The 57,671-nt window shown below is 60.8% G+C and carries 45 protein-coding genes and 1 tRNA gene (1 of these 46 running past the window's edge); 40 read left to right on the forward strand and 6 right to left on the reverse strand.

Features of this window, described 5'->3' with window-relative positions; all coding sequences use genetic code 11:
* Positions 1-81: 81 nt before the first annotated feature.
* The 3 genes from AAA069_RS04065 to arcC all read left to right on the forward strand — a co-directional run bounded on the left by AAA069_RS04065 (position 82) and on the right by arcC (position 6,304).
* Positions 82-744 (forward strand): FHA domain-containing protein, encoded by a 663-nt coding sequence (locus AAA069_RS04065; protein ID WP_349127639.1) that lies wholly within the window; start codon positions 82-84, stop codon positions 742-744.
* A gap of 402 nt (positions 745-1,146) precedes the next feature.
* A complete protein-coding gene (gene nifJ / locus AAA069_RS04070) occupies positions 1,147-4,686 on the forward strand; it encodes a pyruvate:ferredoxin (flavodoxin) oxidoreductase (protein ID WP_349127640.1) in 3,540 nt (1,179 codons plus the stop codon).
* A gap of 655 nt (positions 4,687-5,341) precedes the next feature.
* The gene (gene arcC / locus AAA069_RS04075) at positions 5,342-6,304 is read left to right on the forward strand and encodes a carbamate kinase (RefSeq protein ID WP_055310076.1); all 963 of its coding nucleotides are present in this window, start codon (positions 5,342-5,344) and stop codon (positions 6,302-6,304) included.
* Between the two features lie 188 nt (positions 6,305-6,492).
* Here arcC and AAA069_RS04080 read toward each other — a convergent pair whose 3' ends face one another.
* Positions 6,493-7,494 (reverse strand): C39 family peptidase, encoded by a 1,002-nt coding sequence (locus AAA069_RS04080; RefSeq protein ID WP_349127641.1) that lies wholly within the window; start codon positions 7,492-7,494, stop codon positions 6,493-6,495.
* A gap of 354 nt (positions 7,495-7,848) precedes the next feature.
* On the opposite strand from AAA069_RS04080, the gene AAA069_RS04085 reads away from it, so the two are divergent.
* From AAA069_RS04085 to AAA069_RS04195, 23 genes are all read left to right on the forward strand, one after another.
* Positions 7,849-9,300 carry an APC family permease gene (locus AAA069_RS04085; RefSeq protein ID WP_117746461.1) on the forward strand — a complete coding sequence of 484 codons (1,452 nt, stop codon included), beginning with the start codon at positions 7,849-7,851 and terminating at the stop codon, positions 9,298-9,300.
* 131 nt (positions 9,301-9,431) lie between these two features.
* Positions 9,432-10,709, forward strand: a complete 1,278-nt coding sequence (locus AAA069_RS04090; protein ID WP_349127642.1) for an amidohydrolase family protein — start codon at positions 9,432-9,434, stop codon at positions 10,707-10,709.
* Positions 10,710-10,821: 112 nt separating this feature from the next.
* Complete coding sequence (locus AAA069_RS04095) at positions 10,822-12,213, forward strand: histidine kinase (RefSeq protein ID WP_349127643.1); 1,392 nt, start codon at positions 10,822-10,824, stop codon at positions 12,211-12,213.
* A 35-nt stretch (positions 12,214-12,248) separates the two neighbouring features.
* A complete protein-coding gene (locus AAA069_RS04100) occupies positions 12,249-12,983 on the forward strand; it encodes a response regulator (RefSeq protein WP_055285284.1) in 735 nt (244 codons plus the stop codon).
* Between the two features lie 92 nt (positions 12,984-13,075).
* A complete protein-coding gene (locus AAA069_RS04105; protein WP_349127644.1) occupies positions 13,076-14,020 on the forward strand; it encodes a zinc dependent phospholipase C family protein in 945 nt (314 codons plus the stop codon).
* A gap of 101 nt (positions 14,021-14,121) precedes the next feature.
* Entirely contained in the window at positions 14,122-15,381 is a 1,260-nt protein-coding gene (locus AAA069_RS04110) for an MFS transporter (RefSeq protein ID WP_117646634.1), read from the forward strand.
* 171 nt (positions 15,382-15,552) lie between these two features.
* Positions 15,553-16,740 (forward strand): glycosyltransferase, encoded by a 1,188-nt coding sequence (locus tag AAA069_RS04115; RefSeq protein WP_035136756.1) that lies wholly within the window; start codon positions 15,553-15,555, stop codon positions 16,738-16,740.
* Positions 16,737-18,080, forward strand: a complete 1,344-nt coding sequence (locus AAA069_RS04120; protein WP_195645233.1) for a histidine kinase — start codon at positions 16,737-16,739, stop codon at positions 18,078-18,080. Before AAA069_RS04115 ends, AAA069_RS04120 begins: the two co-directional genes overlap by 4 nt.
* 72 nt (positions 18,081-18,152) lie before the next feature.
* Complete coding sequence (locus AAA069_RS04125; RefSeq protein ID WP_022094115.1) at positions 18,153-18,869, forward strand: response regulator; 717 nt, start codon at positions 18,153-18,155, stop codon at positions 18,867-18,869.
* Between the two features lie 95 nt (positions 18,870-18,964).
* The gene (locus tag AAA069_RS04130) at positions 18,965-19,432 is read left to right on the forward strand and encodes a YfcE family phosphodiesterase (RefSeq protein ID WP_006235155.1); all 468 of its coding nucleotides are present in this window, start codon (positions 18,965-18,967) and stop codon (positions 19,430-19,432) included.
* Positions 19,433-19,844: 412 nt separating this feature from the next.
* Positions 19,845-19,922 (forward strand) — tRNA-Asp (locus AAA069_RS04135).
* Between the two features lie 359 nt (positions 19,923-20,281).
* Positions 20,282-20,767 (forward strand): Rrf2 family transcriptional regulator, encoded by a 486-nt coding sequence (locus tag AAA069_RS04140; RefSeq protein ID WP_138341664.1) that lies wholly within the window; start codon positions 20,282-20,284, stop codon positions 20,765-20,767.
* Between the two features lie 21 nt (positions 20,768-20,788).
* Positions 20,789-21,694 (forward strand): adenine glycosylase, encoded by a 906-nt coding sequence (locus AAA069_RS04145; protein ID WP_055285277.1) that lies wholly within the window; start codon positions 20,789-20,791, stop codon positions 21,692-21,694.
* Positions 21,695-21,808: 114 nt separating this feature from the next.
* Positions 21,809-22,348 (forward strand): rubrerythrin, encoded by a 540-nt coding sequence (gene rbr / locus AAA069_RS04150; protein WP_055285276.1) that lies wholly within the window; start codon positions 21,809-21,811, stop codon positions 22,346-22,348.
* A 272-nt stretch (positions 22,349-22,620) separates the two neighbouring features.
* A complete protein-coding gene (locus AAA069_RS04155; RefSeq protein ID WP_117746790.1) occupies positions 22,621-23,253 on the forward strand; it encodes a hypothetical protein in 633 nt (210 codons plus the stop codon).
* Positions 23,254-23,716: 463 nt separating this feature from the next.
* On the forward strand, positions 23,717-24,139 hold the full coding sequence (locus AAA069_RS04160; protein ID WP_195625246.1) for a hypothetical protein: 423 nt from the start codon (positions 23,717-23,719) through the stop codon (positions 24,137-24,139).
* Positions 24,140-24,263: 124 nt separating this feature from the next.
* Positions 24,264-25,619 (forward strand): DNA recombination protein RmuC, encoded by a 1,356-nt coding sequence (rmuC, locus tag AAA069_RS04165; protein ID WP_346981653.1) that lies wholly within the window; start codon positions 24,264-24,266, stop codon positions 25,617-25,619.
* 125 nt (positions 25,620-25,744) lie between these two features.
* Entirely contained in the window at positions 25,745-27,547 is a 1,803-nt protein-coding gene (locus AAA069_RS04170) for an ABC transporter ATP-binding protein (protein WP_349127645.1), read from the forward strand.
* A 63-nt stretch (positions 27,548-27,610) separates the two neighbouring features.
* Positions 27,611-28,276 (forward strand): endonuclease III, encoded by a 666-nt coding sequence (nth, locus tag AAA069_RS04175; RefSeq protein WP_035136768.1) that lies wholly within the window; start codon positions 27,611-27,613, stop codon positions 28,274-28,276.
* A gap of 157 nt (positions 28,277-28,433) precedes the next feature.
* Entirely contained in the window at positions 28,434-32,066 is a 3,633-nt protein-coding gene (mfd, locus tag AAA069_RS04180) for a transcription-repair coupling factor (RefSeq protein ID WP_349127646.1), read from the forward strand.
* Positions 32,067-32,281: 215 nt separating this feature from the next.
* Positions 32,282-33,145, forward strand: a complete 864-nt coding sequence (locus tag AAA069_RS04185; protein WP_349127647.1) for a phosphatase PAP2 family protein — start codon at positions 32,282-32,284, stop codon at positions 33,143-33,145.
* A 45-nt stretch (positions 33,146-33,190) separates the two neighbouring features.
* Positions 33,191-34,216: an aminotransferase class I/II-fold pyridoxal phosphate-dependent enzyme gene (locus AAA069_RS04190; protein WP_349127648.1), complete on the forward strand. Its 1,026-nt coding sequence runs from the start codon at positions 33,191-33,193 to the stop codon at positions 34,214-34,216.
* A gap of 78 nt (positions 34,217-34,294) precedes the next feature.
* Positions 34,295-34,894 (forward strand): N-acetyltransferase family protein, encoded by a 600-nt coding sequence (locus AAA069_RS04195; protein ID WP_349127649.1) that lies wholly within the window; start codon positions 34,295-34,297, stop codon positions 34,892-34,894.
* Positions 34,895-34,915: 21 nt separating this feature from the next.
* Here the strand turns inward: AAA069_RS04195 and AAA069_RS04200 are convergent, their stop codons facing one another.
* A complete protein-coding gene (locus tag AAA069_RS04200; protein WP_349127650.1) occupies positions 34,916-35,638 on the reverse strand; it encodes a GntR family transcriptional regulator in 723 nt (240 codons plus the stop codon).
* A gap of 205 nt (positions 35,639-35,843) precedes the next feature.
* Here AAA069_RS04200 and AAA069_RS04205 point away from each other — a divergent pair, with 205 nt between their 5' ends.
* The 12 genes from AAA069_RS04205 (at position 35,844) to AAA069_RS04260 (ending at position 49,543) form a co-directional block, all read left to right on the forward strand.
* Positions 35,844-36,836: an SIS domain-containing protein gene (locus tag AAA069_RS04205; protein ID WP_006235139.1), complete on the forward strand. Its 993-nt coding sequence runs from the start codon at positions 35,844-35,846 to the stop codon at positions 36,834-36,836.
* Between the two features lie 201 nt (positions 36,837-37,037).
* Positions 37,038-38,120: a DMT family transporter gene (locus AAA069_RS04210; RefSeq protein WP_022095163.1), complete on the forward strand. Its 1,083-nt coding sequence runs from the start codon at positions 37,038-37,040 to the stop codon at positions 38,118-38,120.
* Positions 38,121-38,303: 183 nt separating this feature from the next.
* Positions 38,304-39,227: a PTS mannose/fructose/sorbose transporter subunit IIAB gene (locus AAA069_RS04215; protein ID WP_349127651.1), complete on the forward strand. Its 924-nt coding sequence runs from the start codon at positions 38,304-38,306 to the stop codon at positions 39,225-39,227.
* Between the two features lie 36 nt (positions 39,228-39,263).
* Positions 39,264-40,058, forward strand: coding sequence for a PTS sugar transporter subunit IIC (locus AAA069_RS04220; protein WP_055310098.1), 795 nt, complete (start codon positions 39,264-39,266; stop codon positions 40,056-40,058).
* A gap of 13 nt (positions 40,059-40,071) precedes the next feature.
* Positions 40,072-40,905 carry a PTS system mannose/fructose/sorbose family transporter subunit IID gene (locus AAA069_RS04225; RefSeq protein ID WP_055310099.1) on the forward strand — a complete coding sequence of 278 codons (834 nt, stop codon included), beginning with the start codon at positions 40,072-40,074 and terminating at the stop codon, positions 40,903-40,905.
* A 199-nt stretch (positions 40,906-41,104) separates the two neighbouring features.
* On the forward strand, positions 41,105-42,088 hold the full coding sequence (locus AAA069_RS04230) for an SIS domain-containing protein (RefSeq protein WP_035136781.1): 984 nt from the start codon (positions 41,105-41,107) through the stop codon (positions 42,086-42,088).
* Positions 42,089-42,174: 86 nt separating this feature from the next.
* Entirely contained in the window at positions 42,175-42,804 is a 630-nt protein-coding gene (locus AAA069_RS04235; protein ID WP_035136782.1) for an HAD family phosphatase, read from the forward strand.
* Positions 42,805-43,158: 354 nt separating this feature from the next.
* Positions 43,159-44,166: a YitT family protein gene (locus AAA069_RS04240; RefSeq protein ID WP_035136783.1), complete on the forward strand. Its 1,008-nt coding sequence runs from the start codon at positions 43,159-43,161 to the stop codon at positions 44,164-44,166.
* 219 nt (positions 44,167-44,385) lie between these two features.
* Positions 44,386-45,105: a GntR family transcriptional regulator gene (locus AAA069_RS04245; protein ID WP_006235129.1), complete on the forward strand. Its 720-nt coding sequence runs from the start codon at positions 44,386-44,388 to the stop codon at positions 45,103-45,105.
* A 590-nt stretch (positions 45,106-45,695) separates the two neighbouring features.
* Positions 45,696-47,672: an ATP-dependent DNA helicase RecQ gene (locus AAA069_RS04250; RefSeq protein ID WP_084591734.1), complete on the forward strand. Its 1,977-nt coding sequence runs from the start codon at positions 45,696-45,698 to the stop codon at positions 47,670-47,672.
* A 2-nt stretch (positions 47,673-47,674) separates the two neighbouring features.
* Entirely contained in the window at positions 47,675-48,430 is a 756-nt protein-coding gene (locus AAA069_RS04255) for a GntR family transcriptional regulator (RefSeq protein WP_035136787.1), read from the forward strand.
* A gap of 144 nt (positions 48,431-48,574) precedes the next feature.
* The gene (locus AAA069_RS04260; RefSeq protein ID WP_349127652.1) at positions 48,575-49,543 is read left to right on the forward strand and encodes an SIS domain-containing protein; all 969 of its coding nucleotides are present in this window, start codon (positions 48,575-48,577) and stop codon (positions 49,541-49,543) included.
* Between the two features lie 52 nt (positions 49,544-49,595).
* Here the strand turns inward: AAA069_RS04260 and AAA069_RS04265 are convergent, their stop codons facing one another.
* On the reverse strand, positions 49,596-50,573 hold the full coding sequence (locus AAA069_RS04265; RefSeq protein ID WP_349127653.1) for an L-lactate dehydrogenase: 978 nt from the start codon (positions 50,571-50,573) through the stop codon (positions 49,596-49,598).
* 210 nt (positions 50,574-50,783) lie between these two features.
* Here AAA069_RS04265 and metA point away from each other — a divergent pair, with 210 nt between their 5' ends.
* Positions 50,784-51,710: a homoserine O-succinyltransferase gene (gene metA / locus AAA069_RS04270; RefSeq protein WP_349127654.1), complete on the forward strand. Its 927-nt coding sequence runs from the start codon at positions 50,784-50,786 to the stop codon at positions 51,708-51,710.
* 455 nt (positions 51,711-52,165) lie between these two features.
* Positions 52,166-53,128 carry a hypothetical protein gene (locus tag AAA069_RS04275; RefSeq protein ID WP_349127655.1) on the forward strand — a complete coding sequence of 321 codons (963 nt, stop codon included), beginning with the start codon at positions 52,166-52,168 and terminating at the stop codon, positions 53,126-53,128.
* 167 nt (positions 53,129-53,295) lie between these two features.
* Here AAA069_RS04275 and AAA069_RS04280 read toward each other — a convergent pair whose 3' ends face one another.
* The 3 genes from AAA069_RS04280 to AAA069_RS04290 all read right to left on the reverse strand — a co-directional run.
* Positions 53,296-53,892: a 5-formyltetrahydrofolate cyclo-ligase gene (locus tag AAA069_RS04280; protein WP_349127656.1), complete on the reverse strand. Its 597-nt coding sequence runs from the start codon at positions 53,890-53,892 to the stop codon at positions 53,296-53,298.
* 121 nt (positions 53,893-54,013) lie between these two features.
* Positions 54,014-54,343: a type II toxin-antitoxin system HicB family antitoxin gene (locus AAA069_RS04285; RefSeq protein ID WP_349127657.1), complete on the reverse strand. Its 330-nt coding sequence runs from the start codon at positions 54,341-54,343 to the stop codon at positions 54,014-54,016.
* 411 nt (positions 54,344-54,754) lie between these two features.
* On the reverse strand, positions 54,755-57,671 hold the 3' portion of the coding sequence (locus AAA069_RS04290; protein ID WP_349127658.1) for an insulinase family protein. The gene runs 128 nt beyond the window's last position; 2,917 of the gene's 3,045 nt are visible here — the last part of the coding sequence; the start codon falls outside the window, past its right edge — the gene reads right to left on this strand; its stop codon occupies positions 54,755-54,757.

Consider the following 57,671-nt stretch of genomic DNA (forward strand, 5'->3'; position numbering starts at 1 on the left):
AGGCCCCGCCGACCGATTGCAAGCGGTCGGCGGGGCCATTGTGGCTCTTGACAGCGGATTGGGTCATATGAGCGAAATCCCATGGACTCCACGGCTGTGATCAATATGGTGTGCGGTCCTGCAGGTGAACCGATGGTACGCGCGCTCGAAGAGTGCCACCAGGACACGAATCTCTATCGCAACGCGCTCGATCGCCTGTCCCAGGCGGCGGAACTCATGCCCGCCGAGCGCGCCGAGGCCGTGCTGGTGCTGTTTGTCGCTGTCGGTTGTTCGGCGGATGTGCGGTCCTCGGTGAACTATGCCATCGACTACGCGCACGCGACCTGTGGCGGAGGAACATCCACGCCGCGTTCGCTTGGCATGTCGATGACCGCGGGCGAACGCGAACCCGCCCCGGCGCACCCCTTGGGCTTGCTGCGCGTGCAAAACAGTTTTGTCGTGAGCGCCCCGCGCTGGATTCAGCCGAGCGAGCAGGGTGTTGAGATTGGCGCACTGGCCACTGGTGAGGGCGATATTACCGACGTCGGCGACGATGTCTCGGCCCGCCATGCCCATATCTGGTGCGATGCTCAAAATATCTGGCACGTTGAGGACTTGTCGTCCACCAACGGAACCGTGGTGGTAAACGGGGCCACGCGCGTCTGCATTCAGGTCGAGCCCGGCCGTTCCGCCCAACTCAATCCCGGCGACGAGCTCAAGCTCGGCGAATCCACTACCTACGCCATTCTCTTCGGTGCCCTCTAGCCAGTCCTGCCAAATGGTCCCTCCGTCCCCAAGGGATCATTTTGCTCCCGGCAGTCACCCGAGGTAAACCTTTACCGCCCGCCTATATTTGCCGAAATTACACTTGACGGCGGGGTACAATAAACCCGCATGCGGATTTCCGTTGCGGGCGCTTCCCATCGCCGGGGCGTGCCCGGGAGCATCCGGCATGCGGCCTTTGCGGCGCTCGGTCATGTGCAAGACGGGCGGTCGGGTCTGTGGGGCGCATCAGCTGGCCCTCGCCTCGGCATGTCTTCTCTCCACGCCACGTACCTGCTGCTGAGCCTGCCTGCCAGATGATTGGAAGCAACAGCGTAAATCCCATCACGCCAACATCCCGGCGATCGCCGGGGCCTGTATACCTATATGAGAGGAGAGGGGTATATGGCGCGTAAGTTTAAGTCTATGGACGGCAACGAGGCGGCCGCATATGTTTCGTATGCGTACACCGAGGTAGCGGGAATCTATCCCATTACGCCGTCCAGCCCGATGGCCGACCATGTCGACCAGTGGGCGGCCCAGGGTCGCAAGAACATCTTCGGCACCCCGGTCAAGGTCGTCGAGATGGAGTCCGAGGCAGGTGCAGCCGGTACCGTTCACGGTTCGCTGGGCGCCGGTGCTCTGACCACCACCTACACGGCTTCTCAGGGTCTGCTCCTGATGATCCCGAACATGTACAAGATCGCAGGCGAGCAGCTCCCGGGCGTTTTCCACGTCTCCGCGCGTTGCGTCGCTTCCCACGCCCTGAACATTTTTGGCGATCACTCCGACGTCATGGCCTGTCGTCAGACCGGCTTCGCCATGCTCGCCGAGGGCAACGTCCAGGAGGTCATGGACCTCTCGCCGGTGGCTCACCTTGCCGCCATCGAGGGTAAGACCCCGTTCCTTAACTTCTTCGACGGCTTCCGCACCAGCCACGAGATCCAGAAGGTCGCCATGTGGGACTACAAGGATCTGGCCGAGATGTGCGACATGGACGCCGTCCAGGCTTTCCGCGACCACGCGCTCAACCCTGAGCACCCGCACACCCGCGGCAGCCACGAGAACGGCGATATCTTCTTCCAGAACCGTGAGGCCTGCAACAAGGTCTACGACGAGCTTCCCGCCGTCGTCGAGGGCTACATGAAGAAGATCAACGAGAAGCTCGGCACCGATTACGGCCTGTTCAACTACTACGGCGCTCCCGATGCCGATCGCGTCGTCGTGTGCATGGGCTCCTTCTGCGACGTGCTCGAGGAAGTCATCGACTACCTCAACGCTCACGGCGAGAAGGTCGGCCTGGTCAAGGTTCGTCTGTTCCGTCCGTTCTCCATCAAGCACTTCGTCGACGTTCTCCCCGAGACCGTCCAGAAGATCGCCGTCATGGACCGCACCAAGGAGCCGGGTTCCATCGGCGAGCCGCTCTACCAGGACGTCGTCTCCGCTCTCTACGAGGCCGGCAAGACGGGCATCAAGGTCGTCGGCGGCCGTTACGGCCTGGGCAGCAAGGACACGCCTCCCGCGTCCGCGTTCGCTGTCTTCGAGGAGCTCAAGAAGGACGAGCCCAAGCGCGAGTTCACCATCGGCATTGTCGATGACGTGACCAACCTGAGCCTGCCCGAGGCCGAGGATGCGCCCAACACCGCAGCCCCCGGCACCATCGAGTGCAAGTTCTGGGGTCTGGGTGGCGACGGTACCGTCGGCGCCAACAAGAACTCGATTAAGATCATCGGCGACCACACCGACAAGTACGTCCAGGCCTACTTCCAGTACGACTCCAAGAAGACTGGCGGCGTCACCGTCTCGCACCTGCGCTTTGGTGATTCCCCGATCCGCTCGCCGTACTACGTGACCAAGGCCGACTTTGTCGCCTGCCATAACCCCAGCTACATCGTTAAGGGCTTCAAGATGGTCCGCGACGTCAAGCCGGGCGGCACCTTCCTGGTCAACTGCCAGTGGAGCGACGAGGAGTTCGCCGGGCACATGCCCGCCGTGGCCAAGCGCTACATCGCGAACAACAACGTCAACGTCTACCTGATCGACGCTATCGACCTGGCTGCCAAGGTCGGCATGGGCAAGCGCACCAACACGGTGCTCCAGTCCGCCTTCTTCGCGCTGGCCAAGGTCCTGCCCGCCGAGGACGCCCTGCAGTACATGAAGGACGCGGCTACCAAGTCCTACATGAAGAAGGGCCAGGCCATCGTCGACGCCAACCACAAGGCCATCGATGCCGGCGCTACCGCCTTCCGTAAGTTCGAGGTTCCGGCCGACTGGGCTACCGCCGAGGATGCCGCCCCCGTCGAGCTCTCCGAGGAGACCAAGTCCGCTATCGCCCAGCAGGTCAAGAACCTGCTCGAGCCCATCGATCGCATGGACGGCGACAGCCTGCCTGTTTCCGCCTTCGTCGATTGCGCTGACGGCCAGTTTGAGCTGGGCGCCTCCGCATACGAGAAGCGCGGCGTCGCCGTGGTCGTTCCCCACTGGGACGAGACCAAGTGCATCCAGTGCAACCAGTGCGCCTATGTGTGCCCGCATGCCACCATCCGTCCGTTCGCGATGACCGAGGACGAGGCTGCCGCCGCGCCCGAGGCTACCCGCATGCTCGACGCCATGGGCCCCAAGGCCAAGGGCATGAAGTTCACCATGGCTGTGTCCCCGCTCGACTGCATGGGCTGCACCAACTGCGTCAAGGTCTGCCCCAAGGGCGCCCTCGAGATGGTTCCCACCGAGCAGGAGATGGACCAGCAGCCCGTTTGGGACTACATGGTCGAGAACGTCTCCGAGAAGAAGGAGCTCATCGCGGCCAACGTCAAGGGCAGCCAGTTTAAGCAGCCCTACCTGGAGTTCTCCGGCTCCTGCGCCGGCTGCGCCGAGACCGCCTATGCACGTCTGGTGACCCAGGTCGCCGGCGACCGCATGTTCATCTCCAACGCCACCGGCTGCTCCTCCATTTGGGGCAACCCCGCTGCCACCGCTCCTTACTGCAAGGACAAGGACGGTCACGGCCCGGCGTGGAACAACTCCCTGTTCGAGGACAATGCCGAGCACGGTCTGGGCATGGCCGTCGGTTACGAGGCCGTCCAGAAGAAGCTGATCGCCGCTACCCAGGACATCATCGCTGCCGATGGTCCGTCCGATGAGCTCAAGGCTGCCGGCCAGGCTTGGATCGACTCCGTCAACGACACCGAGGCTTCCAAGACCGCTGCCGCTGCCTACGTTGCCGAGCTCGAGAAGTGCGGCTGCGACGCTTCCAAGGCGATCCTCGCCGACAAGGCTTACCTCACCAAGAAGTCCTTCTGGATCTTCGGCGGCGACGGTTGGGCCTACGACATCGGCTTCGGTGGCCTGGATCACGTCCTGGCTTCCGGCCACAACGTCAACGTCTTTGTCTTCGACACCGAGGTTTACTCCAACACCGGTGGTCAGGCCTCCAAGGCCTCGAACCTGGGCCAGGTCGCTCAGTTCGCCGCTGCCGGTAAGGTGACCAAGAAGAAGTCCCTGGCCGAGATTGCCATGAGCTACGGCTACGTCTACGTGGCGCAGGTCGCCATGGGCGCCAACCCGGCTCAGACCCTCAAGGCCATCCACGAGGCCGAGGCCTACGACGGTCCGTCCCTCATCATCGGCTACAGCCCCTGCGAGATGCACTCCATCAAGAAGGGTGGCATGCAGAACTGCCAGGCCGAGATGAAGAAGGCTGTCGAGTGCGGTTACTGGAACCTCTTCCGCTTCAACCCCGAGGCTGCTGCCGGCAAGAAGTTCTCGCTCGATTCCAAGGAGCCCGCGGGCGGTTATCAGGAGTTCCTGATGAACGAGGCCCGTTACGCTTCGCTGACGCGTTCCTTCCCCGAGCGCGCCGAGGAGCTCTTCAAGGAGAACGAGCAGGCCGCCATGGACCGCTATCAGCACCTGCTGAAGCTCAAGACGGTGTACAACGAGGCCTAGGTCTCCCACCGCAGGATCTGAGGGCTGACCTTCGCGGACGTCCTCGGACATGAAAGAACCCCCGCTGCGCACTACGTGCGGCGGGGGTTCTTTCGTCCTGCGGAGTGTCCGCGAAGGTTAGCCCTCAGATCCTGCTACGACTACGTCCTCGGATTGTGTGGGCGGATGAAGGACGTAGTTGGCCGGGTATTCCGTCCCCTTCGCTGTTTCGCGGCTTTGCCGCGAAACCTCGCGCCACTTTGGGGATGGATGGGGGACTTGGCTGTTGCCGCCTTTTCGGAGTCCTTCTTTATTCCTTATGCTGGATGAAAAGCCCCTTGTTTTTGCAGGGGTGCATACTCGACTTATAAGTGCATAGAATCTCGTATAGCGCGAGTAAGATATTGCGCTGTCCGTTTTGTGTTTAGCAGAGATGTAGTTTGCATAATCCAACATAATCCTCGCTTCATTTAAATAAAGTCGCACGTAAATTACGTAGATATGTCTGAGCTGGAGTTCTGTACGCTGAGCGGACAAAAACGACCGTTCACCGTTCCGCTATTTTCAAAATGAATAAAATGAGCGATAAAGAGAATATAAACCTTAATAAACTCGCGTATCGCACGGACGCGGGTTATTAATGGGTTGTAGGCCTTTTACAGAAAGGATTCCAGCAATGTCTAAGCCTCTTGGCAAGCCCGATCGTATTGTCGTCGCCCTTGGCGGCAACGCCCTCGGCAACAACCCCGTCGAGCAGATTGAGGCCGTGAGCAACACCGCCCACGCTCTCCTCGGTCTCATCGAGCAGGGCAACGAGATCATCATTACCCACGGCAACGGCCCGCAGGTCGGCATGATCCAGAACGCCTTCGCCGCTGCCCACGACGCCATCGGCACCCCCGAGATGCCGCTGCCCGAGTGCGGCGCCATGTCCCAGGGCTACATTGGTTATCACCTGCAGCAGGGCATCGGCCGCGAGATGCACAAGCGCTATAAGCGTTGGCACGCCGCCACCGTCGTCACCCAGATCGAGTGCGATCCGGACGATCCCGCGTTCAAGAACCCGACCAAGCCGATCGGTCCCTTCTATACCGAGGAGCAGGCCAAGGAGTTCATGGCCGAGGATCCCTCCAAGGTCTTCGTCGAGGATTCCGGCCGCGGCTGGCGTCGCGTCGTCGCCTCCCCCGATCCCAAGAAGATCGTCGAGGCTGACTCCATCCTCAACCTGCTCGACAACGAGTTCATCGTCATCGCCTGCGGTGGCGGCGGCATCCCCGTCGTCCGCGACTACGAGAACAAGGGCTGCTACAAGGGCGTTCCCGCCGTCATCGACAAGGACCTGGGCGGCGAGCTGCTGGCCGAGGACTGCGACGCCGACGTCCTGTTCCTGCTGACCGCCGTTGAGCATGTCGCCATCAACTTTGGCAAGCCCAACCAGGAGGAGCTCGAGGACATCACTGCCGACGAGGCCGAGCGTCTGGCCGACGAGGGTCAGTTCGGCAAGGGTTCCATGGAGCCCAAGGTCCGCGCTGCCATCAAGTTCGCCCGTTCCCGCAAGGGCCGCACCTGCATCATCGGCGCCCTGGACAAGGCCGCCGAGACCATGGCCGGCCTCTCCGGTACCCGCATCCACGAGTAGTCTCTACTCTGTTGCCTCTCTCGTGGGCGCCAGACAAGACGCCCACAAACTAGCCTCTCTTCATGAGCCCCGCAGTCCGCTCCGACTGCGGGGCTTTTGCTATTCACCTAGTCATTGGGGACGTTCTTAAATGACTAGTCAAACAAGAGCGTCCCCAATGACCACTCATTTAAGTCTGTCCCCAATGACTAGTAGTAGGCCCACATGGCTTCGACTTCGTTGAGGACCTCTACGACGCCCCAGCGGCGGGCGCTGCGGCTGGCCGAGTTGGGGTCGTAGACGCCAATCTGGTTGGCATCGTCGATGCCGTAGAGCACGATGTAGTGGCCTACGTTGGTAAACGTACCGGGGCGCACTGCGGCGATGACGGGCGCACCCGAGCGAAGTGCTTGGGCAATCGATTCACGATCGTTATAGAGCTGTGTTCCGTTAAGCCCCAGCTGCCACGCACCGCCTGTCATAAACGACCACTCGGTGGCACCGGTGGGGGCGTAGTTGCCGGCTTCGGCCAGTGCGCATATATCGACCGGCGTCTTATCGGTATGGCCGGTCTTAAAGATATAGACCATGGTGAGGCAGGTAGGACCGCAAGCGTTTTCGCGAATAGTGCCACCGGCATAGGGCAGCTCCGACCATGCGGGGTCAATTTGGTAGATGTGGGGCATGGTGCCGGCTTGCCATTGCGAGCGTGGGGTCGAGAACGCAAAGGAGTAACCGGGCGCGACGGGAGCTTTAAGCAGCTTGTCTTCGGCTGTGGGCTCAAGACCGGCTGATCCGTGGGAGATACAGGATCCCAAAAACACAAAGACGAGGCAGGCGGCGATGGAGCAAAGCGTAAGGCGTAGGCGGCGGGCCGGAAGCGCGTGACTTGTGGCGTGCGACGCAGGGTGAGGGGCGGAATTGCCGCGATCGCGTTGAGGTCGCGAAAAGGAGCGCTTGACGTAGTAGTCGGTCTTACGGCGATCGTAGCGGCGTGGCTGCGATGTGTCGGTCTGGCGTTGGCGTGTGCTCGTACTCACGCGGTCTGACTGCTGCACGGTACGGCTTTGTTGCCGCGAAGAAGCCCCGGGCTGCTCTTGGGGGCGCTGCGGGCTGTCGTTGTCGGAGGTGCTTCTGGGCGTTGGCGTGGTGCGGCCGGCAAGGCGCACGCTTTGTGGCCGTTGGTCGCCGTCATTGTATCCGTATGCCATTCGAATCACCTTGCCTCATGTGTAACTTGTCTATCCTACATAAAAAGATGCACGACACATGGGTATGTGCGCCAAAAGCCTGACAAATGGTATGAACGTTGCCGCGCCGCGCGCCAAGCGTCACGGCAACAGGTATTCAAAAGCAGACAAGATGAAAGCGTCCAAGACGAATGACGTCTCCCGCCGTTCGTCCCAAAAACGGTGCCGCTCGTTTTGCAATTCTGCCTTCGGTCGAGCTGCGAGCGGCGCTGCTGCGCCAAGGCCGTATCTTAAAGCCATGGAATAAAAGCGCGCGGCAAAACGGACCGCGCAAGGGGTGACGCCAAGGGCGTCAAACAGGAAAGGAGGGGAACAATGGCGGACAAGAACGCAGAAGTTGCAGTCGAGGATAACGGCGGCATGAAGAAAACGCTTTCGCTCTGGAACTTCTTCACCATCGGCTTCGGTGCCATCATCGGTACCGGTTGGGTTCTGCAGGTCGGCGACTGGATGGTCGTGGGCGGCGGTCCCGTTCCCGCTATGATCGCATTCCTCTTGGGTGCAATCTTCCTCGTGCCCGTCGGAGCTGTTTTCGGTGAGCTCACGGCTGCTATCCCCATCTCGGGCGGCATCGTCGAGTATGTCGATCGTAGCTTTGGCCGTACGCTGAGCTACATCACCGGATGGCTTTTGGCCCTGGGCAACGGCATCCTGTGCCCGTGGGAGGCCATCGCCATTTCGACCCTCGTGTCCGAAATGTTCGGCAGCCTGCCCGGCCTTGAGTGGCTGCGCGCCGTCAAGCTCTACACCATCCTGGGGGCCGACGTTTACCTGTTCCCGACGCTGATCGCGCTCGGCTTTGCAGTCTACGTCATCTTCCTCAATTTCCGCGGTGCCAGCTCGGCTGCCAAGCTCCAGGCCTTCCTGACCAAGGCCCTGCTCTGCGGCATGCTGCTCGCCATGGGCGTCTCGCTGTTCACCGGCTCGCCGGACAATGCCATGCCCGTGTTCTCCCAGGTCACCGGCGCTGGCGGCGGCAAGGCCGCTACCGAGAGCACCAGCCTGTTTGCCGGCATCGTGTCGGTCCTGGTTCTGACCCCGTTCTTCTACGCCGGCTTCGACACCATTCCTCAGCAGGCTGAGGAAGCAGCCGAGGGCCTCAACTGGAACAAGTTCGGCAAGATCATCTCCCTGGCTCTGCTGGCCGCCGGCGGCTTCTACATGGTCTGCATCTACTCGTTCGGCACCATCCTCGACTGGCATGAGTTCGTTAAGAGCCCGGTTCCCGCGCTCGCCTGCCTCAAGGGCATCAACATGCTCCTGTACCTGGCCATGCTCGTCATCGCCACGCTTGGACCCATGGGCCCGATGAACTCCTTCTACGGCGCCACGAGCCGCATCATGCTCGCCATGGGCCGCAAGGGCCAGCTGCCCGAGCAGTTCGCCGAGGTCGACCCCAAGTCCGGCGCCCCCAAGCTCGCCTGCGTCGTCCTGGGTGTCATCACCGTCGTCGGTCCGTTCCTGGGCAAGAACATGCTCATCCCTCTGACCAACGTGTCGGCTCTCGCCTTCATCTTCTCCTGCGGCATGGTCGCCCTCGCTTGCCTGCGCATGCGCTTCACCGAGCCCGACCTGCCTCGTCCCTACGAGGTGCCCGGCGGCAAGTTTGGCATCGGCCTCGCTATCGCTGCCTGCGCTATCATCATCGGCCTGCTCGTGATTCCGTTCTCTCCCGCCTCTCTCAACATGGTGGAGTGGAGCATCGTGATCGGCTGGCTGGCCGTCGGCCTGGCTCTCATGGCCTTCACCAATTCCCGCAAAAAGTAACGCCGAGCCGGGGCGGATCAGGTGCGCGGGACCCTCTCTTCCGCGCACCGAACCCGGCGCCACTTGGGTAGCTTTGTGAGGCCTTAACCCAACACGGCCTCGCCCACTATATGGATCCATAAGGAGGAACCATGTCCACTAAGTATGCAATCGTTGGCGGCAAGCTCATCGACGGTACCGGTGCCGAGCCGGTCGAGAACTCCCTCGTTCTCGTCGACGACAACGGCAAGATCGAGTACGCCGGCGCCATGCAGGACCTTCCCGAGGGCGTTGAGGTCATCGACGCCGCCGGCAAGACCGTCCTTCCCGGCCTGATCGACACCCACCTGCACTTCTCGGGCAACTTGACCGATGATGACACCGACTGGGTCATGCAGCCGCTCCTCGAGAAGCAGGCCGTCGCCGTCAAGCAGGCCTACGACTGCCTCACCCACGGCCTCACCACCGTCTGCGAGATCGGCCGCTTTGGTATCCAGATTCGCGACTGCATCGACAAGGGCGTCTTCAAGGGCCCGCGCGTTCTGGCCACCGGCCTTGGCTTCTGCCGCGTTGCCGGCCACGGCGACTCGCACCACTGCAGCCAGGAGCTCAACAAGGAATCGCACCCCTGGGGCGATCAGGTCGACGGTCCTTGGGATCTGCGCAAGGCCGTCCGTCGTCGCCTGCGCGAGAACCCCGATGCCATCAAGATTTGGGCTACCGGTGGCGGCATCTGGCGCTGGGATTCCGGTCGCGACCAGCACTACTGCTCCGAGGAGATTCAGGCCGTGGTCGAAGAGGCCAAGATGGTCGGCATCCCCGTGTGGAGCCACTGCTACAACAACCACGCCGCTGCCTACGACTCCGTCCGCTTTGGCTGCGAGCAGCTGATTCACGGCTTCGATATCGATGAGCGCACCATGGACCTCATGGCCGAGCAGGGCACCTTCTTCACCCCGACGATTGCCTTCCTGCCAACCTGGTACGCCACCTATCCGCCCGTCTACGTCCCCGAGCTGCACGACAAGTACGAGGGCACCCTGGTCGAGAAGGAGCTGCAGCGCAATTACGACTGCCTGCGCGAGGCCAAGAAGCGCGGCGTCATCATGACGATCGGCTCCGACTCCTTCTCCTTCGTCACCCCGTACGGCACCTGCTCCATCGAGGAGATGTACGAGTTCGTCGACAAGATCGGCTTCACCCCGGTCGAGACCATCACCTGTGCCACTCTCAACGGTGCCAAGATGTGCCACATCGAGGACGAGACCGGTTCCATCGAGGCCGGCAAGTGCGCCGACCTGCTGGTTGTCAACGGTGACGTCGCCGCCGACATCCACGTGCTCAACACCGACAACATGGACGTCATCATGAAGGACGGCTGGATTGTCGAGGCCGGCACCTTCGGCGAGGCAAACAAGTACAGCGCCTAAGCTACCGTTCATCGATGGCTTGATGTAAAACACAGTATTTGATTGCATAATGCAATGGAGAGGGTCGCTTGCGGCCCTCTTTATTGCTATGGGGTGCGTCAATAAGAAGGAGATGACGGTGGATCTCAATAGGCTGATTCTGGGCAAGAGCTACAACTCTACCAAGGTCTTTCGTACCGCTCAGCATGTGGTTCAAGCCATCTTGCTCGGTATTGTCGTTCCGCTGCTTATCCTGCTGCTCATCTGGGATCTAACCGATAATCCCAATCCCGTTCCGGCCGTTGTCGTCATTGCCGGCTTGGTCATGCTGTGCTTCTTCTTCTCGTACGTCTTTGTCGTTCCCGACGACCTCACATCGAGCGCAACCGACCGCACGCTCGCCATCGCTTCAAAAATATTCGCCTACACGTCGCGCGGCCTTACGCCCGAAGCTGCCCTGGGCGCCTCTAAGATCATCCTGTCCGAAACTATCGCCTCTGCCATCTGCTTTACCGACGGCAAGCAGGTGTTGGCAAGCTGGGGCGAGGACTCGGCAAAATGCCCCGCGGGCACCCCGGTGGTGCTGCGGACTACGCTCAACGTGATCAACAGCGGTGAGCAAAGCGTGTTCTCGCGCGATGCCTCGACCGAGACAGGTGGCTACTTTCCGCGCCTGCGCGCCGGTATTGTCGCACCGCTTACCGTGCGCGGGCATTGCGTGGGCACGCTCGAGCTGTATTATCCCCGTCTGAGCAGCATCGATATGCGCCAGACGGCGCTTGCCTCGGGCTTTGCCGACCTCATTTCCACGCAGCTTGCGAGCTTTGAGCTTGAGCGCCAGGACGAGCTTACGGCCCGCGTGGAGCTGCGCGCCTTGCAATCGCAGGTCGATCCTCATTTTCTGTTTAACACCATCAGCACCATCGTGTCACTCGTACGTACCGAGCCGGACAAGGCCAGGTCGCTGCTGATCGACTTCTCCAACTACTATCGTCAGACGCTTTCTGATTCCGATACGCTCACCACGCTCGAGCACGAGGTGGAACAGGGCACTCGCTATATCAATCTTATGCAGGCTCGTTATGGCGACGGCCGTCTGCGCGTCTCGGTCGATATCGACTTTGAGGTGCGCGATTGCATGGTGCCGCCGTTTATCTTGCAGCCGTTGCTCGAAAACTGCATCAAGCACGCGCAGCGCGAGACCGAGCCGCTTTCTATTCGTGTTAGGGCTTTCGAGACCGATGACGGTTTGGAGATCATCGTCGAGGACGATGGCATCGGTATGAGCGAAGAGGTCTGCGCGCATCTGTTTGAGCAGCATCGCTTGGAGGAGCCCGAGAGCATTACCGCCGACGGCTCCATCAAACGAGGCTGCGGCTTGGCGCTCTTCAACGTGCTTCAGCGCATCCATTTCTTTTACGGAGAAGATTCTGGCATGCGCGTGAAGTCCCAGGAGGGCGTTGGCACGCAGGTCATCGTCGAGCTGAACGGCGAGCCGCATGAGCCGGCGCCGTTGACGGCGTAGCACTCGAGTGTATTGAGGAGAGAGAGGAAGCGCACATGTCCGAGGGTTGGAACATCCTGGTAGTTGATGACGAGCCTCCCATTAGGGCTGAGTTACGCTATCTGTTGGAAAAGGATACGCGTGTGGGCCAGATTGCCGAGGCGGGCAATGTCACCGAAGCCGTGGAGTCGATTCTGTCGAACAAGCCCGACGTGTTGTTTTTAGACATTACCATGCCCGGTCGCTCGGGAATTGAGCTTGCCGAGACGCTGCAGAACCTAAAGACGCCGCCGGTGGTTGTGTTTGTGACGGCGTTTGCCGAATTTGCCGCCGATGCGTATAACCTCGATGCGGTCGACTATGTCGTCAAGCCGGTCGAGGACGCACGCCTGTCAAAGGCACTCGACAAGATCGAGGCAGCCTTGGGTGCCCGTCGTGTTATCCATGCTCCGCGCCAGCCTTTGCGTTTGACGGTGGACCGCGGGGGCAAAAAGGTGTTCATTCCCGCCGCAGACGTCTGCTACTTTGAGGCGCGCGCCGATTTTTGCAACGCCATCTGCGCCGAGGGAACGTACCTGATCAATGAGTCGATCTCTTCGCTCGAGCGTCGCTTGGACTCCGAGGGCTTTATTCGCGTTCATCGCAGCTACCTGGTCAATTTGGAAGACGTGCACAATGTTGAGATTGGCTCCACGGGGTTGATGGAGCTCAGGCTCGACCGCGTGAACTCGACGGTACCGGTGTCCCGTCGTCGTGCCGCCGAGGTCAAGTCGCACCTGGGGCTTGCGTAGACGGTCTGCATGCCGTCGTTTACCATCGCAGGTTTGGCATGGGTGCGCGGTGGGCATAATGGGTGGCATCGAATGAAATCGAAAGGATCATTATGCCCGCGCTTATCACCCATCATCTGTTTGGCGAGGAAAGCATCGACCGTCTTCCGCAGGGCGTCATCACGTCCGATGAAGAGCGCATTGCCTTTATCTTGGGCAACCAAGGCCCCGACCCGTTTTTCTTTCACATTCTGACACCGCGTGTTTCCGACTGCACGCTGCTAGCGCAGGTCATGCATCGGTCGCGCATGTCTCGCCAGTTCGCGTGCCTGCGCGACGGCGTGTCGCATCTGCTGCCGCGCGACGCCAGCTTGGGTCGCGCTTTTGCGCTGGGCCTGCTGTCTCATTACGTGCTCGACCGCAACGCCCACCCCTTTGTCTATGAGCAGCAGTTTGGCATCGTGGAATCCGACTCAGAGCTTGAGGATTCGAGCAATCAGGTTCATGCCGTGATCGAGAGCGACCTGGATGTACTGATGCTGCAGCTTAAACGCGATGGCGCTACGGTCGACGATTACCCGCCGGCGGGCGAGATCGTTACCACCGACCGTATCAATCGCGCTGCCGGCGTGCTGATGAGCTATGTTGCCGGACGCGTGTACGGCATTGACATTCCGGCGGGGGAGTACGGTGCCGCCGTTGCCAATATGCAGCGACTTTACCGCGCGATTGAGCCGGCCGACTCCGCAAAGACGCGCGCGATCTCGCTGGTTGAGGGCTTGGTGCACGACTACTCGCTGCTCGACGGCCTTGCCCATCGCGTGACGACGGAGCTGCCCGAGCGCACCGGTAACCTGGGCCATCTGACATGGAAGAATCCCTTTACCGACGAGGTCTCGAACGAGAGTTTCCCCGAGGTCTTTGATCGCGCGCTGGTCGATTACGAGTGCACGGTCGCACGTTTTATCGAGACCGGTGACATGGATGCCGTGACCAGTCACGTCAACTACAGCGGTCGCGTGCTCGAAGCCGATGAGGAGTTTGACCGCGAGGAATAGGGCTCGTGCGTGCCCCTTTGCCGAATCCTTACCGGCGGTTCTGGACAATTGGGGTACGATGAACTAACTGCATATCGGGCGAATACGAAGGGTCCCTGTCCATGAAATACACCAAGCTCGAGCGTAACTGGGTTATGTATGATGTGGGCAATTCGGCCCTTGTGCTGCTCAATACCTCGGTGGTGCCCATTTACTTTAACGCCATCAATACCGGCGCTTCTTCGGCCGACCTGGTGGTCGCCTGGGGCAATGCGCAGACGATCGCCTCGCTGGTCATCGCCATGCTCATGCCCATTCTGGGCGCGCTTGCCGACTACGCCGGCAACAAGATCAAGTTCTTCTTGGGCTTCTTCCTCACGGGCCTGGTGCTTTGCTTGGCGCAGGCTATCCCAATGTCCGCCATGGCATTTTTGACCGTGTACGTGCTGTGCACCATCGGCCTTAACTCTTCTATGACGTTCTACGACGCCATGCTGCCTGACATTACCACCGACGAGCGCATGGACGCCGTGTCCAGCTCGGGCTATGCCTGGGGCTACATCGGTTCCACTGTGCCGTTCGTCATCTGCCTGGCGCTCATCATGGGTGGCCCCGCTCTTGGCGTCCCTACCATGCTGGCAACGCGTCTGTCGTTTATCATCACTGGTGCCTGGTGGCTCATCTTTACCCTGCCGCTCATTCGCACCTATAAGCAAAAGTACGGTCGCGAGCGCGGTCCCGAGGACACTATCGGCCACATCGTGGGCGGTGTGTTCTCCGAGGTCGGACACACCATGCGCGAGATCGCCCACAACAAGACCGTGCTGGTCTACATGATTGCGTTCTTCTTCTATATCGACGGTGTGCACACGGTCATTTCCATGGCTACCAGCTACGGCTCGGCTTTGGGCATCGATTCGACGCAGCTGGTGCTGGCGCTGCTCGTTACGCAGTTCGTGGCCTTTCCGTCCGCCATCATCTACGGCAAGCTCGCCGGACGCGTGGGCACGCTCAACATGATCCTGGTGGCAGTCGCCGCCTACATGGGCATTGTGCTGTTCGCCGCGTTCTTCCTAAAGACCGCCTTTGAGTTCTGGGTGCTTGCCATTATGGTCGGCCTGTTCCAGGGCGGCGTGCAGGCGCTCAGCCGTAGCTACTTTGGTCGCATTATCCCCAAGGAAAAGTCCAACGAGTACTACGGCTTCTTTGACATCTTTGGTCGTTATGCAAGCGTCATGGGTACCTTCCTAGTGTCGGTCGTTACCTCGCTGACCGGCAACCCGTCGCTGGGCGTCCTTTCCATTGGCGTGCTGCTGGTCGTTGGCTTTATGCTGCTGGTCCGCCTGTCCCGCATGACTCGGGCGGCAGAGCATGCCGCATAGGAGCGAGCGGCTATTGTGCCTGTCCACGGTACTCTTTTGGGGTTATCCGCAATAAACATTGCGACTTGCGAGCAATGATTTGCCCAAGTGGGTATGATGGAATCAGCTAGGTCGCGGGGCGTCGCCTGTGTTTGGCGGCGTCCCGTTTTTGTGTTGCAGGGAGGGTAAGGCATGAACGCCACGGTCGTGATTCCAACGTATTGGGCGGGCGATGACGCTTGCGCAAACGCCCCTGGCACCTATGATCATTCGACGCGACTCAACGCCGACAATCCCGAACTCGACCGCTGCCTGGCCTCGCTTGAGCAGGTACGTGACATCCCGCGCATCATCCTTTTGGTGGTCTGTCCCGTTTCTGCCACAGCCGATGTGTCGCTGCGCGTGCGCGAGATTGTCGACGCGCATCCCACGCTCAAGGTCACCGTTGTCACCAACACCCAGGCCTCGCGCATCGCAGACCGGGTTGCTCAGATCGCGCCCAAGGGTTCGGGCGAGTGCGTGAGCCTGCGAGGCTACGGTGCCATCCGCAACATGGGGCTAGCCTGTGCCGCTGTGCTGGGGCATGACGCGGTTATCTTTTTGGATGACGATGAGACTGTCATCGACGCCGACTTTATGAAGCGCGCGACCTATGCGTTGGGGCAGCAGACACGTCAGGGCTTGCCGATCTTGGTCAAGAGCGGCTATTTCTACGATCGCGACGGCTCGCCGCTGGCTCCCACGGACAAGGCGGGCATCTGCCATCGTTGGTGGACCAAGCGCATCGAGTTCAACCGTTGGATGAAAAAGGCGCTCTCGGGCACTCGCATCTCGCGCTCCAACTACGTGTGCGGCGGCCTGATGGCCCTGCACGCCCGCGCCTTTACGCGTGTGGCCTTTGACCCGTTTATCACCCGCGGCGAGGACTTGGATTACCTCTTTAACATGCGCATGTTTGGCTACGACGTGTGGTTCGATAACGAGTGGACCGTGCGCCATCTGCCTCCGGAGTCCGAAAAGCGCTCACCGCGCTTTATGCAGGATGTATACCGTTGGTACTACGAACGGGCCAAGTTGACATTCGCCGCGCATCAAAAGGAGCTCATTCCCGTTACGGCGGCATCACTCATGCCCTACCCGGGCCCGTGGATTTCGCGCGAGCTCGACGACCGCGTGCGCAAGACCGCTATGGTCCGCAGCGTGTTTACCCGCGAGCATGAGGGCTACCTGCGCATCTGGCGCCATGGTATCGGCGAGGCAAAGGCCTATGCGCGCCAAAACGCTGCAAGCTATCTGCGTTTCCAGAGCTTTTGGCCCAAGATCATGGACGGGCTTTGGCGTGACGCACAACTGATCAGTATCCTGGAGGGGGCCGAATGATCGACCGCCGCGCCCAGCGCGATAGTTCAATATCAATCTTTCGCATCATTGCCGTTGCCTGCGCCATTTGCGTGCTGGTGTACTTTATTTTTGCCCTGGTGACCGGTATCGAGCCGATCGCCACGGTGATTGCCTGCGCGCTGCTGTGCATCTTTCTGTGCATCTTTATCTTTTTGACGCTCAATCCCGATTCGGTGCGCTCCCAGTACACCGAGGAGACGCTCTCGGTGGCCTCGGCCATGCTCGAGGACATTAAGGGCGGTCTGACGCAGGAGTCGGCGCGTTTGGTGTGCCGGCGCATTTTGCCCGAGACGCGCGCCATGACGGTGGCCATCACCGACGAGGACAACGTGCTTGCCTGCGCGGGCGAGTTTGAGGAAAAACTGCTGCCCGATACTCCCATCCACACGCTTGCCACACGCTACGTTATCGAACATGGCATCGTGCAGTCGTTCAACCGTATGGTGGATGTCGTGGGCTCGGACGGCTCGCACAACCAAGTCCCCGCCGGCATTATCGCCCCCATCAAGGTGGGCGATCGTACCGTCGGCACGCTCAAGTTCTACTACAAGACCCCGCGCGCCGTCGACCGTACCCAGTACGCGCTTGCCTCGGGCTTTGCCGAGATCTTGTCCACGCAGCTCGCCATCCACGAGCTCGAGGTGCAAAAGGAACTCACGGCGCGCGCCGAGGTGCGTGCGCTGCAGGCGCAGATTAACCCGCACTTCCTGTTCAACACGCTGAACACCATTGCATCGTTTACGCGCACCGACCCGCTGCGGGCCCGCGAACTGCTTCGTGAGTTCTCATCGTTCTATCGTGCCACGCTCGACAACTCGGGATCGCTTATTCCGGTCTCGCGCGAGGTCGCACAGACCAGGCGCTACCTTACCTTTGAGAAGGCCCGCTTTGGCGAGGACCGCGTGCTTGCGACGTTCGATGTGTCCGAGGACGTGGAAGATACGCTGGTGCCGGCGTTCGTGATCCAGCCGATTGTCGAGAACGCCGTACGTCATGGTATGGGCGATGACGACGCCCTGAGGATCGACGTGACCGTTCACCAAGACGGCGAGGATGCAATCTTGATTGCCGTGGCCGATAATGGCGTGGGCATGGATGAGGGTACCGCCGCCAGACTGTTTGACGAGCGTTCTGCCCGTCCCGACGCCAGCTCTCCCCAGGGTGGCGGCGCCGGTGTGGCCATGCACAATATTTCGGAGCGCATCCATCGCTTTTATGGGCCGCACTCCTATACGCGTGTCGAATCGGCGCCGGGCAAGGGCACCAAAGTGCTCCTTCATCTTGATTTGTCAGAGAGCATCTTCGACATTCAAGAGTAAAATAAAAGGCTACGGGCTCAACGTCATGCGACGGATGCCCGGCGTAGTTAGTTGACGAAAGGTTTTATCCCTATGCTGCGTGCGATGATTGTGGATGATGAGGCGCCGGCTCGCTCGGAGCTTCGCTTCCTGCTCGAGCAAACGGGCAAGATCGGCACGATCACGGAGGCGTCGAGCGTCCGCTCCGCCATCGAGATGCTTATGGAAAGTCGCGTGGATGTCGTGTTTCTCGATATCTCGATGCCCGGTGCCTCGGGCCTGCAACTTGCCGAGGCGCTGCATAAGCTCAAAAATCCGCCGGCGATCGTGTTTGTGACTGCGTATAGTGACCATGCGGTCGAGGCATTCGACGTGGATGCCGTCGATTATCTGATGAAGCCGGTCGAGGAAGCTCGCTTGGATCGCGCGATCGAGAAGGTCATGCAACGCACCAAGCCGGTTACGGACAGCAAGGTGACCATCGAGCGTATCCCGGTGGAAAAGGGCGGCCGCAAGGTGCTCATTCCCGTGGACGACATTCGCTTTATCATGGCCAAGGACGATTACTCCTGCATCTATACCGTCGATGATCGCTTTTTGTCGACGACCTCGCTGGCGCAGTTTGAGGCCAAACTCTGCGACTTTGGCTTCTTCCGTGTTCACCGCCGCTATATCGTCAACTTGGCGTGCGTCACGGATGTGGAGACGGTGCCCTCGGGCGCCATCCAGCTGGGCATTACGGGCGTCGACGAACGCGTGCCGGTTTCGCGCCGCCGCGTCGTGCCGCTCAAGAAGGCTCTGAGTCTCTAGCACACTGGCCCCGCAGCCCTGTAGACCCATCGTCTGCGGAGCCGTGGGGCCTTTTTGTATGTATCTGCCGAATCGTTTTTTGCGGAAGGGATCCCATGAACAGTGCAAGCGCCAAGCGTATCGACATCATCTCGGACACCCACGGCTATTTATCGCCTGCGCTCCTGGATGAGCTTGAAGGCGCAGACCTGATCATCCATGCTGGCGACCTCACGTCAGAGATGGACTACGAGCACCTATGCACCATCGCCCCCGTGCGGGCCGTACTGGGTAACAACGATTACTACCGCGACTACGGCCCCGATGTAGACCGTCTTGCGCTCTTTACCTACGAAGGCCTTAAATTCGCCGTAGCCCACTACCGCGAAGACCTTCCGGTGGGATCCGTAGACGTAGCCATCAACGGCCACACCCACGTAACCAAAGAAGCCCAAGTGGGCCGTTGCTTAGTCCTCAACCCGGGCAGCGCCAGCTACCCCAGAGGCACCCGAGGCCCCACCATGGCCAGAATGCTAGTAAAAGACGGCAAGATCCTAAGCACTAAGTTTATTGACCTAGAGTAATCACAACAAAAACGGGGGATGTAAAATCGCATCTCCCGTTTTTTATGAGCCAAAGGCGGAGTTTCAACAAGAATAATCAGACCAACCCCACCGAGGAGAACGGGGACCTCGAGCCGCGGAAGCGGCGAGGAGCAAGAACTGTTTGGACAAAGTGACGGCAGGGAGGGTCTCCGGGGCTGAGGGCGGGGGTTAAGTTTGTCGCGAGTTCCGCACGCAAAGGAAAGCACTTAATGTGCTTTCCGTCTTGCGCAGGACTGTAGAGCAGCAAACTTAACCCCCGCCCTCAGCCCCGGAGACCCTCCCGGATGACCCCGAAAAATTTTTTCAAAAAAGTTGTTGCGCGCCGGACAGACTTCTGTGTATACTAATCCCCGCAGCGCACGCGAGCGGAAACAAACGCGAACGTCTGTCTGGGGAGTTAGCTCAGTTTGGTTAGAGCGCCGGCCTGTCACGTCGGAGGTCGCGGGTTCGAGCCCCGTACTTCCCGCCAACGCAATTAAAGCCACGTCTTCGGACGTGGCTTTTTGCGTTTGATGCACTTTGTTTCGATAGAACGATCGCCCTGGTGCATCTTCGCCCAGAATCCCCGCGCCTTCGGGAACGCAAGTAAAATCTAATAAGTATATCTGTCTGAACAACAGCTTTGTTGCGCAACACCTGTTCTACGAGACAGGGGGTTAGGTTATACTAAATTGCACTGTGCGCCGCATCTGATGCATTTCGCTCCAAGCGCGGCACTCAGTGGATATCCGATTTACCATTTGGATGTCCTGGCGGTCATTTAGCGTCTCGACACAAGCTCGGCCCCGGAGCTCGTTCGAGCTGTTCGTATTCCTTGAAAGGGGAAAAATGGACATATCGAGGAAGACTGATTACGCCCTTCGCATGCTGGCGATGCTTGCCGAGGATCCGGAGCGTTTGCTTTCTGTTCGCACCGCTGCCGAAGAGGTCAATGTCCCGTATTCGTTTGCCCGCTCGATTCAGCACGGTTTGGTCCAGGCCGGTATTGTGGAGAGCCTGCGTGGCGTCCACGGTGGCATGCGTCTCAAGGTCAGTCCGGACGACGTCACTATCCGCCAGGTCGTCGAGGCCGTTCAGGGTCCTATGGTTATGAACGATTGCACCGCGCCCGATGGTGACTGTGCGCGCATGGGCGCGTGCTGCTATCATCCCCTGTGGGCCGGAGCCCAGGCGTTGATGCGCGACTACCTCGATTCCGTTTCGCTCGGCGACATCGTCGCTCACCGCCAGTTCCCGGCCGTCGATCCCAAGTTCGCCGACCGCGAAGCGTTTCCCGAGTACGCCACCTGCGCGTGCGCTTACCGGGAGGAATAGCGCCGCATAAGGAGCATAGCCATGATTCAGGACCCCTTTCGTTCGATGATTCGTTCGGAAGGGGTCCTGCGTTATCGCGACCTTCCGTGGCGCCGCACACGCGATCCGTACATCATTTGGCTTTCTGAGGTCATGCTGCAGCAAACGCAGGTGCCGCGTGTGGAGGCGCGCATGCCGGTGTGGCTCGATCGTTTTCCGACTGTGCAGGCGCTTGCCCAGGCCGCGCCTTCCGATGTTTTGGACGCTTGGCAGGGCATGGGCTACAACCGACGCGCTCTGGCGCTTCATGGGGCCGCTCAGCGCGTTGTAGAGGACTGGGACGGGGAGTTTCCGCGTGAGACGCGTGACTTGGTCGCTCTGCCCGGCATTGGCCCGGCAACGGCGCAGGGCATCCGTTCGTTTGCGTTTGATCTTCCAGGCGTGTATCTAGAGACCAATGTGCGCACGGTCTTTTTGCATCATTTCTTTCCCGATGTGCCGGCCGTTCCCGATCGCGAGCTGGTGCCGCTGATTCAAGCCGCCTGTCCGGCGGCCCCTGGTGCGGCGGCGGATGAGATTGCGCCCTTTGCCGTGCCTCAAGACGATGCCGACACGCCGCGCGCATGGTATTACGCGTTGCTGGATTACGGCGCGTATCTTAAAAAGACGCTGCCCAATCCGTCCAGGCGGTCGGCGGGCTATAGTCGTCAGTCCAAGTTTGAGGGCTCGCGTCGCCAAAAGCGCGCCCACATTGTGCGCATGCTGCTGGCGGCGCGCGATGGACAACCGGCAGGTATTACGCTCGATGAAGCCGTTGCAGGCGTTAACGAGATGGAGACGGCAGCCGGCCGAGAGCCGGTCGAGCGCGAGCTGGTCGCAAGCATTCTTGCCGATCTGGAGCGCGAGGGCTTTTGCGGCTCCGAGGGCGATCGTTGGCTGAGTGTGTAGCTCACTCGAATCTGAAGAACGGGATTGTAAGGTTTAAATTCTCGGCATGAGGGCATCCTTAAAGCAAGGCCGCTCAAAGTCTGTGGGCGGCATGCGTTGAAGGGAAGTACACCTATGGATTTTGAGAATTCCCAAACCAAGAAGAACCTCGAGACCGCTTTTGCCGGTGAGTCCCAGGCACACACCAAGTATCGCTACTATGCATCCAAGGCCAAAAAGGACGGCTACGTTCAGATCTCGAATATTTTTGCCGAGACGGCGGGCAACGAGTCCGAGCACGCCAAGCTGTGGTTTAAGTATCTGCACGACGGCGCCGTTCCGGGCACTCTGGACAACCTGCGCGACGCCGCTGCGGGCGAGAACTACGAGTGGACCACGATGTACGACGAGTTTGCCAAGACCGCCGAGGAGGAGGGCTTTGTCGAGATCGCCGAGAAGTTCCGTGGTGTCGCCGCCGTCGAGAAGGCCCACGAGGAGCGCTACAACAAACTCGTCGAGCGCATCGAGTCGGGCGAGGTGTTTGAGCGTGAGGGCGTGAAGGTGTGGAAGTGCCTGAACTGCGGGCACCTGCACGTTGGTGCCGAGGCGCCTGAGGTGTGCCCGGTGTGTAACCACCCGAAGGCGTACTTTGAGGAGCAGGTGGTGAACTACTAGCGCGTGGCGCTAGCGTGAGCTGGGCCGGGAGGGCCGGACTACCTTCCCTCCTCGCTCACGGCTTCGCAGGGTCGCGTTGAGGGAAGGTAGTCCGGCCCTCCCGGCCCGCTTTGGGTCGTCGCGTGCTCGCTACAGAAAAGCTGATAAAAAAGTTTGTGTGCCGCCCCTTATGGGGCGGCACGTTTTTGTGGGGGCCGGTTGGGGCGGTGACGTTGCTTAGAGGGTACACTGGGTAGCGTTGGCTATTCGTTTCCTCTTGTGAGGTGTTGGTTATGGGTAAGAAGTCTCGGGCTCGGGTTGCTGCGGCGGGGACTCGCAAGGATCCTGGTCGTCGGGTTGCCGAGGGTAAAAAGGTCGATCGTGTCGAGAAGGACAAGAAGGTTGGCGCGCATGCTCATCCTGAGTGGGCGCCTCACCTCAATACGGCTAGCGAGGATCTGACTGCTAAGTTGTTTACTCTGGTCGAGGTTATCTTGGGCGTGGTGCCCGTGGTGGTCATTGGCTTGTTCTTGGCTTCGAAAGATGCCACGAGTGTCGATAAACTCACCGATGTCTTTTCTCAGGACCCCTCGATGGTGGTTACGTTTATCTCTGCGTGCCTGCAGCCGTTTGTGGCGTACATGTTGTACATGATTTATCGCAAATACTGCGAGGGCGACGCTGGTTTTGCCGCCGGCAACCTGATCGGTCTTTTGTGCTCCGAGATCCTACTGCTCAATATCCCAGGCGTCATCGGTATGGGCATCTTGCTGTGGCGTGTTTGGCGCAACGTCGCCCCGCACTTTGAGAGCTGGTTGTTTGAGCGTCGTGCAATGGGCGTGCTGGCAGACATTGCGGGCTCGCTCGTGATTTTAGCCTTGGCGTTTATGTGCGCCACCGCCGCCCGCGGTCTCGCGGGCATGTAGTCTGTCCTCACCGACCACGGAGCGCAGGGCAACTGCTGGTTTCACCGCTCCGGACGTCAGACCCGCGGCGCATCCCTTTCCCTCTCGCTCACGGCTTCGCAGAGTCACGCGAGGCAAAGGCATGCGCCGCGGGTCTGACGACGCGGGCTTGCCAACGAGTTTTGGCTAATAGATTGGTTTGTGTGCCGCCCCTTTGGGGCGGCACTTTTTGTGTGGGGTCCCGGTCTCCACAATTTTCGTCAAGCTTTTGGTTAGATTTTGGTCAGTTGGCGTAAGGGTGGAAGGCCAAAAGATTGCTGGCGAAAAAAGCTCAGAGAAAGTGCTGGTAGGGGAGTTGTTGAGCTTTTCGACAGCTTTTGAGCAGAAGAAACTTTGTGGCTATTGCCGGCGATTGCGTTGTCGCGGTCATGGCGGTGCGGGATGCTGGTCGTAAGCGTCGAATGCTCCGATTTTGGAGGCCAGCATGGATCTGTTTCTTGAGACTCCGCAGCAACAAGCCGAGCGCATGTTGCGCCAACAGCAACGGCTTATGGAGATGCAAATGCAAGGGGTAGCCGCCCAGCCCCCTGCGCAAAATGCCACGCCTGCGGTTTCGCCTGCGGGCGGATCGGCGCCAGAGAACTATTCCGTACAACAAGATTCATATGCGCAGGAGCTTGCGTTCGACAAACGCCGCACGCGTCGTCGCCGCGTGGGCCAGCGCCTGCGCACATTGGCGATGATCGTGCTCATTCCGCTAGGACTTGCGGCGATTTTCTTGGTCTCGTATGCGCTCACCTGCATCCTCAACGGTGCTTCGCCCGGCGAAGTGCTCCAACATCTGTCAGCCCTGGGCCAGCGCCTAGGCGACGTCATGACAACCATTCGCACCGGCTGGGAGAGCTAGCGTTTTAGCGTCCGCGGCTCTAAGAGAAATTTGTCTGCAAGGCAGTGGGTGATCCGTGCGTGTGGCGGGGTAAGATTGATCGCGGTTTTGATTGATGACCGATTGAGTTTGTTGGGCGGAGTCTATGTCTGCTATTGATATCGTGCTTGTTGTGATCGCCTTGGTGGCGGTGGGGGTTGCTGTGGCTTGCGCCCTCCAGCTCAAGAGCCTGCGTGCCGAGTTGCGGGAGCGTGGCGACAGTAGCGCGGAAACGCTGGCAGCACTCGAGCAGGCCAACAACGCGCTCGATGCCCTGAACGTCGCGCTGGCCGAAACTCGCCGCACGGCCAACGCCATCGCGCAGCAGCAGACGACAGATGCGGCCGTGGGGCAGCAACGTTACCTGACCATTGCACGTGAGTTTTCGCAAGCTGGTGACCGGATGGATGACCTTCGCCGCGAGACGGCCCAACAGCTCGGTGCCAACCGCGAGGGCATCGAGCACCGCCTGGACAAGGTGCGCGAGACGGTCGATGCCCAGCTGGGTGCTATCCGCAAAGACAACAACGTGCAACTCGATCAGATGCGCGCGACGGTGGACGAGAAACTCTCCCGCACGCTCAACGATCGCCTGTCGGCATCGTTTAAGCAGGTGAGCGACCAGCTCGAGGCCGTGTACAAGGGCCTGGGCGACATGCAGTCCATCGCCACCGGCGTGGGCGACCTTAAGCGCGTGCTGGGCAACGTGAAGGCGCGTGGTATTTTGGGCGAGGTGCAGCTGGGTGCAATTCTGGCGGACATTCTTACACCCGACCAGTATCTGGAAAACGTCGCCACCAAGCCCGGCGCCTCGGAGCGCGTTGAGTTTGCCGTCAAGCTGCCGGTGGACGAGGGCGATCCCGTGCTGCTGCCGATTGACTCCAAGTTTCCGGGCGACGCGTACGAGCATTTGCTCGACGCGCAGGAGTCGGGCGATGCGGAGACCGTGGCGGCTGCGCGCAAGACGCTCGACACCATGGTCAAGCGCGAGGCCAAGGATATCTGCGAAAAGTACCTGAGTGTGCCGGCAACGACCAACTTTGGCATCATGTTCGTGCCGTTTGAAGGACTGTACGCCGAGGTCGTCAGCCGCCCCGGGCTTATCGAGACCCTGGGCCGCGACTATCACGTCAACGTTGCCGGCCCCAGCACCATGGCGGCCATTCTCAACAGCCTGCAGATGAGTTACCAAACGTTTAAGCTGCAAAAACGCACCGACGATGTACTGCGCGTGCTCTCCGCTGTCAAGGCCGAGCTGCCGCGCTATCAAAAGGCGCTGCGCCGCGCCCAGCAGCAGATCGAGACCGCGGGCAAAACGGTCGAGGGCATCATCACCACGCGCACCAACGTCATGGAGCGCAAGCTCAAGGACATCGACGCCCTGGAAGATGCCGAGGAGGCCGACGAGATCTTGGGGCTTACGTCTGCGAGCTTGCTCGCAGACCAAAAAGACGAGGACTAGCTTCATCTGACGGCGGGGCGCCTGCGCAAGCGCGGGGCGCGGGCGCTTTTCGCGTCGCACTTGCCTGAAGTGCGCTTTAGTGTGCAACAATGGCGTTTCGCCCTATCAGACGCGAAAGGAAGCCCATGTCTCAGAGAAACACCAGTCCGCTCAAACGCTCCACCGTGCGTCGCACGCTGCAGCGTTTTTGGGACGTCACGCGCACGCAGCCGCTGATCGTCTTTCTCTCGGTGTTCTCGTCGGCGGGCTACATCTTTTTGCTCACGTTTGCCAACACCTATGTGATGGCCCTCATCGTCGACCGCGTCCAGGCCGGTCCCGTGGCAGGCGACCAGGTGTTTGAGGTCTTTGGTCCTTACATTCTGGCGCTCGTGCTCGTTAACCTAGTGGGCCAAATCCTCTCCAAGCTGCAGGACTACACCGTCTACAAGCTCGAGATTGCGGGCAACTATCACCTGGCGCGCCTGTGCTTCGACACGCTCTCCAATCAATCCATGACATTTCACACCAGCCGCTTTGGCGGATCGCTTGTGAGCCAGACAAGCCGTTTTATGAGCGGCTACACGGGTCTGGTCGACGTGACGGTGTATTCGCTCATCCCCACCATCACCTCGTTCATCTGCACCGTGGCCGCACTCGCCCCGGTGGTACCGACGTTTACCGTGATCCTGGTGTGCATCATGGTCGTCTACATTGCGTTTGTCTGGCTTATGTACAAGCGCATCATGCCGCTTTCGGCCGCGACGTCCGCCGCGCAGAACAAGCTCTCGGGCGTGCTCTCCGACGCGGTCACGAACATCTTGGCCGTCAAGACCTGCGGGCGCGAGGACTTTGAACGCGATCTGTTCGACGCCGCCGATCGTGCCGCGCGCGACGCCGAGACGGTCTCGATGCACGCCATGATGCAGCGCAACTTTACGACCTCGGGCCTCATCGTCATCACCATGGCCGTGGTGAGTGTGTTCGTGGCGGGCGGCAACGCGTGGTTTGGCATTTCGGCCGGCTCGCTCGTCATGATCTTTACCTACACCTATAACCTCACCATGCGCCTGAACTACGTAAGCTCCATGATGCAGCGCATTAACCGCGCGCTGGGCGATGCGGCCGAGATGACGCGCGTGCTGGACGAGCCACGTTTGGTGGCAGATGACCCGGACGCCCCTGAGCTCAAAGTGACCGAGGGCGCGATTGATTTTGAGCACCTGAGCTTTGCGTACCGTGACGCTGCGGCGGGCGAGAGCGTGTTCGATGACCTGACACTTCATGTGGCGGCGGGCCAGCGCGTGGGCCTGGTGGGCAAATCGGGTTCGGGTAAGACGACGCTCACCAAGCTGCTGCTGCGCCTGGACGATGTTCAGGGCGGCCGCGTGCTCGTGGACGGTCAGGATGTCTCGCGCTGTACGCAGCAGAGCCTGCGCCGCCAGGTTGCCTACGTGCCGCAGGAGGCGCTGCTGTTCCACCGCTCCATTCGAGAGAATATTGCCTACGGCCGCCCCGACGCCACTGATGAGCAGATTCGCGAGGCCGCGCGCCTGGCCAACGCCCTGGAGTTTATCGACCGCTTGCCCCGTGGCTTTGACACCATGGTGGGCGAGCGCGGCGTCAAGCTCTCGGGCGGCCAGCGTCAGCGCGTGGCTATCGCCCGCGCCATCCTAACCGACGCGCCGATTCTGGTGCTCGACGAGGCGACCTCTGCCCTCGACAGCGAGTCCGAGGCGCTGGTGCAGGAGGCGCTCGAAAACCTGATGCGTGGACGTACCTCCATTGTGGTGGCGCACCGCCTGTCCACCGTGGCGGCGCTCGACCGCATTGTGGTGCTGGCCGATGGCGAGATCGTCGAGGACGGCACGCATGCGCAGCTCGTCGAGGCGGGTGGCGAGTACGCGAGCCTGTGGAGCCGTCAGACCGGCGCATTCTTGGAGGCGTAAGCGTCTCGGACGTGGGACAATTGTGCCCATAAGTTTATTGTGCCGTTGAGCCGAGGAGTCGTTATGCCACGCGAGACCAATGCCGCCAAGCGCGAGCGCGCCATCGAGGTGTGTGAGCGCCTCAACCGTCGCTATGGCCCGGTCGAGTGCTTTTTGGACCACGAGAATCCCTTCCGCCTGCTGATCGCGGTGCTGCTTTCGGCGCAAACGACCGATGCACAGGTCAACAAGGTGACGCCGCGGCTGTTTGCCCAGTGGCCCACGCCCGAGGCCATGGCCGGGGCGAGCGTGGCTGACGTGGCAGACACCATCAAGTCACTCGGCTTCTACAAGAGCAAAGCCAAGCATGCCGTCGAGGCCGCGCAGATGATCGTCGCCGACTATGGCGGCGAGGTGCCGGCCGACATGAAGGAACTCGTGAAGCTGCCGGGCGTGGGACGCAAGACGGCGAACATCGTGCTCAACGTGGGGTATGGCATCGTGGAGGGCATTGCGGTGGACACGCATGTCAACCGCATTGCGCACCGCCTGATGCTGAGTCCCAAGACGCATGCAAAGGAGCCGCTCAAGACCGAGCAGGATTTGCTCAAGATTTTGCCGCACGAGTATTGGGAGTCGGTTAACCATCAGTGGATCACCTTCGGTCGCGAGATCTGCGACGCCCGCAAACCCAAGTGTGACGAGTGCCCGCTGGCAGATTTGTGCCCCAGCGTGCGCGTAGCGGGGTAGGGCGGAACGCATCTTCGTCTGGCGTTTTTTGCGGGGCTGGGTTTGCCCTTGAGCCGGAGTCCTCTCCATGCGCTACCATGACAGACAATGTATTTGACGTACGACCCGCCGAGCTTGCCCCGGCGGGCTTTTGGCGTTGCAATGCCGGAGGAACAGCATGCTCATTCACCGTATAGCCGCGCAGCTCTACACTGCCGAGGCGCTGCAGACCGTCGAGGCCGGACTCGATGCCGGCGAGGACGTGACGCTGGCTGTGTCGCAGTCGGGCCGCACGCTTATGGCGGCCGCCCAGTTTGCGCGCCGCCCGCGTCCCACGGTCTACATTGTGAGTGGCGAGGATGCGGCCGATCGCGCCGCGCGCAGCCTTGCCGCCTACGTGGGCCTAGCGCACGTGTGCCGTTTTCCCGAGCGCAAGGACTATCCGTGGCGCGAGCAGGCGCCCGACGATGCCGTGGTGGCGCAGCGCTGCGAGGCACTGGGACGCATCGTGCGCGGAGACAATTGCATCATGGTCGCCTCGGCTCGCGCGCTGCTGCGTTGTGTGCCGCCGGTCGAGAGCCACTATTGGGAGTCCACGACCTTTGCGGTGGGCGAGGAGATTCCCTTTGACGAGGTGCCGCAGCGCCTGGTGGGCATGGGCTACACCAATGCCGGTGCCGCCGATGCGCCCGGTCTGTTCCGCGTGCACGGTGACACCGTCGAGGTGTTTCCCGCGCAGGAAAAGGCGCCCGTGCGCATTGAGTTTTTCGGCGATGAGATTGACCGCATCCGCCGTATGGTGAGCTCCACGGGCCAAACCATCGGCAACGAGGACAGTATCGAGATCTTCCCCTGCCGCGAGCTGGCGCTTACCGACGATGCCGTCCACAACATGCACGTGGCGCTCTACCGTGCCAGCCAGGACGACAGCAAGCTGGCGGCGCTGCTCGAGATGGTGGATACGCGCATCGTCACGCCCGAGCTCGACCGCTTTTTGCCGGTGATGTACGGCCAGACCGTAAGCCCGTTGGCGCACGTGAGCGGCAAGGCACTCGTGGTTCTGTCCGAGCCGCGCTCGCTGTTCGACGATTGCCTGCGTGCCTACGAGGATATCGAGGCGCGTGCTGGCGAGGCAGGGATTGACCGGCTGGATGGCCTGTATGTACGTGCCCAGCAGCTCGATTTTGGTGCCCAGCAGCGCCTGAACTACGTGAGCCTGATCCGTGCCGGCGGCGCGGTGACGGCGGAGCTCAAGATTGAGCAGCCGGCCATTGCGGGCTCGGACAATCGCTTTATGACGCGCATTCAGGAAGTCGTGGGCAAGCGCTACGCCTGCGTGTTTGCCATCCCCGACCGCGGTGCGCGCGAGTCGATGGAGCTCACCTTTGGCGACGAGGGCATTACCTTTGAGGAATCGCTGACCGCGGCGCCCGAAAATGTCGGCGCTATCGGCGACCGCGTGCGCGTGGCAGCGGCGGATTCCGCCGACCGTGCCGCACGCCAGGAGGCCCATGCTTCCATTCGCGAGCGTAAGGCCGACGCGCTCAACGCCCGCTCGCTCGAGGCGGGCGCCGCGCAGGCTGCCGCCGGCGCTGCCGTGCCCACCATCTCGCGCGGGCGCGTGACCTTTGTTGACGCTGCCCTGCCGCAGGGCGTGGTGGTGCCCGACGCCAATTTGGCCGTGTTCTCGATCGCCGACCTCAACGCCCGTATGGATGCCAACCGCGCGCGCAGCCGCCGCAAGGTGGACATTACGCAGATCACGTTTCCGTTTAAGCCGGGCGACTACGTGGTGCACGCCACTCACGGCATCGCGCTCTTTAGCGAGATCGCGCGCCAGGAAGTGGGCGGCAAGGAGCGCGACTACTTTTTGCTGGAATATGCCGACGGCGACAAGCTCTACGTGCCGCTCGAGCAGGTCGACCGCATCACGCGCTATGTTGGCCCCGACGGCGACAAGCCGCGCCTGACCAGGCTCAACACCGCCGACTGGACGCGGGCTACCAACAAGGCGCGCAAGAATGCCAAAAAGCTGGCGTTTGACCTGGTCGACCTGTATACACGCCGCTCGTCGATTACCGGTATCGCCTGCCCGCCCGACACGCCCGAGCAGATCGAGATGGAGGAGAGCTTTCCCTATGACGAGACGCGCGACCAGCTGGAGGCTATTGCCGACATCAAGGCCGACATGGAAGCGCCCAAGCCCATGGACCGCCTGCTGTGCGGCGACGTGGGCTTTGGCAAGACCGAGGTTGCCCTGCGCGCGGCGTTTAAGTGCGTGGACTCCGGCCGCCAGGTCATGGTGCTCTGCCCCACGACCATTCTGGCCCAGCAGCACTATGAGACGTTCTTTGAGCGCTTTGCCCCGTTTGGCCTCGAGGTCGAAGTGCTCAGCCGCTTCCGCACCCCGGCGCAGCAAAAGCGCGCGCTTAAGGCGTTTGCCGAGGGCACGATCGACGTGCTCATCGGCACGCACCGCTTGCTTTCTGCCGACGTGAACCCCAAGAACCTGGGCATGGTGATCATCGACGAGGAGCAGCGCTTTGGTGTGCAGCACAAGGAGCAGCTCAAGAACCTGCGCGAGCAAATCGACGTGCTCACGCTTTCGGCAACGCCTATTCCGCGAACCATGCAGATGGCCACGAGCGGCGTGCGCGACATGAGCCTGATCACCACACCGCCGACCGGGCGTCGTCCCGTGATCGTGCACGTGGGGGAGTACGACCCCGATGTGGTGAGCGCGGCGATTCGCCTGGAGGTGGGCCGCGGCGGCCAGGTGTACTACGTGTCCAACCGCGTTAAGACCATCGATGACGCCGTGGCGCGCGTGCATGAGGCCGCGCCCGAGGCGCGCGTGGGCGTGGCACACGGCAAGATGAGCCCGCGCGAGGTCGAGGACGTGATGATTGAGTTCGCGACCAAAAAGATCGATGTGCTCATCGCCACGACCATCGTGGAGAGCGGCATCGACAACGCAACGGCCAACACGCTGATCATCGAGGACTCGCAGCGCCTTGGCCTGGCGCAGCTCTACCAGCTCAAGGGCCGTGTGGGCCGCTCTGCCACGCAGGCCTACGCGTACTTTATGTTCCCCGGCGAGCTGCCGCTCACCGAGGAGGCAACGGCGCGCCTGACCGCACTTTCCGAGTTCCAGGACCTGGGCAGCGGCATGCGCATCGCCATGCGCGACCTAGAGATCCGTGGCGCCGGTTCGCTTATGGGAGCCGAGCAGCACGGCAACCTGTCGAGCGTGGGCTTTGATCTGTTTACGCAGATGCTGGGCCAGGCCGTGGCCGAGGCGCGCGGCGATGACGACGCCGGCGTGGAGGCGGCGAGCGTGGGTATTAACCTGCCGGCCGACTACTTCTTGTCCGAGGAGTACCTGCCGGCGGTGGACCAGCGCGTGCTCGTGTACCGTAAGCTCGCAGCGGCCGAGGACCTGGAGAGCATTGACGAGGTGCAGGAAGAGACCGAGGCCGCGCATGGTGAGCTGCCGTTGGCGGGACTCAACCTGTTCAATCGCGCGCGCATCCGCATTCGCGGCGAGCGCCTGGGGCTCGAGAGCGTCACGCTCAGCGGCGGTCGCATCACGTTTTTGGGCGTCGACGTGCCCAAGAAGGTGGCCTTTGAGCTTAAGACCCGCTATGGCGCGGTGAACCTCCCCAAGAGCCGCAAGTTGTCGGTGCCCTACAAGGCGGGCGCCGGCGCGGGCAGCGGCCTGGGTCGCGGTCTCGACGCCAACGACGGCACCGGCCCCGTGGCGGCCGCGCTCATGCTGCTGCAGCAGCTGGGTGCCAGCGACGACGACTAACGGGTCGACGCTGCAAACGCCCCATTTGGGCAATCTGACCCTCACTCGTCGGTCGCGTACGCAAGTACGCTTCCCTCCTCCTTCGGGCCACCTTGCCACAAATGGAACGTTTTCGCTTACTTATGCTCAACCTGTAAGGGTATTTACGGGACAAAGCCATCTTCGTCTCACCCACATTGCAGGTTGACTGCCCTTCGCCCGACCGAAAGGAAAGCATGTTCGGATACATCTATAAGAAAGATGTCGCCATTATCGCGGTTGTCCTGTGCCTTTGTCTGGGCGTGGGCAGCTTCTTTGATTATCAAATCTCGAGTGCGCTGTTCAACATCGGCAGCATGTACGGTCGCTTTGTCGAGGCGGCCGGTGAGCTGCCGTTCGAGCTGACGGCGAGCATCGCGGGCGTTATGCTCGTGCGCTCGGCACGCCCCGATTCCAAGGCGAGCAAGTGGCTCGCTGCGCTGGGCGTTTTGATCAACGTGGGTCTGGTCGGCTACGAGATTATCGGATCGCTGCGCGTCGGCGGCAAGCTTATTGCGTTTCAGCTGGTACTGACGTTTGTGCTGGTCATCGCAGCCAACTTCATCGCCTACCGCCTCACGCGCACGACCGAGCCCGACGAGCTTGCGCGCTGGGCGTTGATGGTGCTTGCCGTGTGGGTCGCTCAGGCCATCATCCTCAACGTCATTGTTAAGCCGTTGTGGTCGCGCCCGCGCATGCGCGTGATCGAGGTGACGCCGGGGCTCGAGTTTCAGCCGTGGTGGGTGATCGGCAATCCTGACAAGTGGACCTATATCGCCGCCGGCGTGATCAAGGACGGGTTCAAGTCGTTTGCGAGCGGACACACGGCGCATGCGGCGATCGGCCTTATGCTCGCCGGGCTTCCCGCGGCAGCCTTTAAGGAAAAACCATCGCGTCGCCGCGTGATCTTTTGGGCGGCGGTTGTTGTTGCAGCGTTCGTCGCCTTTGGGCGCATCGTGATCGGCGCGCATTTTTTGAGTGACGTGAGCTGCGGTTTTGCCCTGGTACTGGCACTTGAGTGCCTTGCCGCACGCATTGCCTATCCCAACGACGTACAATAGCTCCGTTTGAATCATCTGGCCGATACCCGGTAAGAGAGGATTGCCATGCTCGCGTTTAACAACGATTATTCCCACGGCGCACATCCGGCAGTGCTGCAGGCGCTCGTCGACACCAATATGGAACCGCAGCCCGGCTACGGTACCGATGCGCACACCGAGCGTGCCAAGCAGCTTATCTGCGAGGCCTGTCAGGCTCCCGATGCCGACGTGTTTTTTCTGGTGGGCGGCACGCAGGCCAACGCGACGGTGATCGACATGCTGCTCGCGCCGTACGAGGGCGTCGTTGCTGCCGAGACCGGCCACGTCGCCTGCCACGAGGCGGGCGCCATCGAGTTTGGCGGCCACAAGGTGCTCACCATCCCCGGCTACGAGGGCAAGATGCACGCCGAGGACCTCGAGAGCTATATCCAGGTGTTCTACGAAAACGAGAGCTACGAGCACACGGTGTTTCCGGGTGCCGTGTACGTGAGCCTATCGACCGAGTACGGCACGCTGTACTCCAAGGCCGAGCTCGCGGCGATTCACGCGGTGTGCCAGAAGCGCGAGATTCCGCTGTTTGTGGACGGTGCTCGCCTGGCCTATGCGCTGGCGGCCGATGAGTGCGATATCACCCTGCCCGAGCTGGCGCAGCTGTGCGACGTGTTCTACATCGGCGGCACCAAGTGCGGCGCGCTCTGCGGCGAGGCCGTGGTGTTCTGCGGCATGCACGCCCCGGCGCACCCCATTCCGCGCATTAAGCAGCACGGCGCGCTGCTTGCCAAGGGCCGCCTGACGGGCGTGCAGTTTGAGGCGCTCTTTACCGATGGCCTGTATTTTGAGATTGGTCGCCAGGCGATCGAGACCGCTCAGGCGCTGCGCCGCGTGCTGCACGAGCGCGGCTACCAGTTCTTCTTGGAGACGCCGACCAACCAGCAGTTCGTGATTTTACCCAACGAGGACATGGCCCGCATTCGCGTGCATGCCTCGATCGAGTACTGGGAAAAGTACGACGAGACCCACACGGTGGTGCGCTTTTGCACCAGCTGGGCCACGACGCAGGAGGACATCGACGCGCTGGCGGCTGTCCTGTAGGTTGATGTGATGACGAGGGGCCGCCTTGCGCTTGGATTTGGCGCAAGGCGGCCCTTGCTTTTGAGGGGGAGGGGCTGTATGCCCGAGAAATCCGAGATGTCCGAGCCGACGATCCGCCTGGCGACGCCCGATGACGCGCCGGCGTTGCTTGCCATCTATGAGCCGTATGTGCGCCAGACGGCGATTACCTGCGAATACGAGGTGCCGAGCGTTGAGGAGTTCGCCGGGCGCATCGAGCGTACGCTCAGGCGCTATCCGTATTTGGTGATGGAACTCGGCGGACGTCCGGTGGGCTATGCCTATGTGAGCCCGCTCAACAGCCGAGAGGCATACGACTGGTCGGTCGAGACGTCGATCTACCTGGCGCGCGATGTGCGCCATGGCGGGCTGGGTCGCAAACTGCACGACGCGCTCAAGCAATGCCTGGTCGCGATGGGCATCACCAACATGTGCGCACTCATTGCCGTGCCGCACGATAAGGACGATGAGTACCTGACGCACAACAGCCAGGATTTCCATGCCCATATGGGATATCGCCTGGTGGGCACCTTCGACCGCTGCGCTCAAAAGTTCGGCCGCTGGTACGACATGTGCTGGATGGAGCTGGTCCTGGCCGAGCGCACACCCAACCAACCCAAACCAACCTGGTTCCCCGACCTTCCCAAACCTACCATTTAGGGACAGATTTATTTTGGCAGGTTAGCCGATGGGCTCGGTGTATTTTGTGCGGTCGGTGCGTTGGATGCGCTTGGAGACGTGGAGCGGGCGGCCGTCGGTGTCGTAGACGTAGTCGGTGATTAGGATCAGCGCCTGCCCGCGCTCAACGTTGAGCAAAAACGCCTCGTTTTGCGAGGCGTAGCACACCTCAAAGGTCTTATGCCCCTGTGCCGGTGCGCGATGGAACTCCTGTCGCAGCGTGGCGTAGAGCGAACCGTTGATATCGCGATCGATGAGTGCCTCAAAGCTCGGTGGTAGATAGGTGGTCTCCAGGCACAGCGGCGCATCGTCCAGATAACGCAGACGGACAAGTTTGACGAGCTTGCTGCCCACGGCGGCATCAAAGAACTTAGCTATGCTGCCGCCCGCCTTGGTAAAGCCCGAGTCCACGGTGCGCGTGGTGGGCTTCATGCCCTGGCCTTCGACCTGCTTGGTATAGCTCGAAAACACCAGGTTGTTCTCGTGGAGCGCGGGCGTGTCGGCCACAAAGGCGCCACGTCCGCGCTCGGTGCGCACCAGGCCCTCATCAACGAGTACCTTAAGGGCATGGCGCACGGTGCTGCGCGACAGCCCCGATTCGTCCATGAGTTCCATCTCGGATGGCAGCTTGTCTCCGCGTGCGTAGGCGCCGGAGGCGATGCGGTCGCGCAGCATGCCCGCCAAGCGTTCGTATTGGCTCAGTTTCTTTTTAGATGAAGCGTTCATACGATCAACCTGTATCTAACCTGTATGCTAACATAATCAAACATGTATTCAATACAACAACAAAACCGCTGGTAGCTAGCAATCGAAAACCGCATCAGCAAAATTTCTAAGACAAATATAGCATACAACTAGTCGACATAACCAAAACATGTATGTAACTTGTATGCCATCGAGAGCATCAAACGAGAAGAAAGGCTGATGCACGATGACTACTCAGGAACAGGTTAAGGATGTCGTCTCCCAGGTTTTGGCTGACAAGGCAGACAAGGGCGGCATCAAGCGCGTCGTGTGGATTGGCGCTGGCGGATCCAACGGCGGCAACTATCCTGCCCAGTACTTTATGGAGCACGAGGCCACGCAGGTCGTGAGCTCCAGCTACACCAGCAACGAGTTCGTGCACGCCACCCCGGCCTACGTCAACGAGAACACCCTGGCCGTCGTCGTGTCCATGCGCGGCACCAAGGAGACCATCGTCGCCGCCCAGGTCGCCAAGGACCACGGCGCCAGCACCATCGCCATCTATGTTGACGAGTCCGGCCTCACCGAGGTCTGCGACTACAAGATCCAGTACGACAGCCTGGCCGTCGACGAGTCCTGCATGGGCCGCACCAACTCCGCCGTCGTGACCATGATCGCCATGGAGCTTACGCAGCAGACCGAGGGCTATGCCGAGTACGAGACCGCTATGGCCGCGTTCGACTTGGTCGACCCCATCTATCGCAAGGCCGTCGAGTACACCCGTCCGCTCGCTGCCAAGTGGGCCGAGCAGAACGCCGACAAGCCCTGCATCAACGTCATGGCCCAGGGCCCGCTCTTTGGTGCCGCCTACGTCTTTAGCATCTGCAACGTGCAGGAGATGCTGCAGATCGACTCCTGCACCATCAACACCTGCGACTTCTTCCACGGCCCCTTCGAGATTCTGGACAAGCGCACCTCGCTGTTCCAGCTCATCAGCGTCGGCCGCAGCCGCTGCAACGACGAGCGCGGCATCCGCTTCGTCAACCAGTACGGTGGCGAGCGCGTCTATCAGCTCGACGCCAAGGAGCTCGGCCTCAACGACATTAAGGACAGCGTGAGCGAGTACTTCAACCACCTGATCTTTGCCCCGATCCTCAACAACGTGTACATGCGTGCGCTCTCTGCCGTAACTCACAAGGACTACATGACACGCCGCTACATGTGGAAGCTTGATTACTAAGGGATAGAGCAGCCTGGCAACCCATATGAGGTTGGGGCTTAGACGTTGGGGACGTTCTTAAATGGCTAGTCATTTAAGAACGTCCCCAATGAGTATGTGGGGAAGCAGATTTTTCCGTTTGTCGATTTGTGTCTTGAAAAATGTATATAACGACTATAACGTAGTACGAAACATATTGGAAACAATACCGAGGAGGCTGCGTTGAAGAAAAGCAATCTGGGCTATGTGCTGGTGCTGATCGCCGCGCTTATGTGGGGCAGCATCGGAATCTTTGTAAACGGCATCTCGGCCATGGGCGTTTCGTCCCAGAGCATGGCTGCCTTTCGCTTGTTGGTCGGAGCGCTTATCTTGGCGCCGGTCCTGATGTTTATGGGCTGCCGTCCGGGTGAGGGGTCCACCGTGGCTCAGGGTCCGCTGGCCCTGTTCAAGGCAAGCCCTAAAGAGCTTGTTCCCTGCGCGCTTGTCGGTATCGTCGGTCTGGCCGCCGCCAACACCTGTTATTACGAGTGCATGGGCGAGGTGGGCATGTCCACGGCCTCGGTGCTGCTCTACACCTCACCGGTGTTTGGCGTCATGCTCGGCCGCGTGCTTTATCGCGAGGACGTGACCCCCAACAAGCTCGTTGCCATTGTCTTTAACATCGTTGGCTGCGTGCTTGCAGTGACCAATGGCGACCTTTCCGGTTTTCATTTTTCGGTTTGGGGCGTCACGTCGGGCGTGATTGCAGGCCTTTGTGGTGCGTCGCTCGCGGTGTTTAGCCGGATAGCAACCAAGACGGTCCACCCGCTTGCTGTCACGTTTTGGGGCTTTGTATTTGGCGGTGCGGTTATGGCAGCTATCGCGGCTCCGTGGCCGGATGTCGCCGCGGCAATGTCGCCACAGCTGCTGCTGTTGTTCCTTGGCTTTGGACTCATCCCCACAGCCGTGGCTTACATCTTATATATGCAGGGTCTGTCCATGGGGCTCGAGACATCGAAAGTTCCCGTCGTAATGTCTTTCGAGACGGTCGTCACCGTACTGGTGGGCATTGGTGTCTATGCCGAGCCCGCCGGCGCGATTAAGGTTCTGGGCATTGTACTGGTGCTCGCGTCCATCCTGATCATGAACACCGACTTCTCCAAGCTGCGCAACAGTGTGTTTGTCGGTCATGTCATTGAGAGCATGACCTTTAAGCCCAATGCGTGGTGGACCGAAAAATCGCAGGACATGGATCTGTTTAAGGAGCGCACCGGCATCGCGCTGGAACCCACCGTGCAGGAAAGCCCCTGGTACTTCGTGCGATAGAGGATTGCGCGCAGGGTCTGACCTGGGGTTATCCAGCCATCGCCGGCCTGCCCTGCGCCAACGTTTCGAGTACGTTAAACCCGTCAACGGTCGATTTTCACCCGCGAACGGTCTTTATACTAATTAGCAATATAGGCAACGTATAAGACGTTATAATGACCATAATGAAAAGGAGGAGGCAAGATGAATCAGATCATTCTCGCATCTCATGGCGGCCTGGCCGCAGGCGCCAAAGACACGCTCGAGATGGTTCTCGGCGACGTGTCGAACGTCCACGTCGTGTCGCTTGCTCGTGACGACAAGGAGCCCATCACCAATAAGGTTGAGGCTCTGATCGCCACGTTCAACGCGGACGACACCGTCTATGTGCTGACCGATATGCTCGGCAGCTCGGTCAACAACAACATGGTCGAGCTTTCCAAGAACGGCACGAAGTTCACGGTTGTCAGCGGTTTCAACATCCCGCTGGCGCTCACGCTCGCTATGAGCCCCGTCCCCGTCAAGGGCGCCGAGCTCGCAGCCCTCATCAACGAGGCCCGCACCGGTCTGACCAACCCCAACGCACCGGTCGAGGCCGCCGCGGCTCCCGCCAAGAAGGCTAAGGCGCCCCGTCACAGCTCCGGTCCCGCCAAGATCGTCCTCGCACGTCTTGACTACCGTCTGCTGCACGGCCAGGTCGTCTTTACCTGGACCACCAAGGTTCAGGCCGAGCGCATCATCGTCGTCGACAACGCTGCCGCCAACGACGACATCAAGAAGGGCGCTCTTAAGCTGGCCAAGCCCCAGGGCGTGCGCCTGAACGTCTTCACCGTCGAGCGTGCCCTCGCCAAGATGGACAAGCTCAACACCCTCGGCGAGCGCGTCATGTTCGTCTTTGGCAACACCGCCGAGATGCTGCAGTTCTGCCAGGGCTACAAGCTCGACGCCATCAACCTGGGCGCCACCGCCAACCACGACGGTGCCGATCAGGTCGGAGGCAAGGACAGCTCCGTCTTCCTCGACGCCACCCAGAAGGCCGACGTCAACCAGCTGCTCGACATGGGCATCAAGCTCTACGTCCAGCAGACCCCTACGTATCAGAGCGTCGACATCGACGCCAAGCTGTAATCAACCAGGCTTTTGCCTGACTGAAAGGAGAAGGGTATGAATACGTTCATCAGTGCGGTGCTCGTCGGCCTCGTCGGCGTGTTCTGCATGTGGGACTCCCGCCTGCTCGGTCGTCTTAACTTCGAGCAGCCTCTCGTTGGCGCCACGCTCGTCGGTCTGCTGCTGGGCGATGTGCCCACCGGCCTTGCCGTCGGTGCCGCCGTCGAGCTCGTGTCCATGGGCCTGGTGCAGGTCGGCGCCGCCGTTCCGCCCGATATGGTCCTGGGCGGCATCGTGGCCGCTGCCTTTGCGTGCCTGACCGATGCTTCCGCCGAGACCGCCATGACGATCGCCATCCCGGTCGCCGTCCTGGGTCAGCTCCTCGGCATCGTGTTCCGTTCCATCATCGCCGCCCTCACCCATGTGGCAGATAACGCGATCGATAACGGAAAGTTCAAGACTGCCTACCGTATGCACATCTGCGCCGGCTCCGGTCTGTACGCCGTCATGTACTTCCTGCCGATCTTCCTCGCCGTCTTTGTTGGCACCGACCTGGTTCAGGCCATCGTCAACATGGTTCCCGAGTGGCTGTCCACTGGTCTGAACGTTTCGACCAAGATCATGACCGCCTACGGCTTGGCCCTGCTGCTCACCATGATGATCAAGAAGGGTATGACTCCGTTCCTGTTCATCGGTTTCCTGCTCGCCGCTTACCTCAACCTGTCCGTCATCGCGGTCGCTCTGATCGGTGTGTGCCTGGCTGTCGTCTTCATGGGCTTCAAGTTCAACGGTTCCCATGCAGCCGCCGGTGTCGATTCCGACTACGATCCGCTCGAAGACGACGAAGACTAAGGAGGAACACACTATGGCAACCGCAACCAAGGACGTGTCCCTGAACAAGAAGGTCAGCCAGTTCTTCTGGCGCTCCTGGGCCATCCAGGCCTCTTGGAACTACGAGCGTCAGATGAACATGGGCTTCCTCTACGGCATGGTTCCCACGCTCGATCGCCTCTATCCGGATGAGTCCGACCCCAAGCAGCTCGCTGCTAAGAAAGAGGCTTACCACCGTCACATGGCGTTCTACAACTGCACCCCGCAGACGAGCGCTTTCATCCTGGGCCTCTCCGCCTCCATGGAGGAGGAGTACGCCAAGGATCCCGAGAACTTCGATCCCGATTCGATCAACGCGGTCAAGACCTCCCTCATGGGTCCGCTTTCCGGCATCGGTGACTCCTTCTTCCAGGGCACCATCCGCGTTATCGCCTTTGGCCTGGGCGTTCAGCTGGCTCAGCAGGGCTCCATCATGGGCCCGATCCTGGCTATGCTCATCTCCATCGTCCCCTCTGTGCTGATCACTTGGTTCGCAGCCAAGATGGGTTATCAGGGCGGCCACGAGTACCTGAGCAAGCTTCAGGGCGGCGACCTCATGGAGAAGCTCATGTATGTCTGCGGCATCGTGGGTCTTATGTCCGTGGGCGGCATGATCGCTACGCTGATCGGCGCCACCACCCCGCTGCAGTTCGCTGAGGGCACCGTCGTGATCCAGGACATCCTGGACGGCATGATGCCCCAGATGATCTCCCTCGGCCTCACTGGCCTTATGTACTGGCTCATCAAGAAGAACGTCAACACCGGTTGGCTTCTCGTGATCGCCATTGTGGGCGGCATCGCCCTCTCCGCGGTCGGCATCCTGGCTTAGTCGCGACTAAGCGCCTAACCGCTTTCCCCCGGGGGCCTGCCTGGCATCCCATACCCCAGGCAGGCTTCCATCCCCAACATGCGACAATGGGACAGTCCCTTTGTCGCATCCTCAACGGGCCGGCGACTCGGTCCAAACCACAGTAACCCTGCGAGCGCCCGGCAATGTGGCGCCGCAAAAATTGAAAGGAATGTGTCAGATGTACGAGATCGACCTTAACCTCCCTAAGCAGATCGTCGCTGACGTCCTGTCCAACCACGAGATCCACAGCGTCGCTTTCGTCGGCTGCGGCGCCTCCATGTCCGACCTTTACCCCGCCAAGTACTTCCTGGCCAACAACACGGACAAGCTGAACGTTCAGATCTTCACTGCTAACGAGTTCAACTACGACACGCCTTCCTGGGTCAACGAGCACACCTTCGTGATCACCTGCTCCCTCGGTGGCTCCACGCCCGAGACCGTCGAGGCCAACAAGACCGCCAAGAAGCACAACTGCCCGGTCGTCTCCCTCACCAACAAGGCTGGCTCCGCTCTGACCGTCGACGCTGACTACGTCATCGTTCACGGCTTCCACGCCAACTTCGCTGCCAAGTGCGAGAAGCCCGGCTACGCCATCGCTCTTGCTGTCGAGATCCTTCAGCAGACCGAGGGCTATGACCACTACGAGGACATGATCACCGGCCTCACCAACGTCTTTGAGCTCTGCGAGAACGCTGCTCAGTCCTGCAAGAAGCTCGCCAAGAAGTTCGCCGAGGACTTCAAGGACGACAAGATGATCTACTTCATGGCTTCCGGTGCCTCCGAGAAGATGGCTTATTCTCACGCCGCCTTCCTGTTCACCGAGATGCAGTGGATCGACGCCGCTGCCTACAACACCGGCGAGTACTTCCACGGCCCGTTCGAGGTTTCCACCGAGGGTAAGCCCTACGTCTTCTTCATGTCCGATGGCGCTACCCGTCCGATGGACGCCCGCGCCCTCACCTTCCTTAAGCGCATGGGCGCCAAGGTCGCTCTGATCGACTCCAAGGACTACGGCCTGGCCGACGCCGTGCCCGCGAGCGTCGTCACCTACTTCAACCCGCTGCTGCACCTCGCCGTTATGCGCGAGTACGGCAACCAGATCGCCGAGGCCCGTCAGCACCCGCTGACCATGCGTCGCTACATGTGGAAGCTTTCCTACTAATCACAAGTAAGTAGACCTTACGGGTTGATTGAGAGGGGATGGGGTTTGCGCCCCGTCCCCTTTTTTGCTATCGAAAGGAGATACGTATGATCAAGGCAGTGCTGTTTGACATGGACGGCGTGCTGGTCGATACCGAGTGGTTCTACAACCGTCGTCGCGTGGCGTTTATGGAAGAGAAGGGCTTTCACTTTGACGAGATCCCCGATCTTTCGGGGTCTAACGAGCCCGCCATTTGGAAGTCGCTGGTACCTGACGATGTTGAGCTGCGCGAGCGCCTGCGCGTGGAGTACAAGCAGGTCTACAGCCCAGACCATCCCGTTCCGTATGCCGAGCTGCTCAACGAGCAGACGGAGCCGGTGATGCGCAAGCTGCACGAGCGCGGCGTGAAGTGCGCCATCGCAAGCTCGTCCTATCGCGAGCTCATTGACGAGCTGGTGGGGATTGCCGGTATCGCCGACGTGCTGGACTACACCATCAGCGGTCACGAGTGCAGTGCGTTTAAGCCCGACCCCGAGATCTACCTGCGTGCCATGGAGGCGCTGGGTGTGGAGCCTACCGAGTGCCTGGTTATCGAGGACTCGCCTTTGGGCATCGAGGCTGGCAAACGTTCCGGCGCCCGCGTCCTGGCACTGCGCCCGCACGAGGGCGTCAACCTCGATCAATCGCGAGCCGATGCCGTTATTGATAATCTGACCGACATTTTGGCCGCTTTGTAGTGTCAATCCGCCGCGAGAAGCACGGGTTCAAACGTTTTTTGCGGTGGACTGGCTCAATTTGGTTTCGATTTTGATCCGTTTGGCTTCGATTCGGACTAAGTGAGTAGACTTTTTGGTGCAGGACGAGCACAAAGCGCATCTGCTCTAGTAAAACCGCAGGTCACAGGGGTGGCGGTTTTGGGTGTGCTCTGCAGGTCGCGTAAAGTCTACTCACTTGTAATTTGGGCCTTTGGTCGTGGGGTTGCTGGTCCCGCTTTGGTTGTCGAGAGAGGGTGAATTGAAGCGCCCCCGCACGCTCCATGCTACAATCGCGGACATACCCCACAACTACATCTGCCTTCGAAAGGAGCCTGCGTGGCGAACGCCATCGATCAGCTCACGGACCGAGTGCTCGTACTCGGCCGCCTCACCATCGTCCGCCGCGCTATTACTGCCGTGGCGGTCACGATTTCCGCCGTTCTCCAGACATTCCTGATCCAGGCGTTCATTCAGCCCGCCGACTTGCTTCCGAGCGGCCTCACCGGCGTTGCGGTCCTGCTCGATCGCGTTACCTCGCTGGGCGGCGTTCACATCGACATCTCGCTCGGCATGCTTGCGCTCAACATTCCCGTGGCGCTCCTATGCTGGAGCGGCATTAGCAAGCGCTTCGTCATCTTCTCGATGATGCAGGTCGTGCTCTCGTCGCTGTTCCTCAACGTCTTTCACTTCGCTCCATTTTTGGGCGACAAGATTATGCTCATCATTTTTGGCGGCGTGGTCTCGGGTCTGGGCGCTGCCATCGCGCTAAAGTCCGGCGCATCTACCGGTGGCACCGACTTTATCGCGCTGTGGGTCTCCAACCACACGGGCAAGACCATCTGGGGCGTTATCTTTGGTTTCAATTGCTTTATCCTGGCGATCTTTGGCTTTATGTTTGGCTGGGACAATGCGGCGTACTCCATCGTGTTCCAGTTTATTTCGACCAAGACCATCGACAGTTTCTATCGTCGCTACGACCGCGTGACGCTGCAGATTACGACGCGCAAGGCAGACGAGGTCATGACTGCCTACGTAAACCATTTTCAGCACGGCATTAGCTGCGCCGAGGTCGTCGGCGGATACAGCCGCGAAAAGATGTACCTGCTGAACACCGTTGTTTCGACCTACGAGAGCCAGGACATTATCAAGTTGGTGTGCGACGTTGATCCCGGCGCCGTGATCAACGTGTTCCACACGCTCAACTTTGTGGGCGGCTGGTGGGGCGGTCATGTCGACGAGCCCATGCCCACGGCCGTTCCCGATCCCGACAAGCCCGCACGCATGGCCAGCAGGCAGGCGCGCCTCAGCGAACAGGACAGCCTGCAGCAGGATGACGGCAAGTAGGGTATTGGCATTTTGCCGGTCCTGCGCAACCCATCCGAACGAGCCCCCCCGAAAGCCCCGTTGCTTTCGAGGGCTCTCGTTTGCCCAGATAAAACCTACCAAAATGAAGCTGTCGCTTTTTGGTAGGGAGGGTGTATCGTTTTATCAATATGAGGTAACATGAAACTAGACGTTATATACGTATTAGAAATTTAGCTATTTTGATAAGAGTGATCAGATATGCCTGCGCCCAAAAATGCACCGCTTTACCAGCAGATTTATGACGAAATCAAGGATGCGATCGAGAAAGGTGTTTATGCACCCAAGGAGCGTATTCCGTCCGAGCTTGAACTAGCCGAGCAGTACGAGGTGAGCCGTATTACGGTGCGCCGCGCTGTCGAGGAGCTGTGCTCCGATGGTTACCTGGTTAAGCAGCAGGGCCGCGGCACCTTTGTCTCCACGCCGCACATCAACCGCCAGTTTCACGCCTCGACGCTGCAGACGTTTACCGCGCTGTGTGCCGGCAACGGCATGAAGGCCGGTGCGCACGTGATCGATCGCCAGATCGTTCCGGCGCGCCAAAACGAGATGGAGTTCTTTGGCCTGCAGAAGGATGCGCTGCTGCTGCATATCAAGCGCGTGCGTACGGCCGACGGCGAGCCCATCTTTGAGGAGAACATCTTTGTGCCGTTTGACGCCTACCGTGAGCTGTTGACGGCCGATCTTGAGGACAAGTCGATTTTTGCCGAGGTCGAGCGTGTTGGCGGAACGCCGATTGTCTCGGTTGGCTACCGTACGGTCGAGGCCGTTCGAGCTAACGCCGAGCAGGCGGCCGAGCTGGGCATTGCTCCGCACGATCCGCTGCTCAACCTGCGTGCCGGCTTTACCGGTCCCGATGACGAGCCGGTTTTGATGGGTAAGCAGTACTACGTGGGTAGCCGCTACGTCATGGTGATGTAGGGTTGGTTCCGCCGTTCTGACGAACGGCGGACCGGCCGACGCTGCGCCTTTGGTTACGCGGTTTTACCAAACCGCGTAACGGCTCGACGCTGCAAGCCCGCCAGAGCGGCAATCTGCCTTTCAACTTCGGCGGCATGATCAGAAGTTTTGTTCCGCCGTTCTGACGAACGACGGACCTGTCGACGCTGCAAACGCCCCTAAGCGGCAATCTGACGTTCAATCGTCGTTCGCGTACCGAAGTACGCTTCCCTCCTCTTTCACGTCACCTTGCTCGCTTAGGGGCGTTTTCACTGACTTATGCTCAACCGGCAACGTTTTCGCGCTTGTCAAGATGGTCATTGGGGACGTTCTTAAACGACTAGTCATTCAAGAACGTCCCCAATGACTACCTGCAGAATGAGCGTGGATAATCTCCCGTTTTTGGCTCGGTGACGGTCTCAAAGTGGGAGATTATCCACGCTCGTTTGGCAAGTGTCCGAAAATCCACGGTTGCCCGCCTTGGATCGTATTGCCCGTGGTCGGCAGCCGGGCGACGCCGGTCCGCGTGGCGGCGTATAATCGGCGGCAGATGACTTGGACGTTAGGAAACCATGACCGATAGCATGCAGCAGATGGCGCTTGACACGCTCGGCGCCTATTTTGGCTACACCTCGTTTCGCCCGGGGCAGGACCGCATGGTGGATGCGATTCTTGCAGGCCGCGATGCGCTGGGTGTTATGCCCACGGGCGCCGGCAAGTCCATTTGCTACCAGGTGCCCGCGCTCATACTGCCCGGCATCACCTTTGTGGTGAGTCCGCTGCTGTCGCTTATGGAGGACCAGACCCGTGCGTTGCTCGCGGCGGGTGCGCGACCCAGCTATCTCAACTCCAGCCTTACTCCGGCCCAGCAAAATACCGTGCTCAAACGGGCGCGCGAGGGCCGCTACCAGCTTATGTACGTGGCGCCCGAGCGTCTGCTCGAGCCGCGCTTTTTAGCCTTTGCGCAGGAGGCTGCGGCGGACGGCGGCATTGGCGTGCCGCTCGTGGCCATTGACGAGGCCCACTGCGTGAGCCAATGGGGCCAGGATTTCCGTCCCGCCTATCTGCAGATTCGTGAGTTCATCGATTCCCTGCCGCAGCGCCCCATCGTTGCGGCCTTTACCGCTACGGCGACCGAGCGCGTGCGTGCGGACATTCAGCAGATGCTCGGCCTGCAAAACCCCGCGACGGTGGTGACGGGCTTCGATCGCAAGAGCCTCTACTTTGGTTGCGAGGAGATGGGCGACAAGGCCAAGACTGCCTGGGTGCGCGACTACGTGATTGCGCATTCGAGCGAGAGCGGCATCGTGTATTGCTCGACTCGCAAGACGGTCGATGCGCTGGCGGGCGAGCTTGCCGAGGCGCTGGGACCCAGTGGCATTCGCGTGGGCCGTTACCATGCCGGCATGGGCAACGACGCCCGCCGCCAGAGCCAGCGTGCCTTTATCGACGACGACATTCAGGTGATGGTTGCCACCAACGCCTTTGGCATGGGCATCGACAAGCCCAACGTGCGCTACGTGATCCACAACAACGTGCCCGAGAGCATCGAGGCATACTACCAAGAGGCGGGCCGCGCTGGCCGCGATGGCGATCCGGCCAGCTGTCACTTGCTGTGGAACGGTAACGATTTTCGCATGCGCCGCTTTTTGATCGACCGCGGCGATGCGGCCGACGAGGCGCTCGACGACGAGCAGCGCGCGTGGGCGCTCCAGAACCGTTATCGTCTGCTCAGCCAGATGGAGGGCTACTGCAATACCACCGGCTGCCTGCGCGAATACATGCTGCGCTACTTTGGCGACGAGGCCGCGGCCGAGCATGCGGCAGCCGCCGCGGGCGGCACGGCAGACGACGCCGAGGGCTGCGGCAACTGCAGCAACTGTCTCACGCAGTTCGAGGTCGAGGACGTCACCGATATGGCCCGCGCCGCTGTGCGTTATGTGGCCACGCGTCCCATGCGCTTTGGCAAGTCGCTCATCGCCGATGTGCTTCACGGCGGCAACACCGAGCGCATTCGCCAGATGCATTTGGACGAGGACTGCGGCTACGGTGAGCTGTCGAGCGAATCGGTCGGGCGCATCAAGGATATCATCGGCCAGCTGTGCGGCCGCGGTTATCTGGCCACCTCGCAGGGGCAGTACCCAGTCGTGGGACTGGGTCCGCGTGCCGGCGAGGTCGAGGACGAGGCGTTCGCCTTTACCGTTAAGCGTCGCGCGTCCAAGCGCAAGGCCTCGGCCCGCGCCCGCCGCGCCGTCGATCTGCTGCGCGAGGAGGCCGAGCTGGATCAGCGCCCGCGCGTTGGCGACGATGCCGAGCTGTTCGAGCGCCTGCGTGCCCTCCGCAAGGAGATCTCGACCGAGCTGGAGATGGCGCCGTATATGGTCTTTTCCGACAAGGCCCTGCGCGGCCTGTGCCGCCTGCGTCCGCAGACGCGCGAGGAGCTGATCCAGGTCAACGGCATTGGCGAGAAAAAAGCCGACGCCTTTGGCGAGCAGTTTATGGCGGCGATTGAAGAATTTGAGTCCGAGCATGCGCGGGATGGAGCGTAACGATGGCATTCGACGATAAAACCGACCGCACTGACGTGCCCGCCGTGCCGCTGTACCAACAGGTCATGGATGACCTAAAGGGCGAGATCGCGCGCGGTGTGTACCCCGCCGGCTCGCGCATCCCTGCCGAGATGGAGCTCGCGAAGTCCTACGGCGTGGGGCGCATCACCGTGCGCCGTGCCATCGAGGAGCTGTCGCGCGCGGGGTATCTCAACCGCCAGCAGGGGAGGGGCACGTTTGTGTGCGCTCCCAAGCTCAAGCGCAAGATTCGCCAGAAGGGTGACGTCCAGAGCTTTACTGAGGGTTGTGCTGCCAACGACATGGTGCCGGGTGCGCGTCTGGTGTCGCGCACGGTGGTCGCGGCGACGCACGAGGATGCGGCGTTCTTTGGCGTGGAGCCCGGCTGCGAGCTTATCGTGGTCGAGCGCGTGCGCACGGCCGACGGCATCCCCGTCATGCTCGAGAACAACGCCTTTGTGCTCGCCGACCATCCCTACCTGCAGACGCTGGCCGACGAGGACCTCACCGATAACTCAATCTTTGCGCTCGTTGCCGAGCATTCGGGTCGCGCGCCGCTCAAGTCCGACCCCTGCACCGTGGAGATTGCGCTTGCCGATACTCAGACGGCCCCGCTGCTGGAGGTGCCGGTCGGCGAGCCTCTCTTCTATATGGAGGCCTACTTTACCGACGCCGGCGGGCGCCCTCTACTGCTCGGCCGCCAAAAGATCGTGGGCTCGCGCTACGTCTTCGACATCTAACGTCCACAGATAGAACAACATAGAACAAATTTGCTGAGATGACTTCACGGGCGTTGTTACACGTGCTATAAATAGGACAACATAGAACGACAGCAGGTACGAGCTGTCGTCGTTCAAAGCCGCCCCACAAGGAGGAGCATCAGCATGAACGCACATGATCTGGTTCAGGAAATCATCGAGCGCAAGGGCAAGATCGAGAACGTCTTTTGGATCGCTTGTGGCGGTTCGATGATCGACCTGATGCCGGCCAACGAACTGCTCAAGCGCGAGGCCACCACGTTTACCTCGACGGTCTACACGGCGCGCGAGTTTTGCCTGATGGCTCCCAAGAGCCTTGGCGAGAAGTCGCTCGTTATTGCCTGCAGCCACAGCGGCAACACGCAGGAGGTCGTCGACGGCTGCGAGATGGCGCTGGCCGCCGGTGCCGAGGTCATTGCCCTTACCGACTGCGAGGGCTCAAAGATCGACAACGGCAAGTGGACTACCTGGGTCTATCCGTGGGGTGAGGGCGTGTCGCAGGCTGAGGTGCCGCAGGGCATCGGCGCTCTGATCGCCGCCGAGTTGCTCGACCAGCAGGAAGGCTACGAGGCACTCGCCGACATGTATGAGGGCCTCAAGCAGATGGATGCGCTGCTGCCCGCCGCCCGTGAGAAGGTCAACGCCGAGCTGGGCGCCCGCTTTGCCGAGCTCTGCCAGCAGCACAAGTTCTTCTATATCCTGGGCTCCGGCCCCAACTTTAGCCAGACCTATGCCATGGCGATCTGCTCGCTCATGGAGATGCAGTGGCAGCACTGCTGCTACATCCACTCCGGCGAGTACTTCCATGGCCCGTTCGAAGCCACCGAGCCCGGCGTGTTCTACTTTGTGCAGCTCGGATCGGGCGAGTGCCGCCCCATGGAGGAGCGCGCGCTGGCGTTCCTCAACACGCACACCGACACGATCATGGTGCTCGACGCGCTCGAGTACGGCGTAGGCGACGTGCCCGCCAGCGTGCGTTCGTACCTGGAGCCGATCTTCTTCTACAACATGAGCTGCGAGCTGCGTGCTGCCCGCGGCAAGGTGTTTGACCACAGCCCCGAGGTTCGTCGCTACATGGGCATCGAGCAGTACTAGGTACCGGGAAAAGTATTCACCTTCGATTCGCAAGGTTGCGGCAGCCGGCGGCCTACTTCGTGTCGTAAGCCTCGGCATCCCACCAGTCGAGCTGGGCGATGTTGTCGCGGATGTGCTGGCAGCTCTTGTGGAAGCCCTCGAGCTCGTGCTCGGACAGGTCCAGCGTGTAGACCTCCTCGACGCCCTCGGCACCGATCACGCACGGCAGGGAGGTGAAGATGCCCTCCTCGCCATACTGGCCGGTCATGAGCGTGGATGCCGAAAGCACGGCATGCTCGTTGTGCAGTACGGCGGCGCAAACGCGCGCGGCGGAGTTGGCGACGGCGTACTCGGTGCACTGTTTGCCCTGGTAGGTTACGTAGCCGCCCTTGCGTGCGAGCTCCTCGACCTCCATGTGGTCAAAGGCGTACTTGTCGGGGTTCTCGGCCTGAAGCTCGTTAAGGCTCTTGCCGGCGATGGTTGCGGCCTTAAAGGCGGCCAGCTGGCTAAAGCCGTGCTCGCCGATCATGTAGGCGTCGATGGACTTGGGGCTCACGCCGACCTTCTTGGAGATCTCGGTGCGCAGGCGGGCGGAGTCCAGGCCGCAGCCCGAGCCGATGATCTTCTTGGGATCGTAGCCGGTCAGGTGCCACAGCTCGGTGCACACGACGTCGCAGGGGTTGGAGATGCTCACGAAGATGCCGTCAAAGCCGGCGTCGACGATGCGCTTGGCAAAGGTGCGGGCGGCGTCGGTGGTAAAGAACAGCTCGCCGTCGCGGTTGCCGGCGGCCAGCGCGACCTTGCCGGCGGCGTTGACGATGACGTCGCAGCAGGCAAGCTCCTCGTAGTGGTCGTAGCAGTTGACGATCTTGGTGTTGTACGGGACAAACGAAAGGGAGTCGCGCAGGTCCTGGACCTCGGACGTCACCTTGGCCTGGTTGATATCGCACAGGTACAGCTCATCGGCAATGCCCTGCATGAGCAGACTGTTGGCAACATGTGCTCCTACGTGGCCCTGGCCGACCACACCGATCTTACGCGTCTGGTACATATATGTATCCTTTCGGCCGAGTTTTTCGCGTCGAACCATTGTAGCGTCCTGCTGCCACTTTGCTAGGCTAAAGCGCAATAGATTTTTGGGCATGCCTTAATCTCTACTTTTGGAGTGATTTGGGCCGCTGACGGCATCGCTGGGCGATGTGCTCGCGCGGATGGGGCCGGTCGTTGTACCATAGCTGCAACTGACTCGTAAGGAGCATCCATGCCCATTCGCATTCCCGACGCCCTCCCTGCCGCCGCGCAGCTCGAGAGCGAGAACATCTTTGTCATGACCGAGTACCGCGCGCTGCACCAGGACATCCGTCCGCTGCGCGTGCTCATCCTCAACCTCATGCCCACCAAGATCGCTACCGAGACGCAGATCATGCGCAAGCTCTCCAACACGCCGCTGCAGGTGGAGGTGGACCTGCTGCGCACCAAAACGCACGAGGCCACGCACGTGAGCGCCGGCCACCTGGAGACGTTCTATCGCACGTTCGACGACATCCGCGACATCCACTACGACGGCCTGATCATCACGGGCGCGCCGGTGGAGCAGATGCCGTTCGAGGAGGTCGACTACTGGCCCGAGCTCTGCCAGATCATGGATTGGTCCACCACGCACGTGCACTCCACGCTGCACATTTGTTGGGGCGCGCAGGCCGGTCTGTACCATCATTACGGTATCCAGAAGTACGACCTACCGGCAAAGGCGAGCGGCGTGTTCGAGCATTATCTGGTGAAGCCGCAAAGCCCGCTGGTCCGCGGCTTTGACGACCGTTTCTATGCCGTGCATTCGCGCAACACCGATGTGCGCCGCGAGGACGTGGAGGCCGAGCCGCAGCTTGAGGTCGTGGCCGTGTCCGACGAGGTGGGCCTGTACATCGTCAAGTCGACCGACAGCCGTCGCTTCTTTGTATTTGGCCATCCCGAGTACGATACCGACACGCTGCGCTTGGAGTACGAGCGCGATGTGAAGCGCGGACTCAACCCGGAGGTGCCGGCGCATTACTTCCCGAATGACGACCCCACGGCCGAGCCGCGCAACGTCTGGCGCAGCCAGGCTCAGTTGCTCTACACCAACTGGCTCAACTACTACGTCTACCAGACCACGCCCTACGACCTGGCCCGCGCCGGCGAGGAGCACTAGGCTGCGGCCGTGGCTGCGACTGTGGCTGTGCTCACGGCATGACGAGCGTGGATTATCGGACACGCGAGCGTGGATTTTCGGACGTTTACAAATCGAGCGTGGATAATCTCCCACTTTTGGCTTGAAACTAGGCTCAAAACGGGAGATTATCCACGCTCATTTTTTAGGCATGTAGATGCCGATGGCTCGGCTAAGAGACGGTGCGTGCAGAGGCAAAGTCGCATTTGGCGTGGTCTTGAATCTCGACGGGTTTTTCTTTCTGATAATCCGATGGACCAAGGCGCCAAATTATGGAGACGGGGACCTCTCGACAACCACCCTACCTGCAGATATAAGTCATCAGTCTAAAACGTCCAAAGCCGTCAAGCATTTGGTCAGCGCCTGGACAGCATTTGGTTAGACTTCGCATGAAACCGTCTGGTACGTTTGCGCCGTTCCAAGAGTTGGGAGGCGACATGGGAAACATGACGGCGAATCAAAGACTTACAAGTCACATTAAAGCATGCGAACAGCAGATGAGCTGCGTGTACGCACGCACGACGGCGGAGGCAAAGCAGATTGAGCGGCGGGTGGCGGCGGGAAGTCTAGAGGCGGTCATGCCGGGGCTGTATGTGCGTCCGGATTATTGGTCCGAGCTCAAGTTTCGGCAGCGTTATCTGCATCGGGTGCGGGCCCTTGCGCAAAAGCATACCGACTGGACGTTTTGCTCCTATACGGCGGCTGTTATCTATGGCCTTTCGGTTTCGCATGCCAATTTGACGCACATTCATATCGCCGCGGCGCCGGCGCAATCGACGACGCCCGGCTCTCAGGTGATTCGCCATCGTTATGCTCGTCAAACACGGGCAATCCAGATGGATATTGCCGTGACCGATATCGATCAAACGATTACGGATTGCCTGGTCGATGCGTCGTTTGTCGAGGGACTGATCATTGCGGACTCGGCGCTTCATGAGCAGCTGTTGTCGAAGGAGCATCTCGTTGAGACAATCAACAAGCTTGGCTTAAATCGTCGCGGTGTTGTGACGGCGCGAAGTGTTGCGCGGTGTGCCGATGGCCTATCGGAAAGCGGCGGCGAGTCCAAGGCGCGCGCCCTGATGATCGAGCGCGGCTGGCAGACGCCGGAGCTGCAAGTTGAGCTGTTCGACCCGGTTGAGCCGGGGCGGCCGTATCGCGTTGACTACTTGTGGCGTGTGGGCGACCGGCTGATTATCGGGGAGTTCGACGGATTCGTTAAAAGCGAGAAGGCGGCGGAGGAGGGCAAGCTCGCGAAGGCGCAGTTTGATGAGCGCCAGCGCGAGTCGAGGCTTTCGCTGCTTGATAACTGCAAGATCGTGCGCTTGTGCTGGGATGATCTAAGGGATCCGACAAAGCTCGATCGCAAGCTCAGGGTCGCCGGCGTGCCGCGTGCGTGTTGAGGCGGTTGCAGGACGTTGAGCCGCACGAGCGTGGAAATCCGGACGGACGAGCGTGGAAATCTGGACGCGCAATGGTTGAGCGTGGATAATCTCCCACTTTTGGCTCGTAAGGGGGCTCAAAGTGGGAGATTTTCCACGCTCATCTTGCGGGTGCGATACAGCGGCGATCAGGCGCTGATGATGTGGAGTAGCGGCAGGTCGTGGGCGTCGGTGGGAACGTGGTCGACACGCTGCTCGTCAAAGGAGATGCCGATGATTTGACATGCGGGCGAGAGCATGGGCAGGTAGCGGTCATAGCAGCCGCCGCCGTAGCCCAGGCGCGCGCCGGCGCGGTCGAAGGCTACGAGCGGCACGACGACCATGTCGAGAGCTTCGGCAGGCACGATAGGGAAGCGGTCGCTGTCGATGTCCACGGCTGCGAAGGTCCGCGTGGGGTGGGCGATAAACGGAGCCGAGGACGCATCGCCGGCGGCAACTGCCCGCATGCACATGCGCTGGCCACAAGCTGCGGCGTCTGTTGCCGAGAACATGCACGGATAGGCCACGCGCCAGCCGCGTTTGGCGGCCGCTGCGGCAAACGCGGCAGGATCGACTTCGGAACCCATGGCGGCATAGGCGGCAACGGTGTGCGGCGCCGCGGCATCCAAGCGGCCCAGCAGCTCAACCAGCCGCGCACAGATATCAGCAGACTTCGCCGCCTGCACATCCAAATCAAGAGCGTCACGTCGGGCAATCACCGCCCGTCGCAATTTAGCCTTGTCCATCCCAACCTCCTCTAGCAAACCTGCCAAACAGGGACAGGTTTATTTTGGCAGGTTTTATCTGGGCAAACGTCGAAGCCGCCACAAAGGTGTCCTTTGTGGCGGCTTCGACTCAACGTTGGCTTCACAACGCCGCAGCGATTGCTTCAGTCACAAACTTATTGAGCGATTCACCCTTCTTTGCCGCTGCCAGCGCTGCTCGCTTGTGGAGCTCAGAGCCCGTTCTTACGTTGAAAGAGCCCTTAAAAGCCCGCTCGGGTTCCTTGCCCTTCTCGGCGCAAAACTCAAGGTAATCGTCGACGGCGTCGTGGAAGCATTGCTCCACTTCTTTAGCCGTGGAGCCTTCAAATACGATTGCGTCCCTAATGCCGGCGACCATACCTGTTAGCACATGCTGTTCAGCATCGAACTCGACCGGGGCGAAATAACCCTTGTATGCCAAAACGTTACTCATGACTACCTCCGACATCTTGCAGAAAGCGAACGATGTTTCGAATGGTCCCCGCTGTCAATTCGTCAGATGGATGAGGTGCGTGCATTACGAACATCCTGCCATCTGATGGCCTGTAGAAGCGAACGCGCGATCCGGATGTCTTGCCTTTGCTGTCCATTTCAAAGCCATATGAAGCCATGACTTTTAAAAAATCCGCATAACGATACGTCGAAGGGCAGCTAAACAGTTGGGCGATGAGTTTATCGGATCGAGTCATCCCGCCTCACATTCTGCAACTATATTCTAGTTGCAATTTCAGTTCGATGCAAGCACCTCTACTATAGAACATGTGTGCGTATAGAACAAGTGTTCGAACTACCACGAAGGGCGCCTGTGAACTGCGCCCTTCGTGGTAGTTTTGCTTGCCGTGCCTTAGCCCAGCAGGTCGACTACGTTAAAGCCGGCGTTGCTCTTGGCGATGACTTCGCGGCTGCCAAAGACGCAGGTGGGCGACTCGGCTGCGATGCGCGTCACGTCGGCGCCGAGAGTGCGCAGCTCACCGGGCGTGGCGGCGAGCATCTGGGCGCGGCGCTCCTCGCGTGCATGCGGATCGAGTCCAGCCAGATAGGTCGTGTTGCGGCGCTTGGTGAGCGCGTACGGCTTCACCGGCGCATCCATGCCGCTCACGCAGCTCACGATAAAGCCCTCAAAGGCGGCCTCGTCGGGCTCAAAGCTGCCAAGCCATGCGCCCGCGCGTTCCACGCGCTCAATCGAAGGATCGACCGCCGGGTCGCGGTAGGTGTAGAACGCCGTCTGGCGCTCGCCGGCAGCGCGGAATCCGCAGCCGTACGCACCGCCCTTCACGCGGATCTCGTTCCACAGGTAGTCGTAGGAGAGCGCGTTGGCAGCCACGGCCCAAGCGCCCGTCACGTCGATGCCAAGGCGACGCGGGTCGCACGCGCGCGCCGCAAAGCAGATGTCGCTGGGGATGACAAAAGCCTCGTGACGGTCGCGCGGCGCCGGTACCACGAGCGCGTCGCGGCCGGCATCGGCGCCGTCGCCCGCGCCAAGCCTCAGGTCGCCCGCGGCATCCCAGTACGCGTTAAAGTCCTCGTCGCTGCCGGTAAAGCTCGCCATGCAGCCATCGGCCACAAAGATGCGGTCTGCCAGCGCGGCAAGCTTGGCGCGCAGGTCGTCCAGTCGCTCGTCAAAGTGCTCGAGTAGATTGCGCAGGAACAGGTAGAAGTCCACGCCCGAAAGCTGCTCGCGCACCACGGCCGAAGGCGAGCTGTAGCTCATCGCGCGACCGAGCGCCGCCGAGTGACCGTTGTTGATAAAGCCCTGCTCAAGCCCAATGCGAATCTGCGTGAGCACGTCGCGCACGCGGTCGGCGTCGGCATCGAGCAAAAGCGTGCTCGACCACACCTCGCGCGGCAGGCTTGCCAGCGAATCGATCTTCTCGGACAGGGCGCCGGCGCTCACCAGCAGGTAGGGGCGCACGCTGTCCACGTCGGGCTGCGTCATGACCTCGGTCGTAAAGCTCAAAAAGCCCAGCTTGCCGGCGAGCAAGTTGTCGAGTTCCTCGGCCGAGTGCTCGCTCGTGGGCAGCTGTTTGAGCAGGCGGCAGAGCAGCGTCACATAGGGCAGGTCCTCAAACGCGACGCAGCTCAGGTCGAAATACTGCATGGCGTAGGCCAGACGGTTGGTGGGGATGCCGTGGCGCAGGCAGGGGATGGGTGCGGTCGTGTCTACGACGAGCGGCGGCTCGGGGCGCGCCTCGCCAATGTCGGACACGCGCAGGCGCGGCAGCGTGGCCATGGCCTCGGGCGTGTCTTCCGCCTCCTGCGCGGCACGCAGCGCGGCCGTGCGCTCGACCACGTCGGCCAGCTCGGCATCGGTCATGGCGTCGCGCTTGGCTGCCAGCTCGGCGGCCTCGGCACCCTCCGAACCCTCGGCGGCGTCCACCGGCACCAGCTCGACCAGTGCCATGTGATCGTTTTCCAGCACCAACTCGCGCAGCAGGTCCTCAAAATAGCTGCCGTCCAGCTCACTGCGCAGCTCCTCGTACACCGGGCCGTACTTGAGCGCCAGCGTCGCGGCGTCGTCATCGTAGAGCCACGTGCTCAGCGCGTCGCACGCAATGGCCACGCCGTCGGCGATACCGTAGTCGCGCTGGCGCAGGTCGTATTCGTTGCTGCTGATGATAGCTTCCAGGCGCTCGCGTGGAACGCCATGCTCGCATAGGTCGCGGCAGGCGTCCTGGAACACGCGGCGCAGCTCGCGCGCCACGCCGGGCTGCGCGTTTTGCAGCATGATGAGCTCGTAGGGCTGCAGGCTCTCGGCCGCGGTGTAGCTCACCACGTTGCCGCCCAGGCCGGCGGCCAGAATGGCCTTCTTAACCGGCGCTTCGTTGGAGCCCAGCAGTGCCTCAAACAGGATGTCCGCCGCGATCGTGCGCTTGCGATCGAGCGCACGGCCCAGCACAAGGCCCAGGCCCACCAGGGCGTTCTCGGGCGTGGTAGCCATCTCGACGCGCTTGTACTCGCAGGTCACGGGCGCCTGCACGCCCAGCGGATTGGGCGCCAGCGTGGACGGGTCCTCGCCGGCGGCGACGGCAGCGTCCATGCGGCGGCTCGCGGCACTCGGCTGCGACAGATAGCGCTCGTCCAAAAAGGCCAGGGCGCGGTCCACGTTCAGGTCGCCGTAAAGCGTGATGTAGGAGTTGGAAGGATTGTAGTGGCGCGCGTGCGTGTCCAGGAACTGCTCGTAGGTGAGCGCGGGAATCGCGCGCGGGTCGCCACCGCTTTCGTGCGCATAGGCGGTGTCGGGATAGAGCGCGGCGTTGACGGCGTCGTCCAACACGCTCATGGGATCGGACAGCGCACCCTTCATCTCGTTGAACACCACGCCGTTATAGCGCAGCGTGCCCTCGCGCAGTCTGGCGGCGCTGCCGTCGCCCTCGCCTTCGGCGCCCTGCGGCAGGTCCAGCTCGTAGTGCCAGCCCTCCTGCTCAAAAATGGTCGGCTTGGTATAGATGGCCGGGTTGAACACCGCGTCCAGGTACACGTCCATCAGGTTGTACAGATCCTGCTCGTTGGTGGTGGCAACGGGGTAGATGGTCTTGTCGGGGTAGGTCATGGCGTTGAGAAACGTCTGCATGGAGCTCTTGATCAGGTCGACAAACGGCTCCTTGACGGGGAACTTAGCCGATCCGCACAGCACCGAGTGCTCAAGAATATGGAACACGCCGGTGGAATCGGCCGGCGGCGTCTTAAAGCCAATGGCAAAGGCCTTGTTTTCGTCGTCGCACGCCAGGTACAGCAGGCGAGCGCCCGAGGCGGTGTGGCGC

It is taken from the genome of Collinsella sp. CLA-SR-H006 (assembly GCF_040097075.1).
Taxonomy (GTDB): Bacteria; Actinomycetota; Coriobacteriia; order Coriobacteriales; family Coriobacteriaceae; genus Collinsella.

Excerpts from the sequence above, each read along its gene's own strand:
- AAA069_RS04065 (WP_349127639.1), top strand. The coding sequence starts at position 82 with ATGGACTCCACGGCTGTGATCAATATGGTGTGCGGTCCTGCAGGTGAA.
- nifJ (WP_349127640.1), top strand. The coding sequence starts at position 1,147 with ATGGCGCGTAAGTTTAAGTCTATGGACGGCAACGAGGCGGCCGCATAT.
- arcC (WP_055310076.1), top strand. The coding sequence starts at position 5,342 with ATGTCTAAGCCTCTTGGCAAGCCCGATCGTATTGTCGTCGCCCTTGGC.
- AAA069_RS04080 (WP_349127641.1), bottom strand. The coding sequence starts at position 7,494 with ATGGCATACGGATACAATGACGGCGACCAACGGCCACAAAGCGTGCGC.
- AAA069_RS04085 (WP_117746461.1), top strand. The coding sequence starts at position 7,849 with ATGGCGGACAAGAACGCAGAAGTTGCAGTCGAGGATAACGGCGGCATG.
- AAA069_RS04090 (WP_349127642.1), top strand. The coding sequence starts at position 9,432 with ATGTCCACTAAGTATGCAATCGTTGGCGGCAAGCTCATCGACGGTACC.
- AAA069_RS04095 (WP_349127643.1), top strand. The coding sequence starts at position 10,822 with ATGACGGTGGATCTCAATAGGCTGATTCTGGGCAAGAGCTACAACTCT.
- AAA069_RS04100 (WP_055285284.1), top strand. The coding sequence starts at position 12,249 with ATGTCCGAGGGTTGGAACATCCTGGTAGTTGATGACGAGCCTCCCATT.
- AAA069_RS04105 (WP_349127644.1), top strand. The coding sequence starts at position 13,076 with ATGCCCGCGCTTATCACCCATCATCTGTTTGGCGAGGAAAGCATCGAC.
- AAA069_RS04110 (WP_117646634.1), top strand. The coding sequence starts at position 14,122 with ATGAAATACACCAAGCTCGAGCGTAACTGGGTTATGTATGATGTGGGC.
- AAA069_RS04115 (WP_035136756.1), top strand. The coding sequence starts at position 15,553 with ATGAACGCCACGGTCGTGATTCCAACGTATTGGGCGGGCGATGACGCT.
- AAA069_RS04120 (WP_195645233.1), top strand. The coding sequence starts at position 16,737 with ATGATCGACCGCCGCGCCCAGCGCGATAGTTCAATATCAATCTTTCGC.
- AAA069_RS04125 (WP_022094115.1), top strand. The coding sequence starts at position 18,153 with ATGCTGCGTGCGATGATTGTGGATGATGAGGCGCCGGCTCGCTCGGAG.
- AAA069_RS04130 (WP_006235155.1), top strand. The coding sequence starts at position 18,965 with ATGAACAGTGCAAGCGCCAAGCGTATCGACATCATCTCGGACACCCAC.
- AAA069_RS04140 (WP_138341664.1), top strand. The coding sequence starts at position 20,282 with ATGGACATATCGAGGAAGACTGATTACGCCCTTCGCATGCTGGCGATG.
- AAA069_RS04145 (WP_055285277.1), top strand. The coding sequence starts at position 20,789 with ATGATTCAGGACCCCTTTCGTTCGATGATTCGTTCGGAAGGGGTCCTG.
- rbr (WP_055285276.1), top strand. The coding sequence starts at position 21,809 with ATGGATTTTGAGAATTCCCAAACCAAGAAGAACCTCGAGACCGCTTTT.
- AAA069_RS04155 (WP_117746790.1), top strand. The coding sequence starts at position 22,621 with ATGGGTAAGAAGTCTCGGGCTCGGGTTGCTGCGGCGGGGACTCGCAAG.
- AAA069_RS04160 (WP_195625246.1), top strand. The coding sequence starts at position 23,717 with ATGGATCTGTTTCTTGAGACTCCGCAGCAACAAGCCGAGCGCATGTTG.
- rmuC (WP_346981653.1), top strand. The coding sequence starts at position 24,264 with ATGTCTGCTATTGATATCGTGCTTGTTGTGATCGCCTTGGTGGCGGTG.
- AAA069_RS04170 (WP_349127645.1), top strand. The coding sequence starts at position 25,745 with ATGTCTCAGAGAAACACCAGTCCGCTCAAACGCTCCACCGTGCGTCGC.
- nth (WP_035136768.1), top strand. The coding sequence starts at position 27,611 with ATGCCACGCGAGACCAATGCCGCCAAGCGCGAGCGCGCCATCGAGGTG.
- mfd (WP_349127646.1), top strand. The coding sequence starts at position 28,434 with ATGCTCATTCACCGTATAGCCGCGCAGCTCTACACTGCCGAGGCGCTG.
- AAA069_RS04185 (WP_349127647.1), top strand. The coding sequence starts at position 32,282 with ATGTTCGGATACATCTATAAGAAAGATGTCGCCATTATCGCGGTTGTC.
- AAA069_RS04190 (WP_349127648.1), top strand. The coding sequence starts at position 33,191 with ATGCTCGCGTTTAACAACGATTATTCCCACGGCGCACATCCGGCAGTG.
- AAA069_RS04195 (WP_349127649.1), top strand. The coding sequence starts at position 34,295 with ATGCCCGAGAAATCCGAGATGTCCGAGCCGACGATCCGCCTGGCGACG.
- AAA069_RS04200 (WP_349127650.1), bottom strand. The coding sequence starts at position 35,638 with ATGAACGCTTCATCTAAAAAGAAACTGAGCCAATACGAACGCTTGGCG.
- AAA069_RS04205 (WP_006235139.1), top strand. The coding sequence starts at position 35,844 with ATGACTACTCAGGAACAGGTTAAGGATGTCGTCTCCCAGGTTTTGGCT.
- AAA069_RS04215 (WP_349127651.1), top strand. The coding sequence starts at position 38,304 with ATGAATCAGATCATTCTCGCATCTCATGGCGGCCTGGCCGCAGGCGCC.
- AAA069_RS04220 (WP_055310098.1), top strand. The coding sequence starts at position 39,264 with ATGAATACGTTCATCAGTGCGGTGCTCGTCGGCCTCGTCGGCGTGTTC.
- AAA069_RS04225 (WP_055310099.1), top strand. The coding sequence starts at position 40,072 with ATGGCAACCGCAACCAAGGACGTGTCCCTGAACAAGAAGGTCAGCCAG.
- AAA069_RS04230 (WP_035136781.1), top strand. The coding sequence starts at position 41,105 with ATGTACGAGATCGACCTTAACCTCCCTAAGCAGATCGTCGCTGACGTC.
- AAA069_RS04235 (WP_035136782.1), top strand. The coding sequence starts at position 42,175 with ATGATCAAGGCAGTGCTGTTTGACATGGACGGCGTGCTGGTCGATACC.
- AAA069_RS04245 (WP_006235129.1), top strand. The coding sequence starts at position 44,386 with ATGCCTGCGCCCAAAAATGCACCGCTTTACCAGCAGATTTATGACGAA.
- AAA069_RS04250 (WP_084591734.1), top strand. The coding sequence starts at position 45,696 with ATGACCGATAGCATGCAGCAGATGGCGCTTGACACGCTCGGCGCCTAT.
- AAA069_RS04255 (WP_035136787.1), top strand. The coding sequence starts at position 47,675 with ATGGCATTCGACGATAAAACCGACCGCACTGACGTGCCCGCCGTGCCG.
- AAA069_RS04260 (WP_349127652.1), top strand. The coding sequence starts at position 48,575 with ATGAACGCACATGATCTGGTTCAGGAAATCATCGAGCGCAAGGGCAAG.
- AAA069_RS04265 (WP_349127653.1), bottom strand. The coding sequence starts at position 50,573 with ATGTACCAGACGCGTAAGATCGGTGTGGTCGGCCAGGGCCACGTAGGA.
- metA (WP_349127654.1), top strand. The coding sequence starts at position 50,784 with ATGCCCATTCGCATTCCCGACGCCCTCCCTGCCGCCGCGCAGCTCGAG.
- AAA069_RS04275 (WP_349127655.1), top strand. The coding sequence starts at position 52,166 with ATGGGAAACATGACGGCGAATCAAAGACTTACAAGTCACATTAAAGCA.
- AAA069_RS04280 (WP_349127656.1), bottom strand. The coding sequence starts at position 53,892 with ATGGACAAGGCTAAATTGCGACGGGCGGTGATTGCCCGACGTGACGCT.
- AAA069_RS04285 (WP_349127657.1), bottom strand. The coding sequence starts at position 54,343 with ATGAGTAACGTTTTGGCATACAAGGGTTATTTCGCCCCGGTCGAGTTC.